General features: G+C 62.0%; 42 protein-coding genes, 2 pseudogenes and 1 riboswitch (2 of these 45 running past the window's edge). Of the genes and pseudogenes, 21 read left to right on the top strand and 23 right to left on the bottom strand.

The window, feature by feature from the left end; translation table 11 throughout:
- A pseudogene (locus tag H3S97_RS03350) lies at positions 1 to 835 on the top strand (DUF4032 domain-containing protein); its annotated part reaches 527 nt to the left of the window's first position; the annotation flags it as partial.
- A 402-nt stretch (positions 836 to 1,237) separates the two neighbouring features.
- On the opposite strand, the gene rlmB reads toward H3S97_RS03350, so the two are convergent.
- The 8 genes from rlmB to H3S97_RS03310 all read right to left on the bottom strand — a co-directional run bounded on the left by rlmB (position 1,238) and on the right by H3S97_RS03310 (position 13,733).
- A complete protein-coding gene (rlmB, locus tag H3S97_RS03345; protein WP_198219609.1) occupies positions 1,238 to 2,230 on the bottom strand; it encodes a 23S rRNA (guanosine(2251)-2'-O)-methyltransferase RlmB in 993 nt (330 codons plus the stop codon).
- A 67-nt stretch (positions 2,231 to 2,297) separates the two neighbouring features.
- The gene (locus tag H3S97_RS03340; protein ID WP_198219608.1) at positions 2,298 to 3,068 is read right to left on the bottom strand and encodes a carboxymuconolactone decarboxylase family protein; all 771 of its coding nucleotides are present in this window, start codon (positions 3,066 to 3,068) and stop codon (positions 2,298 to 2,300) included.
- Between the two features lie 49 nt (positions 3,069 to 3,117).
- Positions 3,118 to 4,224, bottom strand: coding sequence for a LacI family DNA-binding transcriptional regulator (locus H3S97_RS03335; protein ID WP_198219607.1), 1,107 nt, complete (start codon positions 4,222 to 4,224; stop codon positions 3,118 to 3,120).
- On the bottom strand, positions 4,164 to 5,612 hold the full coding sequence (locus tag H3S97_RS03330) for an MFS transporter (protein ID WP_198219606.1): 1,449 nt from the start codon (positions 5,610 to 5,612) through the stop codon (positions 4,164 to 4,166). The genes H3S97_RS03335 and H3S97_RS03330 overlap by 61 nt, the downstream gene beginning before the upstream one ends.
- Positions 5,602 to 9,651, bottom strand: a complete 4,050-nt coding sequence (locus tag H3S97_RS03325; RefSeq protein ID WP_198219605.1) for a fibronectin type III domain-containing protein — start codon at positions 9,649 to 9,651, stop codon at positions 5,602 to 5,604. The genes H3S97_RS03330 and H3S97_RS03325 overlap by 11 nt, the downstream gene beginning before the upstream one ends.
- 250 nt (positions 9,652 to 9,901) lie before the next feature.
- On the bottom strand, positions 9,902 to 10,483 hold the full coding sequence (dcd, locus tag H3S97_RS03320) for a dCTP deaminase (RefSeq protein ID WP_045935940.1): 582 nt from the start codon (positions 10,481 to 10,483) through the stop codon (positions 9,902 to 9,904).
- Positions 10,484 to 11,323: 840 nt separating this feature from the next.
- Complete coding sequence (locus tag H3S97_RS03315) at positions 11,324 to 12,727, bottom strand: MFS transporter (RefSeq protein WP_198219604.1); 1,404 nt, start codon at positions 12,725 to 12,727, stop codon at positions 11,324 to 11,326.
- 13 nt (positions 12,728 to 12,740) lie between these two features.
- Positions 12,741 to 13,733 carry a nucleoside hydrolase gene (locus H3S97_RS03310; RefSeq protein ID WP_198178442.1) on the bottom strand — a complete coding sequence of 331 codons (993 nt, stop codon included), beginning with the start codon at positions 13,731 to 13,733 and terminating at the stop codon, positions 12,741 to 12,743.
- 274 nt (positions 13,734 to 14,007) lie between these two features.
- On the opposite strand from H3S97_RS03310, the gene fbaA reads away from it, so the two are divergent.
- The 5 genes from fbaA (at position 14,008) to ilvC (ending at position 20,517) form a co-directional block, all read left to right on the top strand.
- On the top strand, positions 14,008 to 15,072 hold the full coding sequence (gene fbaA / locus H3S97_RS03305; RefSeq protein ID WP_198219603.1) for a class II fructose-bisphosphate aldolase: 1,065 nt from the start codon (positions 14,008 to 14,010) through the stop codon (positions 15,070 to 15,072).
- 194 nt (positions 15,073 to 15,266) lie between these two features.
- A complete protein-coding gene (locus H3S97_RS03300) occupies positions 15,267 to 16,568 on the top strand; it encodes an adenylosuccinate synthase (RefSeq protein WP_045935936.1) in 1,302 nt (433 codons plus the stop codon).
- A gap of 9 nt (positions 16,569 to 16,577) precedes the next feature.
- A complete protein-coding gene (locus tag H3S97_RS03295; RefSeq protein ID WP_198219602.1) occupies positions 16,578 to 17,546 on the top strand; it encodes an FAD:protein FMN transferase in 969 nt (322 codons plus the stop codon).
- Positions 17,547 to 17,945: 399 nt separating this feature from the next.
- Positions 17,946 to 19,202, top strand: coding sequence for an MFS transporter (locus H3S97_RS03290; RefSeq protein ID WP_195760154.1), 1,257 nt, complete (start codon positions 17,946 to 17,948; stop codon positions 19,200 to 19,202).
- 265 nt (positions 19,203 to 19,467) lie between these two features.
- Positions 19,468 to 20,517 (top strand): ketol-acid reductoisomerase, encoded by a 1,050-nt coding sequence (gene ilvC, locus H3S97_RS03285; RefSeq protein WP_015022635.1) that lies wholly within the window; start codon positions 19,468 to 19,470, stop codon positions 20,515 to 20,517.
- Positions 20,518 to 20,823: 306 nt separating this feature from the next.
- On the opposite strand, the gene H3S97_RS03280 is transcribed toward ilvC, so the two are convergent.
- From H3S97_RS03280 to H3S97_RS03270, 3 genes are all read right to left on the bottom strand, one after another.
- Positions 20,824 to 22,329 (bottom strand): amino acid permease, encoded by a 1,506-nt coding sequence (locus tag H3S97_RS03280; RefSeq protein WP_198219601.1) that lies wholly within the window; start codon positions 22,327 to 22,329, stop codon positions 20,824 to 20,826.
- A 204-nt stretch (positions 22,330 to 22,533) separates the two neighbouring features.
- A complete protein-coding gene (locus H3S97_RS03275; protein ID WP_408610421.1) occupies positions 22,534 to 23,925 on the bottom strand; it encodes an amino acid permease in 1,392 nt (463 codons plus the stop codon).
- A gap of 180 nt (positions 23,926 to 24,105) precedes the next feature.
- A riboswitch (Lysine riboswitch) is annotated at positions 24,106 to 24,284 on the bottom strand.
- An 88-nt stretch (positions 24,285 to 24,372) separates the two neighbouring features.
- Positions 24,373 to 25,836 carry an amino acid permease gene (locus H3S97_RS03270; RefSeq protein ID WP_198219600.1) on the bottom strand — a complete coding sequence of 488 codons (1,464 nt, stop codon included), beginning with the start codon at positions 25,834 to 25,836 and terminating at the stop codon, positions 24,373 to 24,375.
- 328 nt (positions 25,837 to 26,164) lie between these two features.
- Here H3S97_RS03270 and H3S97_RS03265 point away from each other — a divergent pair, with 328 nt between their 5' ends.
- The 8 genes from H3S97_RS03265 to H3S97_RS03230 all read left to right on the top strand — a co-directional run bounded on the left by H3S97_RS03265 (position 26,165) and on the right by H3S97_RS03230 (position 35,445).
- Positions 26,165 to 27,631, top strand: a complete 1,467-nt coding sequence (locus H3S97_RS03265; RefSeq protein ID WP_408610420.1) for an amino acid permease — start codon at positions 26,165 to 26,167, stop codon at positions 27,629 to 27,631.
- 159 nt (positions 27,632 to 27,790) lie between these two features.
- Positions 27,791 to 29,605, top strand: coding sequence for an FTR1 family iron permease (locus tag H3S97_RS03260; RefSeq protein ID WP_198219598.1), 1,815 nt, complete (start codon positions 27,791 to 27,793; stop codon positions 29,603 to 29,605).
- Complete coding sequence (locus H3S97_RS03255) at positions 29,602 to 30,225, top strand: iron transporter (RefSeq protein WP_198219597.1); 624 nt, start codon at positions 29,602 to 29,604, stop codon at positions 30,223 to 30,225. The genes H3S97_RS03260 and H3S97_RS03255 overlap by 4 nt, the downstream gene beginning before the upstream one ends.
- A gap of 13 nt (positions 30,226 to 30,238) precedes the next feature.
- Positions 30,239 to 31,513, top strand: coding sequence for a DUF2318 domain-containing protein (locus H3S97_RS03250; protein ID WP_198219596.1), 1,275 nt, complete (start codon positions 30,239 to 30,241; stop codon positions 31,511 to 31,513).
- Positions 31,514 to 31,535: 22 nt separating this feature from the next.
- A complete protein-coding gene (locus H3S97_RS03245; protein ID WP_198219595.1) occupies positions 31,536 to 32,846 on the top strand; it encodes an ABC transporter permease in 1,311 nt (436 codons plus the stop codon).
- A 16-nt stretch (positions 32,847 to 32,862) separates the two neighbouring features.
- Complete coding sequence (locus H3S97_RS03240; protein WP_198219668.1) at positions 32,863 to 34,026, top strand: ABC transporter permease; 1,164 nt, start codon at positions 32,863 to 32,865, stop codon at positions 34,024 to 34,026.
- A gap of 44 nt (positions 34,027 to 34,070) precedes the next feature.
- Positions 34,071 to 34,898 carry an ABC transporter ATP-binding protein gene (locus H3S97_RS03235; protein WP_198219667.1) on the top strand — a complete coding sequence of 276 codons (828 nt, stop codon included), beginning with the start codon at positions 34,071 to 34,073 and terminating at the stop codon, positions 34,896 to 34,898.
- A 1-nt stretch (position 34,899) separates the two neighbouring features.
- Complete coding sequence (locus H3S97_RS03230) at positions 34,900 to 35,445, top strand: FMN-binding protein (RefSeq protein ID WP_198219594.1); 546 nt, start codon at positions 34,900 to 34,902, stop codon at positions 35,443 to 35,445.
- Positions 35,446 to 35,536: 91 nt separating this feature from the next.
- On the opposite strand, the gene H3S97_RS03225 is transcribed toward H3S97_RS03230, so the two are convergent.
- Positions 35,537 to 36,826, bottom strand: coding sequence for a class I SAM-dependent methyltransferase (locus tag H3S97_RS03225; protein ID WP_198177125.1), 1,290 nt, complete (start codon positions 36,824 to 36,826; stop codon positions 35,537 to 35,539).
- Positions 36,827 to 37,015: 189 nt separating this feature from the next.
- Between H3S97_RS03225 and H3S97_RS03220 the strand changes: the two genes are divergently transcribed.
- Positions 37,016 to 37,426: a DUF4186 domain-containing protein gene (locus tag H3S97_RS03220; RefSeq protein ID WP_198219593.1), complete on the top strand. Its 411-nt coding sequence runs from the start codon at positions 37,016 to 37,018 to the stop codon at positions 37,424 to 37,426.
- Between the two features lie 9 nt (positions 37,427 to 37,435).
- On the opposite strand, the gene H3S97_RS03215 is transcribed toward H3S97_RS03220, so the two are convergent.
- The 6 genes from H3S97_RS03215 to H3S97_RS03190 form a co-directional block, all read right to left on the bottom strand.
- Complete coding sequence (locus H3S97_RS03215) at positions 37,436 to 39,094, bottom strand: MFS transporter (protein ID WP_198219592.1); 1,659 nt, start codon at positions 39,092 to 39,094, stop codon at positions 37,436 to 37,438.
- Between the two features lie 466 nt (positions 39,095 to 39,560).
- Positions 39,561 to 40,454: a 3-hydroxyacyl-CoA dehydrogenase gene (locus H3S97_RS03210; protein WP_198177128.1), complete on the bottom strand. Its 894-nt coding sequence runs from the start codon at positions 40,452 to 40,454 to the stop codon at positions 39,561 to 39,563.
- Positions 40,455 to 40,555: 101 nt separating this feature from the next.
- The gene (locus H3S97_RS03205; protein WP_198177129.1) at positions 40,556 to 41,449 is read right to left on the bottom strand and encodes a 3-hydroxyacyl-CoA dehydrogenase; all 894 of its coding nucleotides are present in this window, start codon (positions 41,447 to 41,449) and stop codon (positions 40,556 to 40,558) included.
- A gap of 214 nt (positions 41,450 to 41,663) precedes the next feature.
- A complete protein-coding gene (locus H3S97_RS03200; protein ID WP_232342620.1) occupies positions 41,664 to 42,059 on the bottom strand; it encodes a VOC family protein in 396 nt (131 codons plus the stop codon).
- A gap of 241 nt (positions 42,060 to 42,300) precedes the next feature.
- On the bottom strand, positions 42,301 to 44,370 hold the full coding sequence (locus H3S97_RS03195) for a glycoside hydrolase family 31 protein (protein WP_198219591.1): 2,070 nt from the start codon (positions 44,368 to 44,370) through the stop codon (positions 42,301 to 42,303).
- 512 nt (positions 44,371 to 44,882) lie between these two features.
- On the bottom strand, positions 44,883 to 46,754 hold the full coding sequence (locus tag H3S97_RS03190; RefSeq protein ID WP_198219590.1) for a PfkB family carbohydrate kinase: 1,872 nt from the start codon (positions 46,752 to 46,754) through the stop codon (positions 44,883 to 44,885).
- 251 nt (positions 46,755 to 47,005) lie between these two features.
- Between H3S97_RS03190 and H3S97_RS03185 the strand changes: the two are divergent.
- The 6 genes and pseudogenes from H3S97_RS03185 to H3S97_RS03160 all read left to right on the top strand — a co-directional run.
- Positions 47,006 to 47,656 (top strand): annotated as a pseudogene (locus tag H3S97_RS03185) (ECF transporter S component); the annotation flags it as partial.
- 146 nt (positions 47,657 to 47,802) lie between these two features.
- Complete coding sequence (locus tag H3S97_RS03180; protein ID WP_198219588.1) at positions 47,803 to 48,621, top strand: energy-coupling factor transporter transmembrane component T; 819 nt, start codon at positions 47,803 to 47,805, stop codon at positions 48,619 to 48,621.
- On the top strand, positions 48,618 to 49,466 hold the full coding sequence (locus tag H3S97_RS03175; RefSeq protein WP_198177136.1) for an energy-coupling factor ABC transporter ATP-binding protein: 849 nt from the start codon (positions 48,618 to 48,620) through the stop codon (positions 49,464 to 49,466). The genes H3S97_RS03180 and H3S97_RS03175 overlap by 4 nt, the downstream gene beginning before the upstream one ends.
- Positions 49,463 to 50,281: an energy-coupling factor ABC transporter ATP-binding protein gene (locus H3S97_RS03170; protein WP_198219587.1), complete on the top strand. Its 819-nt coding sequence runs from the start codon at positions 49,463 to 49,465 to the stop codon at positions 50,279 to 50,281. Before H3S97_RS03175 ends, H3S97_RS03170 begins: the two co-directional genes overlap by 4 nt.
- A gap of 34 nt (positions 50,282 to 50,315) precedes the next feature.
- Complete coding sequence (locus tag H3S97_RS03165) at positions 50,316 to 51,239, top strand: nucleoside hydrolase (RefSeq protein ID WP_198177138.1); 924 nt, start codon at positions 50,316 to 50,318, stop codon at positions 51,237 to 51,239.
- Between the two features lie 40 nt (positions 51,240 to 51,279).
- Positions 51,280 to 52,728 carry an MFS transporter gene (locus H3S97_RS03160; protein WP_154312948.1) on the top strand — a complete coding sequence of 483 codons (1,449 nt, stop codon included), beginning with the start codon at positions 51,280 to 51,282 and terminating at the stop codon, positions 52,726 to 52,728.
- A 155-nt stretch (positions 52,729 to 52,883) separates the two neighbouring features.
- Here H3S97_RS03160 and H3S97_RS03155 read toward each other — a convergent pair whose 3' ends face one another.
- From H3S97_RS03155 to H3S97_RS03135, 5 genes are all read right to left on the bottom strand, one after another.
- A complete protein-coding gene (locus H3S97_RS03155; protein WP_198219586.1) occupies positions 52,884 to 53,858 on the bottom strand; it encodes a siderophore-interacting protein in 975 nt (324 codons plus the stop codon).
- A gap of 185 nt (positions 53,859 to 54,043) precedes the next feature.
- The gene (locus H3S97_RS03150) at positions 54,044 to 54,925 is read right to left on the bottom strand and encodes an ABC transporter ATP-binding protein (RefSeq protein WP_198219585.1); all 882 of its coding nucleotides are present in this window, start codon (positions 54,923 to 54,925) and stop codon (positions 54,044 to 54,046) included.
- Between the two features lie 5 nt (positions 54,926 to 54,930).
- The gene (locus H3S97_RS03145) at positions 54,931 to 55,989 is read right to left on the bottom strand and encodes a FecCD family ABC transporter permease (RefSeq protein ID WP_198219584.1); all 1,059 of its coding nucleotides are present in this window, start codon (positions 55,987 to 55,989) and stop codon (positions 54,931 to 54,933) included.
- A 2-nt stretch (positions 55,990 to 55,991) separates the two neighbouring features.
- Positions 55,992 to 57,041: a FecCD family ABC transporter permease gene (locus H3S97_RS03140; RefSeq protein WP_198219583.1), complete on the bottom strand. Its 1,050-nt coding sequence runs from the start codon at positions 57,039 to 57,041 to the stop codon at positions 55,992 to 55,994.
- Positions 57,042 to 57,087: 46 nt separating this feature from the next.
- Positions 57,088 to 57,671, bottom strand: the 3' portion of a protein-coding gene (locus tag H3S97_RS03135; protein WP_198219582.1) for an iron-siderophore ABC transporter substrate-binding protein. 487 nt of this gene lie beyond the right edge of the window; 584 of the gene's 1,071 nt are visible here — the last part of the coding sequence; its start codon lies beyond the right edge, outside the window; the stop codon is at positions 57,088 to 57,090.

Below are 57,671 nucleotides of genomic sequence, written 5' to 3'. Positions count from 1 at the left end.
CCATCTGGCCGGCTTCTACTGGGGCGATGTCTCCCTGTCCAACGTGCTCTTCCTGCGTGATGCCGATGCCTTCTCGGCCTTCCTGGTCGATGCCGAGACCGGCGATCTGCATCCCAGCCTGACTGACGGCCAGCGAGAGTATGACATCGACCTGGCCAGGACCAACATCATCGGCGAGCTTATGGATCTGGATTCCGGCAACCTGCTGGCCGGCGAGGTGGACGAGGTCGGCGTAGGCAACCGGCTGGTGGACCGCTATCACTCCCTCTGGAGCGCCCTGACGGACGTGGACAGCTTCGATCCCGATGAGATGTGGAAGATTGAGCGCCGAGTCAACCGGCTCAACGATCTGGGCTTTGACGTGGACGAGCTGGAGATGAAGACCGAGGAAGACGGCAACCGGGTGCTGGTGCGCCCCAGGGTGGTCGATGCCGGCTATGCTTCCCGCAAGCTGCTGAGGCTGACAGGTCTGGATGTGCAGGAGAATCAGGCCCGGCGGCTGCTCAACGATTTGGATGCCTACCGGGCATCCACCTGGCGTCAGGGCGAGGACCTGGAGATTGTGGCCACCGACTGGATGCGCGAGGTTTTCGAGCCCACCGTGCGCATGATCCCGCCGGAATACCGCTCGCAGATCGAACCGGCCCAGTTCTTCCATGAGGTGCTGACCCACCGCTGGCTGATGGCCGAGAAGGCCGGTCACGACGTGCCCATGGCCGAGGCTGTGCAGAGCTACATCAGCGAATCCCTGCCCGAGTACCGGCTGGACTCCGAGGACATGAAGACCATCAACGAAGAGGCCGATGCCGGCGTGGTCGACGACGAGATGAACTGGCAGGGCGGCCAAGCCCCGGCTGGTCAGGGTAAACAAGCCACCCGCGACCAGACCGACAAGGGCACAGATGGCCATGAAACAGCTGACAATGGCGTGAACGCCCGAGCCGATGCTGGCAGCCGGCCCGGGGCAGAAACTCAGGCTGACCGTGACCGGGCGGGCGGGAAGGTGCCGTCACAACTGGCCTTTGAGGATGCGAATGGCGGACGAAGCTCGCTGAGGTCGGTCTACGCCCCCGGCAGCCTGGATGCGGCTGCCGACCAGGACGATCAGGATGATGCGGTCTGGGCCTCCAGCTGATTGATTGGTTTGTGCGGCATGGGTCTGTTGCATGCTGGTTGCTGCGCGCAGGCTGTTGCCGCTTGGCCTGCCTGTCTTCGGGTTGCCGCTGCCAGCCTGGGGCTATTCGGCTTGGCTGGCGGACCGTCGGCGTGCCATGGCTACGGCGTAGAGGCTGATGCCGGCCGCGACCGAGGCGTTCAGGGATTCCACCGAGCTGGAGATGGGAATGGAGGCCAGGGCGTCGCAGTTTTCGCGGACCAGGCGGCTCAGCCCCTTGCCCTCGGAGCCCAGGACCACCACCAGCGGATCGGTCTCGAAGCCTGTCTCGCCTACTGTGGTGGTGCCTGCGCCGTCCAGGCCGACCGCGTAGTAGCCGCGCTCCTTGAGCCCTTGGATGGCCTTGGTCAGGTTGACTACACGGGCCACGGGCAGGTGGGCGGCGGCTCCGGCGGACACCTTCCAGGCTGCGGCTGTGACCGAGGCGCTGCGCCGCTCGGGCAGAACCACCCCCGAGGCCCCGAAGGCCGCTGCTGAACGGATCACGGCCCCGAGGTTCTGGGGGTCGGTGACCCCGTCCAGGGCGATGAACAGGGGGCGGGCGGCGACCTTGGTGGCCTGGTCGGCCCCGTCCAGGGCGGCTGCGTGTTTTTCTGCCCTGTCGACCAGGCTCTGCAGGGAGGCGTACTGGTAGGGCTGCACCTTGAGGACCACGCCCTGATGATTGCTGGACCGGGCGATGCGGTTCATCTCCAGACGGTCGGCCTCCAGCAGGTTGAGCCCCTCCTGCCCGGCCAGCCGCACGATCTCCCTGGTCCTGTCGTCGTGTTCCATCCGGGCGGCCAGATAGAGCTGGCTGGCCGGGACTCCTACACGCAGGGCTTCCAGGACGGCGTTGCGGCCGATGACCAGTTCGTCGGAGTCCGAGGTGAATCGGTCGGCCCGGCGGCGGGCTGCCAGACGTGGGTCGGCCGCCTGCCTGCGCTGGGCCGCCTGCCGGGCCTTGTAGGCCTTGTGGTAGACGCGGTCCTCGGCCTTGGGGGTAGGCCCCCGGCCGCGCAGTTTGTTGCGGTGCTTGCCGCCCGAACCCTTGGTCGGGCCTTTCTTGTTAGCCATGTCTTCAGTGTAAAGGCAGGCGGGAACCGGTCAGACATCCGTCGGTCCTGTAACCAGGCCGTGCGAGTCAGCCCAGGGCGGCCACCTGATCAGGATCTGGGAACTCCATCCATTCGACCGGGGACTGCCCGCTCGATGCCGGGGTGACGGCGATGTGGGCCATGGATGACCGGCTCGAGGCCCCGTGCCAGTGCCTGACGCCTGCCGGGCAGAAGACCACGTCGCCGGGTTCCAGCTTGCGGGGCTGATGTCCCTCCTCCTGCTCCCACCCCTGCCCGGCGGTGACGAGCAGCAGTTGGCCATGCGGGTGGGTGTGCCAACGGTTGACACACCCGGGTGCGAAGGTCACATTGCTGGCTGGGCATTCCGCGTCCGGATCGGTCAGGCGGTGCAGCCAGACATGGCCGGTGAAGTTGGGTCCGTCGGCCGAATCCCCCAAGGGGTAGGGCCCTGAATCCGGCTCAGTCCCGGTTTTGGATGGGGTTGCAGCACTGTCCCGGCTCTCGTCGTCGCTGTCGCCCTCGCCGTAGATTTCCTTGGCCAGGTCGAAAGCCGACCATGCCTTGGCCCAGCCCGCATAGAAGGCCAGGTGGGTGATCAGCGCCACCATTTCAGTGCGGGTGACGCCATTGCCTTTGGCCATGGCCATATGGCTCTTCAACTGGGGGAAGAGCCCCATGCTCATCAGGCCTGCGCAGGTGATCATGCTGCGGTCCCGAGCCGAAAGCTCATCTTCGCGGGACCAGACCTGGCCGAAGAGCACATCATCGTTCAGGTGGGCGAATTGCGGTGCGAACCGACCGAGCCTGTCGTGGCCCGCCGTCTGTTTGATTGCCATGGGTTGGTCTCCTTGCCGTCATCTTGGCCGGGCATTCCGGCAGATTCAGCTATACCCCTTCGAGTGCGCTCGAAGTCAAGGTGCCCAGACTGTCCCGGATGATCAGCGAGGTAGGCAGGGCCAAGGCTCCTGGGTCATCGGTGACAGGAGGGATACCGACTTTATGCAGCCGGGCGATCAGGGCGGACTGTTGGCGGGACTGTCCGTTCTCAGGTTTCCGACCCAGCAGGATATCCGCTGCGGCATGTCCTATGGCTCTGCGGGGGATCCGAATCGTAGAGACAGCCGGCTTGACGACGGGGGCGACCATGGTGTTGTCAAATCCGAGGACACCGACCCTATCAGGCACGGTGATTCCTTTGGATTGCAGTCCCAGAATGACTCCAGCGGCGATCAGGTCATTGTAAGCGACCACAGCATCAGGAGGTTGCCGCTCCAGAACGGCGGCAGCATGCCTACCGCCTTGGACAGTAGGATCCACCGGACCCATTCGTCGGCATTCCAGCCCCATGACCCGGCTGAGTGCTTGCAGGCTCTCCCAGCGGGATCGGTCGGACCAGGCCCCCACCCGGCTGGCTATGTAGACTACGGACCGTCGTCCCTGCCGCAGCAGCAGTTCCAGGGCTTGAGCCAGGCCGGTGGAGGCATCGGGCAGGACGGAGGGAAGGCCCTCCATGGGACGGTTGAGAACTACAAGAGGCAGGCGGCGTCCCAGGCGCCGGGCCGTTGGTGCCCGGACCTGATCAGTGGCCAGAATGATTCCGCGGGTATGGCCGACCAGGCTTTCCAGCAGGTCTTCCGTACGTCCCAGCTCGGCTCCGGCTTCGATGATGCCGACTGCACCCTGCTCGGGAAGAGCTTCCTGAGCGCCGGCAAGAATCTGGGAGGAGATGCCGTTGGAGGTGTCCTGGACCAGAAAGGTTATCATGACCGGCCCGGTCGCATCGCTGCTGGGAGGATGGTCGGGCAGAGGGTATCCCATGGATCGGGCCAGTGAGCGGATCTGGCCGGCGGTCTGCGAGTTCAGTCGACCGGGATTGTTGAGTGCGCGGGAGACTGTGGAAGGGGATACTCCGGCCCTTGCGGCCACGTCGATCATGCGCACGCGTCGGTGCCCTTCCCGCCCCTGTGCGGGCTCCGGGGATTTCCTGGACAAGCCTGATGCTCCGTTCCTTGCCTGATGTGGCTGCACTGGCATTGTAGACGGCCTGCCTGCAGGTCGGCGCTGATGCGTCCGAAGACCTCCTCGGTCAGCGGATAGCAGCGGATCAGCAGGACAGAGATGGCGAACATGACGGCAGGTACCAGGCCCACAGCCAGCCGCATGTTGGCGCCCAGGGCCGGATCCTGGGCGACATTCATGCCTGGCCTGTAACCCAGGAAAGACAGGATGGCCGGCCCCGCCCATCCATTGATGGCTGCTCCGACCTGGCGGGTGATGCTGAGGGCGGCCATGGAGGCTCCGGCGGTGTTCCCATTGCCGGTCCGCCACTGCTCGTACTGGACCGAATCCGCCTGCATGGCCCAGATGCAGGGGGTGATGACCTGCACTCCGATGCCGTTCAAGGCTATGCAGGCGACGGCAGGCCAGGCGGATCGGACCTGGATGAAAGCCAGCGAGGATTCGATGACCATCAGCCCGCCCAAGGTCCAGGTGCCCCGCTTGCCCAGACGCTGCACCAGCCAGGGCGAGCAGGGGGCTACGACCACCCCGGCAAGGACGCCCACCAGGGTCAAGGCAAAGGTGATTCGTCCGGTCAGCCCGGGGTTGCCGACGGTCAGGACCTCCTTGGCGACGATTGGGGCCAGCGAGGCCACCGGGTTGGTCATGAACAGGGTGGCCACACAGACCACCAGCAGGGGTCGATTGTCGGCCAGGAGCCGCAGATCCTCTTTCAGTGAGGTAGGAGGGGCTGCCGGAGGCAGGTAGCGCTCCCTGGTGGTCCGGGCCATGATCAGATAGCCCAGGGAGCCCAGCAGACAGCAGGCGGCGACCACCGGAAGAAAGAGTCGGGAGGGGTCCATGTCGTTGACCCGCGGAGCCAGGGTAAAGGTCAGGACGACTCCTGCCGCCGCTCCGCCGAAGGTGCGGGAGGCCGCCAGGCGCTGACGGTCGTCGGGGTCCCGGGTCATGGCTCCCAGCAGGGCCCCATAGGGCACGCCCCCCAAGGCTCCAAGGAGCTGATAAAGCAGATAGGTGGCGATGGCCCAGCCGATGCGCACCGGCATAGGGGCGCCCGCCGGAATGGTGTACATCAGGGTGATGGAAATCATCATCGGCAGGCCGAAGACGACCACCAGCCGCCGCAGACCGCCCTCCCGATCTTTGGCGCGGCCGTCGGTGATTCTTCCGGCGACCAGGTAGACCAGGGCCTGGAAGAGGTGGGCCCCCAGGAAGATGTCGGCCACCAGCATGGGGTCCATACCCAAGTAGAGGTAATAGGTGGTCAGGAAGAGGTTGGTCATCTGCCAGCCGACGTTGTTGGCGGCGTCGCCAAGGCCGTAGCCCAGAATGGCGGACCTGGGCAGGGACTCAGCGCTCATGGTCGCCCTCGGAGATGAGGCAGGGCAGGGAGGCTGGGGATTCCGGTCCGGCTCCTGCCGCGTTGATGGCGCTGACGCTGACCGTGTACTTGCCGGGCTCCAGATCATTGAGGGCCAGGGTGGTCTGTTTCGCAGCCAACCGCAGTCTTGTGCTCTGTCCGCGGCCCATTTCGTGCACGGTGACCAGATAGGCCTGCAGAGGGATGCCCCCATCGTTCGGGGGTGACCAGGATGCCTGCATGGTTTTGTCGGAAGAGGTCAGCCTGGGCTTGCCCGGACGTCCGGGTGTATGCCCCAGGATTAGGGGATCGTCTTGGAATGAGGAGAGCGAGACCCGGCCATCCTCGGTGGTCAAGGCTGCCATGACCCGATAGATGCCTGGCGGAACCTGCCAGAAACTATAGGTTTGCCAGTCGGCGGGCAGCCAGACGGTCGGCATGGGGTCATGTTCGTTGGCTGGTTTCAAGGTCAGTTCGCACCCTGAAAACCCCTGAGGGGCCTGGTCAACAGTCAGATGGACGGTCATGGTTGCCAGATCGATGCTGACCTGGGGGTTGCCGGGCCGGGGCAGCGTTGGATCAGTCCTTCCGGCTTCGGGAGGGCCCATGTGCAGCTCAAGCGGGTCTGCAGGTTCGCCGATGCCCGTGGAGTTGCACTCCTGTAGGATCATCCGCCAGGAGCCGAAGGGGATTCCGTCCAGGTCGGCCCGTCCTTGAGACCGGTCCAGGTAGAAGGTCATGGACCTGCCTTTTCGGTCACGCAGAAGTACCTGGGCGGTGCGCGGCGCGTCGGCCTGGTGTCGGATCGGTCCGTGCTGCCAATCCAGTCGCAGACAATGTCCGTGAGGCTGGGCGTCGATGCTCTTGGGAGCTGCAGGTATGGCCGGCAGACGATGGCGAGAGAAGGCCATGATCTGGCTCAGCTGCAAGGCGTACCGTCCTCCCTGATAAGGGTTGGCTCGCAGCCGGGTTGCCTCGATTTTGATGAACCTGATATTGCTCATTGGGGCGAAGTCGAAGGCCTGTGGCCTACCGTCCGCCGGCAGCGGATAGTTGTGGCGACTGCAGACCCTAGTCCAGCTGCGACCGTTCGATGAAAGGCTGATGGAGAAGTCCAGTGGAAAGCTCTGACCCTGGTTGGGGTCGGTCGACCTGCTGCCGGTTGCGTACTCCACCACGCCGAAGGAACCGGTGCCTGACTGCTGGCTGGCATCTCCGGACGGATTACGGCCCCGGGGCACCAGGACCACCTGGGACAGGGTGGCAGCCTGTCGCATCTCCAGAAGAACCCACTCCGGGTGGTTCCGGTTGCCGACGGAGCTGGACCAGCCGAATCGGTCGTAAGCGGCTCCGAGACGGCCGTCGACCAAGGCGGCCCTGGTCCATCCCGGCAGATCAGCCTGGGAGGAGACTTGAACCCGGGCTCCTGCGGCAAGATCGGCCCGGGCCTGTCGGGGAGGCCGGTGCCCAGCGGTGAAGGTGACCGTCACCGTGGTGGTCTCCTGCAGTTCCCCTCGGAAGCGCACGCGGGCCCGGTAGCGATGCCCGGGTTCCAAGCCAGAAGGATTGACAGTGTAGTAGATATCCTGCTCGTGGCGCAGGTTCCCGTTCATGTTTTCCAGGCTGAAGGCGCCCTCGGCATCCTCCAGGACCTGGGCACTCCAGCGCTCGCTCATTGCGCCGCCCTCCTGACGCAGATGGATGCAGTGCTTGACCTCCCGTGACACCCATTCCACCCGGCCCAGGTCGATCCGGGGGCGTGCGGTCCCCAGCCGAGGCGGAGCGGCATGGTCAATCCACCCCAGAAAATTCTCCTCCCGGAAGACCTGTCGCCCCTGCTTGCGCACACACAGGGCCAGAAGGAGTCGGGCCCCCTGGCTGGCCCGATCCCTGGGCACGGTGATGGTCACGGGCACGGTCCGCCAGGAGGCGTATGGGACCTGCACCCGTCGGTGACCCCGCTCGACAACTATCCGTCTGCCCCCTGGGCCACGCTGCCAGGCCACTTGCCAGCCCAGCTCAAGGTCGGTTCCCCGACGCTCCTCGTCATTGTGGACGATGATGGTGCGTCGGCTGGTCATTGCGTGCGGGTAGATCCTGCGGGGCCGGCCCAGGCGAGATTCACGGTCGAATTCCTTGTCGTAGGCGGCGACATCCGCGAAGGAGGCGGCTATATATCCAAAGGCCGGCCCCTCCTGCCAGGGTTCACCCTCTCCGCGCCAGGGATCGAACTGGGGGCGCAGCAGCCTTTTAGGGTTAAGCCCCCTGCGGATTCTGCTCCGGTCCGGTTCCAGGCAGGCCTCAATGTTGTCGTAGATGAAGGCGGATATGCAGAAGGGCTTCCAGTCGACCACTCGCGTGGTTCGTATGCCCCTGGTCACCCGTCCGACCTCCCGGCCGAAGTCCGCCCGGGAGATGGTGTCCGGATCGCCGTTGAGCCGGCCGTGGTAGATGTCGGCAATCCGTCCCTGCCCATCGTAGCGGGGGATTCCCGCGGTGGAGACCGAGAATTCCTCGCCGGCGGCCAGGGGTAGGGGCGACTTGATGTCGTAGAGGGCATAGATGTCTGGGGCCGAGGTCATACCAGAGGGATACCCGCCGTAGTAGTGGCGGGAATCCTCGTCGGTAATGGGGGCATTGAAGCCGTCATTGACCACTGGTCGGGTGCCGTCCTGCTCATGCACGGCCGCTTGCAGGGCTGGGATGAGCAGGTCGCCATCCTTGGGGTTCCATGCCTCGTTGGTGGTGGACCAGAGGACGATGCTGGGGTGGTTCCGGTAGGCCCGCACCCACCGGTTCGTCCACTCGACATAGTGGCCGATGGCTTCGGGCCCGTAGCTCATGTGGTAGGGCGGATTCAACTGAACATTGGCTGGAGAGCCCGGATTCCAGAAGGCCGTCTCCTCCTCAAGGAGCATGCCGGTTTCGTCGGCGTGGTCGGCCAGGGCTTGCGAGGGGACTGAGCGGATGTGGTTGCGCAGGATGTTGAAATTGGCATGTCGATAGGCATCCACCCAGGCCTTGGTCATGTCCTGGCCGGATTGGTTGTCGTCGAGGATCAGTCCATAGGCATCGCCGACCTCGTTGATCAGGTCGCGGCTGCCCTGGTTGAGCAGGCAGAGGGAATCGCCGCGCAGCCGGATGGGGATGCCGTTGAGCAGGTACCGGTCTCCCTGACGCTGGAATTGCCGGAAGCCGAATCGTTCCTGGGAATGGTCGACCACATGGCCACCGACGTCGAGAACAGCCTGCATGACATACAGGAAGGGATCGGTCCTGGACCAGTAGTGGGCGTCCGGCCAGGCGATCTGCAGACGGACGACCTTGGAGGAGTGGGGATTAAGAGAGCAGGACATCGGATTGAAGGCCAGCACGGTCCGGCCCTTGGGCATCGCAGACTTCCAGAGGCGGACCTTGGCCCTGAATCGCAGATCGCATGGGCGCTCGCTGGTGTTGATCAGCGTTGCATTGAGCTCCAGCCGGTCGTTGGAGGGATCGGCGTCGCCGCCCAGATCGGGAATGATCTGTAGATCTTCGATGCGGATCTTGGGCCTGCTGCCGAGCCAGACATCGCCGCCCAGCCCCAGCCGCCCAACGAGGTTCTCAGTGCCGAAGGGGAAGAGCAGCCGACCGGGGCCCTCTGTAGAAGTCAGGGCATCGGCCGGGAGGGATTTGACGCTCCAGATTTCGATCCTTATCTGGTTGCGTCCGGCATGAACCGCCCTGGTGACATCCAGATCATAGGGGAGCAGCGTCATCAGATAACCCTTGGTGGATGACGGCCCCACTGGGATTGCGTTGATCGACACCTTGCCCAGGGTGGCCAGGGCATCCAGGTGCAGGATCATGTCCTCGTTCGGGTCGAGGGCGCCCAGGAAGAATTCCTTGAGGTAGACGCCATGGTGGAGGTCCCGGCTCCAGGAGTTCGGATAACCGGTGGTCTCCGGCAGGCTGTCCCACCAAGTGGGCACCATGACGGGGTATCCCCGGTCTGCGTCGTCGGGGTGGAAGTCCCAGATGCCGTTGAGATTGAGTTTCACGCCGCCTCGCCTCGCTGCCTGCTGCTGTGTCGGTTCCCGACCGGCCGTCATGGCCGCTCAACAGGCAGGGTACATCGTATTGAGGCGTTGCCATTTATTGCCAATCCGGAACCCGGCAGGAGGGGCCAAAGCTGGCTTCGGGTATGGCGGTTGAAGGTAGCCTTCTTGCTTGGAGTATTTCGAGGTGGTCGGCGAATATGCAGGCGCAGGCATGCAGGTGCCAAGCCTTATGGGCCAGGCCTGGGTCTGATCAGTCTGAGACGTCAGCCTTGTAGAAGTTGACGTAGGAGCGGGAGGGGGTTGGACCGCGCTGGCCCTGGTAATGGGAGCCGTTGTGCTTGGAGCCGTAAGGGTACTGGGCGGGCGAGGAGAGCTGGAAGAAGCACATCTGACCGATCTTCATACCAGGCCAGAGTTTGACCGGCAGGGTGCTCACGTTGGACAGCTCCAGGGTGATGTGCCCTTCAAAGCCGGGGTCGACGAACCCGGCGGTGGAGTGGGTCAGAATGCCCAAGCGTCCCAGGGAGCTCTTGCCCTCCAGCCGGGCGGCCAGGGTGGAGTCCAGCTTGACGTACTCCCAGGTGGATCCCAGCACGAACTCGCCGGGATGCAGGATCCAGGGCTCGTCCTTGGGCACCTCGAACTGCTCGGTCAGTGCACCCTGGTCTTCTGCGGGATCCACGTAGGTGTACTGATGGTTGTTGAAGACCCGGAAGTAGCGGTCCAGGCGCACGTCCACGCTGGAGGGCTGAACCATGGCGGGCGTCCACGGGTCCAGATTCAGGTGCCCTGCCTCGTGGGCATCCAGGATGTCATGGTCGCTGAGCAGCATGCCTAGGTATCTCCTTTGGGTTTATTGGTCGAGGGTCTCTCCTCGGGCGGGAAACCATCCGAAATCCAGTCTAACCGGCCCTATGCCCGCTTGTTGGTCTGGCAGGATTCACAGAGAATTTTCAGATAACACTATCGTCACCATCAGGTAGCAGTTCTTTACTATAAATGTCGGCACAAAAACCGAACGGGCGGTTGACCTCCGTCCGACAACTGATTTCCCTTTCTTCTCTCTCGCCCGGCGGTGTGCACGCACCGCCGGGTTCTCTTCATTCTGGGGTATGTATCAGTGCGTCGACGTTTCACGTGAAACCACATGGCCGATGGCTCGATTGAGTTCATTAAGGTCTTTTACGGGACGGTCAGGCGGTTGCAAACACATGAGCGTTTGCAAATCCATGAGTAGTCTGATGCTTGTCTGTGCCGGTCATCTGTTTTCGGACTTCTGGCTTCCTTGGATTTGAGACTCATGGTCGGCTGATACCGAAGACAGGATCAAAAGTTCCACGCAGCCGCGTTCTCGCATTCCCCTTCTCTGGCATCTGTATAAGTTGTGTTTTATAGGTAAAGGGTTGAAAGCAGGCACAGAAGATATGGAAGAACCCCCGTCAGTTATGGCTATGACGGGGGTTCTCCACCGGGGGGAGGGGCGGCGATCTTCTTGCCTTCGGCGGCTGAGGGAAGAGGGGGACTATCACATTGCCGAAAGCAGTCCGAACTCCGCTCCCTCCCCGGTTCGAGCGGCCGGGTGCCGGTGCCGGGCCTGACTCATTCCCGAGGCCAGGAAGAGTGGACCAAGCAGTGCGGCTATCCGACCAAGTATGTATGGGTCACACCAGCTTTACTCCTGTGGAGCCTTGGCTGACATGGCCTTGTGGAAGATGGCCACGATGATCAGGGCCAGCAGGGAGGCCAGCGCCATGACCCAGAACATGTTGGCCACCTGGGCCTGAATGCCGGTCTTGACGCCCGCCAGAGCAAGCGACCCGAATCGGGGATTGGCCATGAGCCCGCTGTAGACAGCCATGCCGATGGAGGCCGAGGTGTTCATCATCAGATCCCCGATGCCGATGCCGCGTCCGTTCTGGTCCACCGGCAGAGTGGCCGAGAAGGAGTCGTAGAGGGGCGTGTAGGACATGGTGATGCCGGCGATGAAGACCGAGGCCAGCGCGGTCAGGACCCAGAAGCCCGAGGTGAGCATCAGGGCCGAACCGGCGGCTCCGGCGATCATGAGCAGGGCGGACAGGATCAGCATGGGCAGGCGTCCCATGGCGTTCATGATGACTCCGGACAGGCAGCCCACCAGGGTGGCCACGATGTAGACGATGGTCAGGCAGAGGGAGACCTGGCTCAGGGAGATCCCGTAGATTCGGTCGCCGATTACGTTGTAGATGGGCACGCAGGCGAAGTTGAAGAAGTAGAAGACGAAGAGGGCCAGCAGGACAGCCATGTAGGCGCCGTTGGTCACGAACCCGCGGCTCAGGAAGGGATTGGCTCCCTTCCAGACGTAGCCGGCGAAGATCAGGATCAGAACGGCTAGCACCCCAAGCATCCAGGTGGCCGGGAAGGAGAAGTAGACGGCCACGAATCCGGCGATCAGCGCGAACAGGGCGATGCCGAAGACGTCGATGCGCTCGCCCTTGATGCCGGTGTCAGGCGTGTACTTGAGCACTGGGGGGATGAGCAGGACGGAGACCAGCGGCACCAGGAAGAGGTAGCGCCAGTCGATGGAGGTGATCAGCCCGCCGGCGAAGATGCCTACAGCCGAGGATGCGTAGTAGACGGCGTTGAAGATACCCAGATAGAAGGCGCGCTCCTTGTCGCTCAGGTACTTCATGGCCATGACCAGGAAGACCGAGCCGGCCACCTGGCCGCCCGCGGTCTGGATCATGCGGGCCAGGACCACGGCCCAGAAGTTCGATGCGCCGAAGAAGCCCAGAAGGCTGCCGACGATCAGGGCGCCCACGCCGAACAGGGTCATCTTCCTTGGGGAGATGTAGTCGCAGAGGGTTCCGTAGAGCATGCAGACCACGCCCAGGACGATGCCGGGCAGGGTGCTGATCAGCGAGGCGTTGGCGGACATCCCCAGGGAGTCGCCCACGTTCTGGAAGACCAGGTTGAAGGCCTGGATCATCAGTGTGCCCAGCAGGAAGATGGCCAGCAGGGCCGGCAGGGCCCGCTTGGTGCTGCGGCGGTTCTCGTCCACGGTCGCTTCGGTAGCCGTTGTGGTGATTGATTCGCTCATGACTGCCGTCCTTCTATTGTTCGCTCTCGGTCTTGCGCACCAGGGTCAGGAGCCTGTCCATGAAGCGCCGGGTGAATCGCTCGGTGTCGACCGACAGGGCCACCTTGGTGTTCTTGACCGTGTCCAGAAGCCTGTTGGGGTCGCCGATGGTACGGGCCCGCTGCGGTCCCTCGGTCTCGACCATCAGGTTGGTGGCGAAGGTGGTGACCAGGCTGGGGTCGATGGCCACGGCGGCGGCCAAGGGGTCGTGCAGGTTGCAGCCGCCCAGGTAGGCCCCGCTCTCCTTTTCGCTGATGTCGATGTAGTAGTCGGTCATGTCCGCCAGGAAGCGTCCGGCGCTGGTGCCTGTGGCGCGCAGGGCTTCGGTGTCCTCGCGGCTCATCAGGGCCTGGGTGGTCACGTCCAGACCGACCATGGTGATGTCTGCGGTGGTGGCGAAGACCCGGTTGGCGGCCTCGGGATCCTGGTTGATGTTGGCTTCCGCGAAGGGTCCCACGTTGCCCGGCTGGGTCAGCGTGCCGCCCATCATGACGATGCTGATGCGGTCGACGATGTCGGGGGCCTTTTCCAGGGCGGCGGCGATGGTGGTCAGGGCGCCGGTGGGCACCACGACCAGCTCGCCCTTGGGATAACGGCGGACCGCGTCGATGATGAAGTCCACAGAGCTCTGCTGGCTGGCCTGCCGGTCGGTCTGTGCGGGGATTTCGATGTTGCCGGTGCCGTTGGCCCCATGGAAGATCTCGGAGTCCGGCGGAACGCTGAAGGAGTCGGCCGTGCTGGGGTGATCGATCCCCTTGAAGACCGGAATGTCCTCCCTGCCATACATGGCCAGCAGCCGCAGATCGTTGTCGACGCCTTGGTCGAGCACAACGTTGCCGTAGGTGCCGGTGATTCCGATCAGTTCGGCGTCCGGGGAGCCCAGAACGTAGGACAGGGCCAGCGTGTCATCGATGCCAGTGTCCAGATCCAGGATGATCTTGCGGACGGTTCCCTTGCTTGCTGACACGTTGGTCTCCTTCCCAGAAGGATGGGCGGCCCCAACCTTCTGCTTACCTATGTCGTGCCTTCCCTAGGCTGATTCGTTACTGCCGTGAAACAAACAACCTGTTTGATGTAACGTTTCATCAAACTGTACGGAGCTAAACTACCTGTGGCTTGGAGGCTTGTCAAAACGCGTCGTGGGGTGTTCGCCATAAGAGCAGAGACCTGCAAATCCATCGGTGATGTCCGCAGCTGCGGGTGGTCGGCCGCTTTTCCTCGCAACCGACGATAATGAGGGTATGACTTTAGCGACTCCTGAACGGTATGTGGCGATGCTCGATGCGGCCAGACGGGGGTCCTACGCCTTTCCCGCCATCAATGTGACCAGCACCCAGACCCTGAACGCGGCTCTGCAGGGGCTGGACGAGGCCCAGTCCGACGGGATCATCCAGGTCTCCGTGGGAGGTGCCGCCTACCTGTCCGGACAGCGCCTGGCCGACCGGGTGGCTGGTTCCATCGCCTTTGCCAAGTTCGCCCACGAGGTGATCGCCCGTTATCCGAGTATCACCGTGGCCCTGCATACGGACCACTGCGCCCCGCAATACCTGGACGAGTGGGTGCGTCCCCTGCTGGCCTACGAGAAGGATCAGGTGGCCCACGGTCAGGATCCACTCTTCCAGTCGCATATGTGGGACGGTTCCGGTCTGCCCCTGCGGGAAAATCTGGCTACGGCGGCGGAGCTGCTGGAGTTGTCCCGTGCCGCCCACACCGTTCTCGAAATCGAGGTAGGCGTTGTCGGCGGCGAGGAGGACGGTCACTCGGCTGCTATCGATCAGCGGCTCTATTCCTCGCCCGAGGACGGCCCCAGGGTGGTCGATGCCCTGGGTCTGGGCGAGCGCGGCCGCTACATGGTGGCCTTCACCTTCGGCAACGTGCACGGGTCCTACAAGCCTGGTGTAGTCAAGTTGAGGCCCGACCTGCTGGGGCAGATCCAGGCCAGGACCGCCAGAGCCATATCTAATGGAGAGGTCGGCGGCATCCCCGCCCCGGGCGCCCCTGCCGACAAGCCCTTCCTCCTGGTCTTCCACGGGGGCTCCGGCTCGCAGCCGGAGGAGATCGCCTCGGCCGTCGCTCATGGCGTGGTCAAGATGAATGTGGACACCGACACCCAGTACGCATTCACCAGGGCCGTGGCCGGGCACATGTTCGCCAACTACGACAAGGTCCTCAAGGTGGACGGGGAGGTCGGCGAAAAGAGTGAGTACGACCCCCGTTCCTGGGGGCGCCAGGCCGAGGACGGGATGGCGGCGCGCGTAGTCGAGGCCTGCCAGCAGCTGGGCAGCGCGGGACGGGCCATGAGATGACTGGAAATCCCCTGTCCGAATAGGGTCCTGCGGGCGGGGGAGCCGCGATCGGCTGCTGAGCCTGTCCGGACCTTCTGATGCCTGGGTCGGTGCCTGGGTCGGTTCGCCTTCCGCTCCATACGTAGGGTTAGGCTCGTCTATGGATGGTCTGCCGTTGTTTCCTTGGATGGCGACCAGTGGATAAGGAGCATCGTATGCCTGGAATCGTGATCGTCGGGGCCCAGTGGGGCGACGAGGGCAAGGGCAAGGCAACGGATCTGATCGGCGAGCACATGGACTACGTCGCCAGGTTCAACGGGGGCAACAATGCCGGCCATACCGTGGTTGTGGGTGACCAGGAGTACGCCCTCCACCTTCTGCCCTCGGGGATTATTCACCCGGCCATCACCCCGGTCATCGGCAACGGCGTCGTGGTCGACCCGGCTGCCCTCTTCGAGGAGATCGATGGGCTCCAGTCCCGCGGCGTGGATTGCAGCCGGTTGAGGATCAGCGAGTCCGCGCACATCATCGCCCCCTATCATCGGACGCTGGACAAGGTGACCGAGCGTTTCCTGGGCAAGCATAAGATCGGCACGACAGGCCGTGGGATCGGCCCGGCCTACGCCGACAAGATCAACCGTGTGGGCATCCGTGTGCACGACCTGTTCAATGTCGACCACCTGCGCGACAAGGTGGAGGCCAGCCTGCACCAGAAGAACCAGATGCTGGTCAAGCTCTACAACCGTAGGGCCATCGAGGTGGAAGCCACCGTTGAAGAGCTGGCGGGATACGCCGAACGGCTCAAGCCCTACGTGGCCAATACCTCACTGATGCTCAACCAAGCCCTGGAACAGGGCAAGAACGTGCTTTTCGAGGGCGGACAGGCCACTATGCTGGACGTGGACCACGGCACCTACCCCTTCGTCACCTCATCCAACTGCACGGCCGGGGGTGCCTGCACCGGCACCGGCGTGGGACCGACCAAGATAGACCGGGTGGTCGGCGTGGCCAAGGCCTATGTGACCCGCGTTGGCGAAGGGCCCTTCCCCACCGAGCTGGACAACGAGCAGGGCGAATGGCTCCGCCGTCAGGGCCACGAGTACGGGGTGACCACCGGCCGCTCCCGCCGCTGCGGCTGGTTCGACGCGCTGGTCAGCCGCTATGCGGTGCAGATCAACGGCCTGACCGACATCGTGCTGACCAAGCTGGATGTTCTCTCCGGTCTGGAGACCATCCCGGTCTGCGTGGGCTACGACATCACCCGGTCCGATGGCTCCCGTGTCAGGGTGGATCAGATGCCCGTGGACCAGGCCGAGTTCCAATCCGCCCAGCCGGTATACGAGGAGCTGCCGGGCTGGCGCGAGGACATCTCCGGCGCCAAGAGCTTCGAGGAGTTCCCGACCAAGGCCAAGGACTACATCCACCGCCTGGAGGACCTGTCCGGCTGCCGCATTTCGGCTGTGGGCTCGGGCCCGGGCCGTGACCAGATTGTGCAGATCCACTCCCTGATCGGCTGAGGAATCTCCATGGGTCTGCCCTGCCTGGCCGCCTTCCCCGGGGCGGTCGGTACGGGAATCATCATCTCCACGGACGAGCCTCTGGGAGAACGGCTTCACGGCGCCATCGCCGATCTGATCGAGGGTTACGAGCGTGCCCTGTCACGGTTCAGGCAGGATGCCATACCTGCGCAAATGGCCCGGGCTACTCATGGGGGCAGGTTCGTCTTTCCCGACTATTGTCAGGGGCTCTTTGATCTGTATGACAGGCTGTATTGCGCCACCGAAGGGGCCCTGGACCCCATGGTGGGCGAGGACCTGACTCGTCTGGGCTACGGCAGGCAGCCCACTTTCCGGCTGCAGGCCGACGCCGCCGGGCGTCTGGGACGGATTCATGGGCGACCGACCTGGGGTGATGACCTCAGACGTCAGGGTGCTGTCCTTATGACTGCCGGACCGGTCAGCCTTGATTTCGGGGCGGTCGGCAAGGGCTATCTGGTAGACCTGATTGCCGACCTGCTCGAACCTCGGGTGGAAGAGTATCTAATCGATGCCGGTGGCGACATGCGTATGCGGACCTCTCACCCGGTCTCCATCGCTATGGAGGATCCCGCTGACCTGTCTGCAGGCGTGGGCCGGGTCGGGCTGTCCCATGGGTCCCTGTGCGCCTCGGCGCCCAGTCGCCGCCATTGGGCCGACCGGTCCGAGGAGACTGCGGCGGCCGGACTGACAGCCCTTCATCACATCCTGGATGCCATCAACGGCCGTCCGGTCGACCGCGTGCTGGCCTCCTGGGTAGTGACTGACGAGAAGAACAACGAACACCCCACGGGTCTGGCCGACGGTCTGGCCACCGCCCTCTTCCTGACGCCGCCGGATGCGCTGGCCACCCGATTCTCCTTCTCCTGTGCACTGATGTATGCCGACCGCCAGGCCGTGATCTCTGACGAATTCCCAGGTCGGTTCTTCACTGACTCCAATATCCATCCGTCCACATAGTGGACCTGTCTCGTTGGACAAGCCGGTGCCAGGCCTATGGTCGGCACCAATGCGGATGTGCAGAGAACGCATCCGATTCGTGAATGATGAAGGGAGGTTCGCCGTGATGACCAGCTTGACAGACACCCGCCGATTCGGCACCGTGTCCGCACGAATTATTAGCCCGTCCTCACCGGCGGACTGACTCGACAATCTTCATTGTTCGACCCCGTCGGAAGGCGGGGCTGGACGCATAGGCTTCATCGCATCAGACCCTGCCGACAGCGGGGTTTTTCTATAAGGAGATGAGATGAAGTGACGGCAAACGACGTCAGTGTTGCTTCCCCGGCCTCGGCAGCCTCCGCGTCCGGCAGCACCCGTGTGACCCGCAGCTCGGTCCGCACGGTCATCGGGGCCTCCATGGTCGGCACGGCCATCGAGTTCTACGATTTCTACGCTTACGGGACGGCTTCGGCCAACTATTTCCCCAAGCTCTTCTTCCCCAAGACCGATCCGACCGTGGCCCTCCTGGCCTCCCTGCTGACCTTCGCCATCGCTTTCATCGCGCGGCCGCTGGGGTCCTTGATCTTCGGACACTTCGGGGACCGTCAGGGACGCAAGACCACACTGGTGGTCTCCCTGCTGACCATGGGCTGCTCCACGGTCCTGATCGGCGTCCTGCCCACCTACGCCACCTGGGGTCTCTGGGCCGTGGTGGTCCTCTGCCTGTGCCGGTTCGTGCAAGGTATCGGCCTGGGCGGCGAGTGGTCCGGCGCGGCCCTGGTGGCCACCGAGAACGCTCCGGAAGGCAAGAGGGCCCTCTACGGCTCCTTCCCTGAGCTGGGCGCCCCCATCGGCTTCTTCCTGGCCAACGGAACCTACTTCCTGCTGGAGATGTTCTGCACCCCAGAGCAGATGCTGAGCTGGGGATGGCGCGTGCCCTTCCTGCTCTCCGCCATCCTGGTGGTCGTGGGGCTGGCCGTGCGTGTCTCCATGCAGGAGACTCCCATCTTCCAGATGGCCCTGGATCAGCAGAAGGTCGTCAAGACCCCGCTGTTGGAGGTCTTCCGCAAGAGCTGGCGCCAGGTGCTCCAGGCCACCTTCCTGGTCGCGGTCACCTACACCCTCTTCTACACCCTGGCCACCTGGTCCCTGGCCTACGGCACCAAGCCCAAGTCCCAGGGCGGCGGCGGACTGGGCTTCACCAACCAGGAGTACCTGCTCATGCTCATGGTCTCCATCCTGGTCTTCGCCCTCTTCATCGTGCTGGCCTGCGTCTACGCGGACCGCATCGGCCGTCGCCGGGTGCTGATCGGCAGCTCCGTCATGCTGGTGGTCTTCAGCCTGGTCTTCCCCTACCTGCTCATGGCCCACCACAACACCTTCCAGGTCATGGTCTTCCTCTGCGTCGGATTCGCCCTGATGGGCATCGCCTTCGGGCCCATCGGCGCCTTCCTGCCGGAGCTCTTCGACGCCAACGTGCGCTACTCGGGTTCCGGCATCGGCTACAACTTGGCGGCCATCGTGGGCGCGGCCTTCGTGCCTACCATCGCCACCTGGCTCTCCTCCCACTGGGGAGTGCGTTCGGTCGGGCTCTACCTGGCCGTTATGGCGGTCTGCTGCCTGGTGGCAGTGCTGACTTGCCACGAAACCAAGGATGTGGACTTCACCAAGTAAGCCCTGGATGCATCCCACCGGCCGGTTCCTCGAATCGCGCCGATGTCCAAACAACGAATTGCGGACAGTCCATCTGGCCATATCACGAGTATGGTTGGAGGCATACCGTATCCAGAGGGTACGGATTGGGGTCAAGGACAAAATCCGTCGCCCCGGTCGAAAGAGCATCGTCCGCCTGGAACAACGACAGGAATTCACAGTATTTTGCGTTCCCCGGCCTGGATAGAGCCGGTCCGGTTGGACCGCACATAAAGGAGTGTAGATAATGGCAGCACAGATCTGGTATGAGAAGGATGGGGACCTTTCGGTTCTGGATGGCAAGAAGGTGGCCATCATCGGCTACGGTTCCCAGGGACATGCTCATGCGCTGAACCTGCGTGATTCCGGTGTGGACGTTGTGGTCGGCCTGCGCGCCAACTCCAAGTCGGTGCCCTTCGCCAAGGAGCAGGGCCTGGAGGTCAAGACCGTACCCGAGGCCACCAAAGAGGCCGACATCGTCATGATCCTGGCCCCCGACCAGTACCAGCGCAACATCTGGCGGGACGACATCGAGCCCAATATCAAGGAGGGCGCGGCAGTCGCCTTCGCCCACGGATTCAACATCCATTATGGCTACATCAAGCCCAGCGCCGACCACCCGGTCTTCATGGTCGCCCCCAAGGGCCCGGGCCATATCGTCCGTCGTGAGTATGTCGCTGGCCGTGGCGTGCCCGTGGTCGTGGCCGTGGAGCAGGATCCGCGTGGCGACGCATGGGACATCACCCTGGCCTACGCCAAGGCTCTGGGCGCCCTGCGCGCCGGCGCCATCAAGACCACCTTCAAGGAAGAGACCGAGACCGACCTCTTCGGCGAGCAGGATGTGCTCATGGGTGGCGTCAACCACCTGGTCGAGGCCGGCTTCGAGGTGCTGACCGAGGCTGGCTATCAGCCCGAGATCGCATACTTCGAGGTGTGCCACGAGCTCAAGATGTTGGTCGACCTGATGAACGAGGGCGGCCTGAACAAGGCCCGCTGGTCCTGCTCCGACACCGCCCAGTACGGCGATTTCACCTCGACAGTGGTGGACGAGTCCACCAAGGACAGGATGCGTCATCAGCTGCAGCGCATTCAGGACGGCTCCTTCGCCAAGGAGTTCATTGACGACCAGGATGCCGGCGCCCCCAAGTTCAAGGAGCTCCAGGAGAAGTACTCCCACGAGAAGATCGAGGAGGTCGGCCCCAAGCTGCGCGCCATGTTCTCTTGGAACAAGGATGTCAAGGATGCCGACGAGGCCCAGTCCTTCACCGGCAAGATCGCCCGCTCCCAGGTGCAGTGACCTCTAGGGTCTGTCGGGAGGACCCTGCATAGTCAGACTGACCATTCAGCAAATGGCCGTTCCCTCATCCGGATGCAATGCCGATGAGGGAACGGCCATTTTGTTATCGTGACCTGACATCCATGTTTCAATCATGCGATCAGATTGTTTCACCGAACGGATCGATTACGTGGATGTGTGAAATTTTCAAGTGCCGGAGGATATTTAGTGGTGCCCCCATCCAGATGGTCAATTCCACCTGGATGGGGGCACCGTTTGTTATAGAGGACTGGCCTTTCTGCAAGGGTGTCCGCTGAACCTACAGCTTCAGCGGGCGGATTCGGCGCCGGACACGTCCATATCCTTGAGGCGCACGATCTTGGTGTGGTTGACGAACTTGAAGCCCAGGTAGAGGACCAGGACCAGAACCACGCTGAAGTAGGTCATGGCCATGTGCGACCAGTTCAGGCTGAGCAGGGAGGGGATGTCCTGTCCGGCAATGACGATGACGCAGAGCACCATGGCCAGGACCGGGCCGAACGGGTAGAGCTTGGAGTGGTACTTGAGCTCGCTCAGGTCGTGTCCCTGGAGCTTGAAGGCCCTCCGGAAGCGGAAGTGGCTCAGGGCGATGCCGATCCAGGCGATGAACCCGGTCAGCCCGGTGGCGGTCACCAGCCACATGTAGAAGGATTGGCCGAAGATGCTGGAGGCGAAAGTGGCCAGGGACATGCAGACCGTGGCCACCAGGGCCGCCAGGGGGATGCCCCTCTTGGTGGTCCTGGCGAAGATGGCCGGGGCATAGTGGTCCTTGGCCAATCCGTAGAGCATGCGGCTGGAGGCGTAGGCCCCGGTGTTGACGGCCGAGAGGATGGATGTCAGCACCACCGCATTCATGACGCTGGCTGCCGAGGCCAGGCCGGCCCGCTGGAATACCAGGGTGAAGGGCGACATGGCGATGTTCCCGTCAGAAGCTCCCAGGAGGTTGGGGCTGGTGTAGGGGATCAGGGCGGCGATGACGAAGATGGAGAGCACATAGAAGAGCAGGATCCGCCAGAAGACGTCGTTGATGGCCTTGGGGACCGCCTTGCCGGGGTTTTCGGACTCGCCGGCGGTCACGCCCACCACCTCGGTGCCTTGGAAGGAGTAGCCGGCGATCAGAAAGACGCTCATGATGGCCGGGAAACCTCCCACGAAGGGGGCGTCCTTGTAGGTGAAGTTCTTCAGGCCGACCGCCGGCTGGAACATGATTCCGCAGATCATGGCCATACCGATGACCAGGAAGACGATGATGGTGGCCACCTTAATCAGGGAGAGCCAGAATTCCGTCTCGCCGAATGCGGAGACCGTCAGGGCGTTGATCAGGAAGACGATGACCAGGACCAGCAGGCTCCAGATCCATCCTGGGGTATGGGGCAGCCAGTACTGGATCAGCAGTGCGGCGGTGGAGATGTCCACGGCACCCGAGATGGTCCAGTTCAGCCAGTAGTCCCAGCCCATGGCGAAGCCCAGGGCCGGATCCACGTAGCGGGCGCTGTAGGCGGCGAAGGATCCCGACACCGGAAGGTGGGTGGCCAGCTCGCCCAGACTGGTCATCAGAAAGTAGACCATGACGCCCATGGCGATGTAGGCCAGGAGTCCTCCGCCGGGGCCGGCTGTGGAGATGGTGGAACCGGAGGTCATGAACAGTCCGGTGCCGATGCAGCCGCCCAGGGCGATCATGGAAATGTGGCGGGTCTTGAGGTTGCGCTTGACGCTGCCGTAGCCATGATGCTCTTGCCCGGCCCGGTCGGATTGATTGGTGTTCGACGCTGTATAGCTGGTGTTCTGCGTCATGATCCTCCTCCTTTTGGCTGGGCGACGCACCGGGGAATCCGGGGTCGTACTGATATTGCGATTCCTGATATGCCGGCTGGATGCCGGAATAGATTCATATGGCCGGGTCCTTGAGCCGGTCCTCGAACGCTTAGGGAGTCTATGCCATTGATATGGCCTTTCGGCTCCCGTGGTCACAATGTGTCATGTTAGCTGGCAAATCTTTCATGGCGATTCCGGGTCCCCGCTCAAATCCATGGCCTCCAAGGGCACGATCCGGGTATGGTAGTGGATCTTGTAGCCCAGATAGAGCGCAAGTACCAGGGGCACGCTGATGTAGGTGACGCCGATCTCCTGCCAGTTCCAGTTGACGAAGGCCTCGAAGTTCTGCCCGCCGATGACGATGACGCATAGGACCAGAGCCAGGATGGGCCCCAGGGGGAAGAGCTTGGCATGGTAGCGCAGCTCCTCAACCCGGTGGCCCTGGACCACCCAGGCGCGGCGGAAGCGATAGTGGCTCAGGGCGATGCCGATCCAGACGATGAATCCGGTCAGTCCTGAGGCGGCCACCAGCCACATGTAGATGCGCTGGCCGAAGATGCTGGCGGCGAAGGTGGCCAGGGAGACCACCAGAGTGGCGACCAGCGAGGCCATGGGGATGCCGTGACGGGTGGTGTGTCCGAAGAAGGCCGGGGCGTAATGGTCCTTGGCAAGGGCGTAGAGCATTCGGGTTGAGGCGTAGACCCCTGAGTTGGCGGATGAGAGGACCGAGGTCAGGATGATGGCGTTCATGACGCTGGCCGCCGAGGCCAGGCCCGCCCGCTGGAAGACCAGGGTGAAGGGCGACATGGCGATGTCCCCCTGGGCGGAGCTGAGCAGGTTGGGGCTGGTGTAGGGGATCAGCGCGGCGATGACGAAGATGGACAGAATATAGAAGAGCAGGATTCGCCAGAAGACGTCGTTGATGGCCTTGGGGACCGCCTTGCCGGGGTTTTCGGACTCGCCTGCCGTGACCCCGATCAGCTCGGTGCCCTGGAAGGAGAAGCCTGCAATCAGAAAGACGTTGAGAATGGCGGGGAATCCGCCCACGAAGGGAGCGTCCTTGTAGGTGAAGTTGCCCAGGCCCACGGCCGGACGGAACATGATTCCGCAGATCATGGCCAGACCGATGACCAGGAAGACGATCACCGTCACCACCTTGATCAGGGAGAGCCAGAACTCGGTCTCGCCAAAGGTGGACACGGTCAGGGCGTTGATCAGGAAGATGACCACCAGGACCAGGAGGCTCCAGACCCAGCCTGGGGTGTGGGGCAGCCAGTACTGGATCAGCAGGGCTGCGGTGGAGATGTCCACAGCCACGGTGATGGCCCAGTTCAGCCAGTAGTTCCAACCCATGGCAAATCCCAGGGCCGGATCCACATAGCGGGCGTTGTAGGCGGCAAAGGAGCCGGAGGTGGGTAGGTGGGTGGCCAGCTCGCCCAGGCTGGTCATCAGGAAGTAGACCATGAGGCCCATGGCCGCGTAGGCCACCAGCGCGCCTCCCGGTCCGGCCTTGGCGATGGTGGAGCCGGAGGTCATGAACAGTCCGGTGCCGATGCAGCCACCCAGGGCAATCATGGTGACGTGGCGGGTCTTGAGGTTGCGTTGAACCCGGTCGGTGGATGCGGAGGGACTGGCCTTTCCGCCCTGCCTGGTCGCCATGACTGCTCTTCTCCTCGAACTGACCTGAGAGCCCTATGACAACGGTTCCGGCCGGTTCCGCTCAGGCGGAATCCAGACGTATTGCCTGTCCGTGACACTGCACATAGCGCTCCGCAACATCGGGTTGCGACAGTCCCGGACCTGTTCGACCCGGGCCCAACGGGACGGATGGGCGGATCCGCGCCGTTTCGGCCGGACCTCCTTTCGCCGGGAATGGACGACACCGCACTGTCTGCTCCCGGTTACTGATAGGTTCGGCGACCTCATCAGTGGTTTTGCAATTATGGGCCAGCATAGAGGGATTCTCAGACAAGGCAACGCGGCTTCCCTGCCTTCGATGGCGGTTGGCGGGTTCCCCTTATATCACTGCCGCGCTCGCCGCTGGGTCAGCTGGTAGGCCACCAGGAGGACGATCAACCAGATGGGCCCGGCGATGACGGCCACCCGATAGCTGGACGAGAAGCACATGAGCACGACGATCATGGCCAGGAATGCCAGGACCGCCCAGGGGGTCACCCGGGCAAAGGGCAGCTTGAAGTGCAGGGCGTTCAGAGCGCTTTCGCCGGTCTTGTCCGCCAGGTCGCCGGGGCCTTTACCGCGGGCAACGGCTCGCCGGAAGAGCATCTCGGTCACCATGATCATGGACCAGTTGATGATGGCCGAGATCGTGGCGATGCTCATCAGGTAGTTGAAGGCGAACTGGGGCCAGAGGAAGACCACGACCACGGCCAGGGCGATGATGCAGGCCGAGGTCAGCACTCCTGCGTAGGGCACCCCTCCCTTGGAAAGCCTTCCCAGATACTTGGGGGCATTGCCCTGCCGGGCCAGGGAGAAGAGCATGCGGGAGTTGGAGTAGAGGGCCGAATTGTAGACGCTCATGACCGCAGTCAGGCAGACGAAGTTGAGGATGCCTGCGGCCGCGTGGACTCCAACCGAGTCGAAGATCTGGACGAAGGGGCTAACGACCATGCCTTGCGCATTGGGCTTGCCGATGGCATTCCAGGGAACCACGGCCATGATCACCCCAAGTGTCAGGATGTAGAAGACCAGGATCCTCCAGATGATGGCGTTGGTGGCCTTGGGGATGGTCCGACGGGGATCGGAGGCCTCCCCGGCGGTGATGCCGATGAGTTCCGTGCCGCCGAAGCTGAACATGACCACCGCCAGCGACATGAGCAGACCGGTCCACTGGCCATTGGCCCCGTGACGCATGAGTCCGTTGGGCAGGAACCCGCCGCCCACGGTGAACCAATTGGCGAAGGAGGCCCGCAGTCCGTTGGCCGTGGGCAGGGCCATGACCACGACGGCCAGTCCGCCGATGATCATGGCGACGATGGCTGCGATTTTGATGATGGCGAACCAGAACTCGAACTCGCCGAACTTGCTGACTCCCATCAGATTGGCCGCCGTGATGACCACCAGGAAGAAGGCCGCGGAGACCCAGGCGGGGATTGCCGGGAACCAGAAGTTGACGAAGGTGCCCACCACGGACAGTTCGACCATGGATACCAGCACGTAGTTCATCCAGTAGTTCCACCCCGAAACGAACCCTGCCCGCTTGGACCAGTAGCGGGTGGCGTAGTAGCTGAAAGCGCCGGACTTGGGGTCTTCCACGCTCATTTCGCTCATGGCCCTGACGATCATGAAGATGGCCAGACCGCCTATCAGATAGGCGATGATGATGGCCGGCCCAGCCAATGAGATGGATTCCCCGGACCCGTAGAAGAGTCCCGTTCCGATGGCGCCGCCCAGCGAGATGAGCTGGATATGCCTGTTCTTCAGGGTCTTGCGCAGGTTCTTGCCCTGCGACTCCTTGGGTTGATCCATGGGGATGTCATTCCTTAGGTGGTGGTAGTGGCCAGCTGAATGTTGCCGGCTGACAGGGCCAACACTATAGGAGCCGACCCGAGCCGGATGACCATGCCTTTACATTGTGGAATAAAGGCGTCCGAAATGTGAGACGATCAATTCACCGAATGATGACCGCCGGGCCCTACCATGGGCGTCGGTGCCTGCCGTCCGTTCCCGGTTATCGACACCTCTGTGGTATTGCTGACCTACCGGCCTCGATGGGCATCCCTTCCTGGGCGGCGATGATTAATGGGTTGTGAAGACAAGGAGGTGCAGTCGCATGAACCGTATGGGCAATGGCCCTTTGGCGCAGCAGAATCAAGGTGACGGCACCTCGGCAGGCGACGGCATGGAACGCGGTCTGAGCAATCGTCATGTACAGTTCATCGCCATCGGCGGCACCATCGGCACCGGGCTTTTCCTGGGGTCGGGCAAGTCCATTGCCCTGACCGGGCCCTCCATAATCCTGGTCTACATCGGCGTCGGCGTGATCATGTACCTGCTCATGCGGGCCATTGGCGAGCTCATGTATCGCAGCCCCGTCCAGCACACCTTCATCGCTTTCATCAGCCACTACCTGGGCCAGGGGTGGGGGTCCTTCGCCGGTTGGTCCTACTGGATCGTGCTCATTCTGATCGGCATGTCCGAGCTGACCGCCGTGGGCACCTACTTCGTCACCTTCTTCGGCACCTTCGGCATCGATCTGAGCGCCTGGCGGGGTCTGATCGAGCTCTGCTTCCTGACGGCCATGGTGTGCATCAACCTGATTGCCGTGAGGGTCTTCGGGGAGACCGAGTTCTGGTTCTCCATGATCAAGATCACCCTGATTCTGGCCATGATCGTCACGGCTGTGGTCATGGTCATCACGGGCTTCCACTATCCGGCCGTCCACATGCCGGGACAGGATCGGATCAGCCCGGCCGGCCACGCAGGTCTGGACAACATCACCACCGGCCTGAGCCTGGCGCCCAACGGGTGGATGGCCTTCTTCATGAGCTTCCAGATGGTCTTCTTCGCCTACGAGATGATCGAATTCGTGGGGGTGACCGTCTCCGAGACCCAGAATCCCCGCAAGGTCCTGCCCAAGGCCATCAACCAGATCATCCTGAGGGTGCTGATCTTCTATGTGGGAGCCCTGGTCGCCATCATGCTGATCGTGCCCTGGCGCTCCTTCCGCCCCAACGCCGACGGCAGCTTCACCTCGCCATTCGTCATGGTCTTCCGTTACGCCGGTGTCGACTGGGCGGCCGCTCTGGTCTTCTTCGTGGTCATCACGGCAGCCAGCTCCTCCCTGAACTCCCTGCTCTACTCCGCCGGCCGCAACCTCTTCCAGCTGGCCGCCGCCGGCCGCTCTCCTGTGATGCGCAGCCTGCATACAATCTCACGCCGCGGCAAGGTGCCCGCCCGGGCCATCGTCCTGTCCGGAGTGCTGATCCTCTTATCCCCGGTGTTACATCTGCTGCCAGGCTTCGAAGACACCTTCGTCCTGTTCACCTCCTGCTCCAGCGCGGTCATCATCTTCATCTACATCCTGACCCTGCTCGCCCACCGTCGCTACCGGACCAGCAAGGATTTCATGCCCGATGGGTTCATCATGCCGGCCTACCGGGTGACCGGAACCGTTGCCATCGCCTTCTTCGTCCTGATTTATCTCTCGCTCTTCCTGGCTTCCGACACCCGGTATCCAGCCATACTGGGATTGGTCTGGCTGCTGGTATTCGGCGGCATCTGCCTGTGGAAGCATAAGGGTGAGCCGTTGGCGGTCGACTGACCATCTGCGGGCGCGGGCGCATTATATGGCTTCAAAACGGTATAAACAAGTCTGTTTTTCCACTTGTGCCTGAGCTAGATTGATTTTCAGTAATTGTCAAATCGGCCTTCGTTTCTCGCAGGTTCGATTACGAGGGACTGACGAAGGAGATCATCACCCATGGTTGCACAGGTCGGCAGGACACGAGTGGCCAGGACCGCTGGCTCCCTGCTCTCATGCCTGCTGCTGACCCTGATATTCCTGGTCCTGCAGACCCCGCAGTCGGCCATGGCGGCGAGCGGAGCCACGGATTATGACAGCTGGACCCAGGTGGCTGGTTCCGTATCCCGTCAGCTGGATCGAGGGTGTGAGGATTATGCCCGCGGGGATCGCGCCGGGGCGGCCTCGGAATTCATGGGGGCCTACAACGTGGGTTACGTGGGCTCCGGATTCGTTTCGGTGGTGGGGTCGACCCTGGGGCAGGACAGGCGCAACGCCCTGGACGGGCAGTTCCAGGCCCTGCAGAGCCAGGCCTATGCCCCGGATGCCGGGCAGGCCCTGACCCAGGGCAGCGAAAAGCTCAAGGCCGATCTGTCCGCTGCGGCCACCCAGCTGGATGCCACCCAGGGGCTGGCCAATCCCCGTGCGTATGCCAAGGATCAGCGGGAGCAGATCAAGGCGGACCGTCGAAGGCTGGACGCGGCCAAGAAGCATCGGAACAACGGCAAGGGCGACCGGACCTGGACCCAGGTGGCCCACGAGATGACGCCCATTCTGGATCAGGCGCTCGCCCAGGCATCCAAGGGGCAGGGCCAGGCGGGATCCGATCTGGTCAACAAGGCCTATTACCAGTATTACGAAAAGCTGGGCTTCGAGAAGAACGTCATGAACGCCATCAGCGGCAACAGGGTCTCCCAGGTCGAATACCAGTTCAAGGAGACCCGGATGGCCATGGTGGCAGGCAAGCCGGCCAAGACCCTGGTGAACGACCTGAAGAGCATGCTGGTCGAGGACGCAGCCATTCTGGATGGGGGCGCCGCGGACCAGGTCAACGGGTGGACGACCTTCCTGACCTCAGCCTTCGGCCAGGCCTTTGTGGTCCTGCTGAGGGAGGGACTGGAGGCCATCCTGGTGGTGGCGGCCATCATCGCCTACCTGGTCAAGGCCGGCCATAAAGACAAGGTTCGGCACATCTACTGGGGCATTGCGGCAGGTCTGGTGGCCAGCGGGCTGGTGGCCCTGCTCTTCACCCTGCTCTTCAACGGGAACGGTCCCCAGCAGGAGATCCTGGAGGGCGTGGTGGCCCTGGTAGCCATGCTCATGCTGCTCTACACCAGCAACTGGATGTTGTCCAAGTCCTCTGTGGAATCCTGGAACCACTACATTCAAAGCCGGACGGTGGCGGCCATCTCGAAGGGCAGCGTGATCTCCCTGGCTCTGCTCTCCTTCCTGGCGGTCTTCAGGGAGGGGGCTGAGACGGTCATGTTCTACCAGGCCATCTTCGCCATGGCCCCTGGTGGCAGACGGGAGATCTGGACCGGTTTTGCGGCTGCCGCCGTGGTCCTGGTCATCGTTTTCGTGCTCATCCGCTTCACCTCGGTCAAGATTCCCATCCGGCCCTTCTTCATCATCACCAGCCTGCTCATGGCGGTCATGGTGGTCATCTTCGCCGGGGGCGGCGTCCATGCCCTGATCGAGGGCGACCTGGTGCCGGCCACCTACCTGCCCGGTGTGCCCACCAGCGACTGGATCGGGCTGTATCCCTACACGCAGACCATCGGCGCCCAGATCCTGGCGGCCCTGGTCGTGGTCGTGCTGGCGATTGTGTCGACCCACCGCCTGCACAAGCAGGAGCGGTCGCGGTCGAATCAGGACTCCGGCGGGTCGCCGTCGGCAACCGTCCATCGGACGGAAACCGAGAAGGCCGCCGAAGGGGCTGTGCCCTCTGAGGTCACGGCATCCATGCAAACACCAAAGAGCGAAGGACAATCATGAAGAAGAGACAATTGACCGCCCTGGTCGCGCTGGTGCTCTCAGGCACCCTGGCCCTGGCGGGGTGCGGCTCCGGCGGATCGGGTACCCGTGAGGCCCCCGCGCCTGAGGCTTCCGGCGCCTCCCAGTCCTCGGCGGGCAAGGGAGCCGGGTTCGAGGAGATTCCCATCCCGCCCGACGACCAGCAGAAGGGCCCCCTGAGCATCGGCACGGTCTTCTTCCAGCCCATCGACATGGAGCCTGCATCCATGGGGTTGAAGGCGGCGGATGCCAGCCTGCACCTGGAGGCCGATATCCACGCCCTGCCCAACAACAACCTGGGCTATGCCAAGGGTGAGTTCGTTCCGGATCTGACCGTCAACTACACCATCCAGAACAAGGATGACCCCAATGACAAGCAGTCCGGCACCTTCATGCAGATGAACGCCTCGGATGGTCCGCATTACGGAGCCAACATCAAAATGGAGAAGGCCGGATCCTACAAGCTGACCTATTCCATCGACTCCCCGGAGAAGAAGGGTTGGATGCTGCACGTCGACCCGGAGACCGGCGTGAAGGGACACTTCTGGACCGAGCCCATCGTGGTCAGCTGGGACTGGGACTACACGCCCCACCAGTGGTAAGCTGCTATGCACCATGCTTGAGCAATTTGTCACGGTCTTGCCGGGGACGCTGGCCCCGGCCCTCCTGGTCATGGTTTTCAGCGTGCTTCTGGGGATTGGCGAGGGCCGCGATCGGCCTCGTTCCTCCTCATGGCGACTGATTGGCCTGGGGGTCGGCGTGCTGGGGGCGCTGGTCTTCGCCCTCCTGCGCGCCACCGTGATCATCAACCGCCGGACCATGGTCAACTACCCGACCCTGGTAGCCTGCGTTCTGACCGATCTGGCGGCCATTGCGGTGGTGCTGGCCGCCGACCGGCTGGTCTCGGACTGGCATCGGCACCCCTGGGTCATGGATCTGGCCAACGCCCTGGCGGCCCTGGCCATAGCCCTGACCACCTTCCGTGCCCTGCCTGATGTCATCCTGCAGCTTACGGCCTTTGTGGAGCCGGGGGAGCCTGTGCTGACCTCGGCCATGCTCCTGCGGGCCCTGGGCTTCCTGCTCGGCCTTGCCGCCGCTGTGACGGTGGCCGCCATTCTGAGGACCATGCATACCTCCTGCCCCCGGATAGCCTTCCGCCTGGCCGCCCTGCTCATGGTGGTCCTGCTGCTGGTCCGGCACATCGTGGCCCTGGTGGCCCTGATGCAGACCACCGGCCTGGTTCTTCTGCACGGCTGGGCCTTCCGGGTCATGGCCCTGGGTTACAACGCCGACCTGACCTTGGTTCTTGCCCAGGTGCTGGTCTTCATCATTCCAGTCCTGGCCTGTCTGGTTGCAGGCTGGCGCATGCCGGTGACCGGAGCCTCCACAGCGGAAGACCGTAGCCACCGGGCCTTCCGCCGAAGGGCCCTGGCATCGGCGGTCTGGAGCCTGGTGGCCATGATCGGCGTCACCCTGGTCCTGACGGTGGGCACGGCCCAGGCCCACAAGGTTCCCGTGCTCTCACCTCCGGAGCGGTATTCCCTGACTGCCGATACGGCCACCATCCGCTTCTCCCAGGTGGAGGATGGCCACCTGCATCGATTCAGCTACCGGGCCAAGGACGGCACCGAGATGCGCTTTATCATCATCCGCAAGAATGGCGCAGCCTACGGAGTCGGGCTGGATGCCTGCGATAACTGCGGGGATGCAGGCTATTACGAAAAAGACGGCAAGATCATCTGCAAGAAGTGCGACGTAGCCATCAACCTGGCCACCATCGGGTTCAAGGGCGGCTGCAATCCCGTCCCTCTGCCCTATAAGACCGGCCGGGGCGCCATACTGATCAGCACCGCCGACCTGGATGCTCTGTCTTCACACTTCAAGAGCTGAAAAAAGGGAAGGAGCGGTTGGTATGTTCTTCATGCGAATGATGCTGCGGTCATTCAGCCGCCAGTTCGGGCGAAGAATGCTCATCGCCGTCACAGTCTGCCTGTCGGCCTGCGTGGCTACGGCCATGCTGGGGGTGGTCTTTGACGTCGGCGACAAGCTCAACGCGGAACTGTCCACCTACGGGTCCAACATCACGGTCCAAGCCAAGGCTGATGCCGTGGTCTCCGACCTCTACGGCGACCAGGAGGGCAGCCCCTCAGGCGATGAGTCAACGCCAACCGCCTTCCTCAAGGAGTCCCAGGTGCCCAGGATCAAGACCATCTTCTGGGCCTACAACATCACCGACTTCGCTCCCCGCCTGGATCTTCGTGGCACTGTGGACCAGGTCGGTGCCCCCCTGGTAGGTACCTGGTTCGGCCGGACCGTCAAGGTAGACAGCGGCGAGAGCAGTACTGCAGGTCTCAAAGGTCTTAGGCCCTGGTGGAAGGTTCAAGGACGCTGGCCCAGGGACAAGGCTGGATCCGGTGGCCGAACCGAGGCCATGATGGGCAAAGAGCTGGCTGCACGACTGGGCGGCCGTCAGGTTGGTGACCAGGTCAAGGTCGGTCTGGGTGATCAACAGCGGACCGTCACCATTGTGGGCATCTTCGACTCCGGTGATTCTGACGCCTCCTCCCTCTACCTGCCTACCAGGCCGTTGCAGGAGATGTCCGGCCTGACCAATCAGATCGACCAGGTGGAGGTCAAGGCTCTGACCACGCCCGAGAACGACCTGGCCCGCAAGGCCGCACGAAACCCAGCTGCCCTCTCCCAGGACGAGTGGGAGACCTGGTACTGCACGGCCTACCCCTCATCCATCGCTTACCAGATCGAGGAGGCCATCCCCGGGTCCATGGCCAAGCAGGTCAGACAGGTGGCAGCCCTGCAGGGCGATGTTCTGCAAAAGACCCAGGCGGTCATGATCCTGATGACCGTGCTCAGCCTGCTGGCTGCAGCCATCGCCGTGGCTAATTTGATGGCGTCCTCCATATCCGAGCGGTCCTCGGAGTTCGCCCTGCTCAAGGCCTTGGGCGCCACCGACGGGGCTGTATCCCGATTGGTGCTGGCCGAGACGGCCCTGATCGCCCTGGCCGGGGCTCTGGTCGGTGCCTTGCTGGGCTCCGGGGTGGCTCAGATTGTGGGCAGGGTGGTCTTCGGATCGGGCATCACCATGCGCCCCATGGTCTTCGTGCTGGTCTTCGTGCTGCTGGCCCTGACTGTGCTGCTGGCGTCCATCTCGTCCATCAGATCGATTCTGCGGCTTCGGCCGGCGGAGGTGCTTCATGGCCGCTGATCGCCATAAGAGCCATATGACCAACACCCGCATGTTCCTGACCATGCTCTTCGGGGCCGTCTTCCGTCGTCGGGGCCGGGCCCTGATGGCCGTGGTGGCCTCCCTGGTGGGTGCCGCCACCCTCTTCTGCCTGGCGGCGGTCTGCATCGAGGCTCCCAGGCAGATCAACCAGGAGATGCGTTCCTACGGGGCCAACCTGGTCGTTTCGCCCATCCAGGGGGACAACCGGTCCGCCGGCATCGAACAGGGCATGGTGGACCATACCACCCACATGGTGACCGCCAAGGCCCCGGCGCGGTACGCCACCTATCGATATGAGACGGTGCAGGTCAATGCCGGCGCCCGCGTAATGGCCGGCATCCACCCCGACCAGGTGCGTCAGCTCAATCGTCACTGGAGTGTGGAGGGTTCCTGGCCCCGGCCGGGTTCGGTCATGGTGGGGCGGGATCTGGCGGATTCGCTGGGGCTGACCACCGGCAAGCGGATGACCATCGGCTACCCGGCCAGCCAGGTCACCGGCACAGGCAAAGGCGGAGGCCAGGGGCGAGACTTTCGTGTGGGAGGCATCGTCGATACCGGAGGTCCCGAGGATCGGATAATCTACGCCGACCTGGCCGATCTGGAGCTCCTGACCGGGGCCAAGCGGGGCACCGATGTCATCGAATACTCGGTCAACACCATGACCTCGGGGCTGAAGACCATCGCTGCCAGCATCAACGACATGACCTCCATGGGGGTCAAGGCCCGGCCGGTCACGAGGATTACGGCGGGCGACAGCCATACCATCGCCATGCTCCAGTCGCTCTTCTGGCTGGTTTCGGTGGTGGTACTGGTCCTGACCTTTGTGGGCGTGGGGACCACCATGGCCTCCATCGTCTCCCAACGGCGCAGCGAGATCGGCCTGCGCAAGGCTCTGGGTGCCTCCTCGCGGGGGATAGCCATGGAGTTTCTGGCGGAGTCGGCCTGCTACGGATTGGCTGGAGGTCTGATCGGCACCGCCCTGGGTTATGGCTTCGCCCGGCTGCTCTGCCTATCCGTCTTCCAGCGGCCGCTGGGCTTCAACTGGTGGCTGGCCCTGGGCACGGTCCTGTTGAGCGTGGCCATATCCATGATCGCATCCATTCGGCCGGTCCTCCGGGCTTCGCGTATCGACCCGGCCCTGGTTTTGAGGGAGGAATGACAATGACGCAGGCAAAGGCGAGCGAGTTCCAGTCGGGCGGCGGCATGCTGCTGGACCTGGACCATGTTTCCAAGATTTACGGCGATCTGCACGCCCTGGACGACCTGAATCTGAGCGTCCCGCAGGGCCAGTGGCTGGCCGTGGTGGGGTCCTCCGGCTCAGGCAAGACCACGCTGATGAACATTCTGGGTTGCATGGACACCCCCAGCCGGGGCTCGGTCCGACTGCAGGGGCGGCCGCTGGAGGATCTGAGCCAGTCCCAGCTGGCCGATGTGCGTAAGAACGTAATCGGTCTGGTTTTCCAGAAGTTCTATCTGGTCCCGCATCTGACCGCCCTGGAGAATGTCATGGTTGCCCAGTACTACCACTCGGTGGTGGACGAGGACCAGGCCATGAAGGCCCTGGACCGTGTGGGTCTGGCGGATCGGGCCCGCCATCTGCCCAGTCAGCTTTCGGGCGGCGAGCAGCAGCGGGTCTGCGTGGCCCGGGCGCTGATCAACGAGCCCAAGCTGATTCTGGCTGACGAGCCCACTGGCAACCTGGATGAGGCCAACGAGCGGATCGTGCTGGATCTCTTCCGGCAATTGCATGACCAGGGAACCTCCCTGATTGTGGTCACGCATGATGCCCTGGTGGCCTCCTGCGCCCAGCGGGAGATCATGCTCAACCACGGTGTGCTGGCCGGCGAGCAGTGGAATGATGAGGAGGCCAAGCGGGCCTACCTGGCAGCCGGAGGCCGTCCGGCCTTCAGCGGGGCTCCTGTCGATTCAGGGGACCAGGATATTCCGGTGGGCTTCCATGACCCCACCAAGACGGCCAAGACCGGCGGCTCCCTGCCGGGATCGGCCATTGATGGAAAAGGAGGGCGCTGAAATGGCCAAAAGCAAATCCCGGGGACTGGCCACGGCCTCGGCAACCCTGGCGACCCTGGTGGCGGTCGGCTCCCTCCTGGGCGGCTGCGGAAGCCAGGAGGCCAAGCCCATGGACGACGAGTTCGCCGGATCGGGCGCAGAGTCCAGCTCTGCACCAGAGTCGGGAGCCGGCTCTGCGGGCGAGGGCAAGCCTGCGGCCGTCTCCCGTGATGGACTGCCGACCGCACCGGCTGACACGGGCAACTATCACGATGGTACCTACGCCCTGACGGGCAAATACGGGCATGACGGGGCTGACAGAATCGATGTGGACCTGGACCTGTCGGGAGGCCAGGTGACCAGGGTCCAGGTCCAGGGGCATTCGGATTCGCCCATCTCGCGCGGCCACATGGAACGTTTCGCTCGGGCTGTGCCCGGAGTAGTCCAGGGACGCCCGCTCAAGGACCTCAAGGTGGACAAGGTGGCTGGGGCCAGCTGGACCTCGGACGCCTTCAACAAGGCCCTGGATTTGGCCCGGCTGGAGGCTTCGGCGGACAGGTCGTCCTGAGAACCGGGCCGTAAGAGTAGCAGGCTTTACGGGTGGCGGAAACAAAAAAGGGGCGAGGATTTGACTCCCCGCCCCTTTTCGGGCCTTTAGGCTACCGGTCCCACCAGGGCCGCAGCGGATAGGTGTCCGTGCCGGTCTCTGGATCAGGTTTGATGCACTGGAACTGGTGTATCTGAATGTTGTCGAGTTCGAAGTTGAGCCGCGCGCCGGCCATGTATAGGCCCCAGAGCCGCGCCTTGGGCTCGCCCACCATGGGCTTGGCCTGGCCCCAATGCTCCTGGAGGTTCTCGGTCCAGTGCTTGAGGGTCAGCGCATAGTGCTGACGCAGGTTCTCCTGGGTGATGACCTCGAAGCCGGTGTCCTGGATGGCCAGTTCGATCTCGGCCGGGCTGGCCAGCTCGCCGTCGGGGAAGATGTAGCGGTCGATGAAGCCGCCGGCCCGCTTGTGGTCATGGGAGTTGGTGCGGGTGATCTGGTGGTTGAGCAGGATGCCGCCCGGACGCAGCTTGTCCATCATCTCCTTGAAGTAGGAGGGGTACTGCTTGTAGCCGACATGCTCCATCATGCCGATGGAGCAGATTCCATCGAAGCCGGACTCGGGCACGTCGCGGTAGTCCATCAGCCTGACCTCGGCCAGATCCTGCAGGCCTTCCTGGCGGATCCAGTTCTGGGCCCACTCGACCTGCTCCTCCGCCAGGGTCACACCGATGACGTGGATGCCGCGGCGGGCGGCCGCGATTTCCATGGAGCCCCAGCCGCAGCCCACGTCCAGCAGACGGTCGCCCTTGTTCAGGTGCATCTTGTCCAGGACCATGTTGAGCTTGTGCCACTGAGCGTCCTCCAGACTGTCGTCTGCCTTCTCGAAGACGGCGCAGGTGTAGGTCATGGAGGAGCCCAGGAAGAGTCTGTAGAAGTCGTTGGACTGGTCGTAATGGTAGCTGACGGTGGCTGCGTCGCCCCGACGTGTGTGGGGGCGGATGCCTTCGGTCAGTCGCTTGGCCAGGGAGGGCCCTTCGATGGCCGGCGGCTCGGGCACGCGCACTCCGTGCGAGAAGACGGCTCCGGCCGCCCGGGCCAGCTCCATCTTGCTGGGGTGCTTGACGAAGTGCTTGAGGCCCATCAGTTCCTTGAGGACCTGGTAGGGGTTGCCTGGCAGCAGCTCGGGAGAATCCAGATCGCCCTGCAGGTAGGCGCGGGCCAGACCCAGGTCGTTGGGATTTTCCGTGATGTAGTACATGGCACGGGAATTCTTGACTTCCAGATGCAGCGGCGCTTGGTCCTGCCCGAAGACCGACCCATCGAAGGCGGTCACCTGCACAGGCGCGTCAGGGGTGAGGAAGAGCCCGATCATCTCGGCTACAGTCATCTTGCTTTTGGCCATGAAGCCCCCTTGTGTGACCCGGACATGACCGAACATGGCGGGTCTGGTAGTTAGTGGATACAAGTACTGTCTTCACCCTACCCCTGACACTGGTCCCTAACGGTGTCATGTTTGGTGAATTATTCCGCATGGGAAACCTTGCCTGGGTACAGACTCTTTGGTAAGGCTAAACATGGAGGCGAGCAGGGAATGACCAGCAGCGGATCAGCGGCGGCCGGGGCGGATGAGGCCTGGACCCAGGGCACTCTTGCCAGATTGGGGCATTCACGCTTCCGGGCCGGTTTCTCCCTGTCGGCCAAGGACCGCGCCTACGCCCGCGCCAAGGGCAAGGAAACCATCGACCGCCACGCTCATGAGATGCTGGCCAAGCGTGTGGGGCCTGCTCATCCTTTCAAGGACGGTAAACAGACCCCCTATCGTGGGCATCCGGTCTTTACGGCCCAGCACGCCACAGCCACCTGCTGCCGGGGGTGCATCGAACGCTGGCATCATATTCCGCGAGGCCGGGCTCTGACCGATGCAGAGATTGATGCCCTGGCCAGGCTGGTCATGGCCTGGATCGAGCGGGATTTGGTGAATCACCCGGTCCGTTCGGCCTGACAGCGCCTGCTACTTCTTGTTCCTGGTGCCTGTGTGGGAAAGGCCCAGAAGCTTGCGTGTCTCGGCAGCCAGCTTTTTCGGTGTCTTGCGCACGCCACTCTCTTCGGCATCCTTGATGATGGTCTTCACATCCAGGTCGGGATTACGGTCCTGGGTGGCCACCAGGTCGCGTGCCTCCTGCCGGTTGAGCACGGTGGGCAGGGTGCCGGGCATGGGGCGCCGGGCGGTCTCCGCCAGGAAGAGCACGGTGATCAGACCGCAGGTCGAGGTGAACATGATCCAGTAGGCGGGTGCCAGGGACTTGCCGGTCGCTGTTACCAACCCTTCCATGATGACAGGCGCGGTGCCGCCGAAGACGGCTACGGCCAGGTTGTATGACAGTCCCATGCCGCCGTAACGGGAGGCAGTGGGGAAGAGGGCCGGCAGGGTGGAGGCCAGGTTGGCCACGAAGAAGATGACCGGGATGGCCAGCAGGACCAGTCCGCCGAAGACGGCACCCGTGGTCTCATGCTCCAGCAGCCGGAAGGCCGGCAGGGACAGGCACAATCCGGTGAATGCTCCCATGAACAGCACCTTCTTGCGTCCGAAGCGGTCGGAGAGGGCTCCGGTAATGGGGATGCAGCAGGCCACCATGAGCAGGACCGGCAGGGAGAGCAGGTTGGCCTGGGCCGTGTTGTAGTGCAGGGTGCCTGACAGGTAGGTGGGCATGTAGGCGGTCAGCGTGTAGCTCAGGGTGTTGGCCGCGGCCACCAGGATGAAGGCCATGAGCAGCTCCCGCCAGTAGCCGCGGATCAGGTCCAGCAGGCTCTTGTGTTGGCTCTTGGTCTTTTCGGCGCTGGCATCCTGGGCCTGACGGAAGGCAGGGGTGTCCTGGACCTTGGCCCGGAAGTAGACCGCGATGGCAGCCAGCGGCAGGGCGATGATGAAGGGGATACGCCAGCCCCAGGCCAGCATGGCTTTCGGGGAGATGGAGAACTCCAGCAAGGAGACCAAGGCTGCTCCGAAGGCGTAGCCGAGGTAGGATCCCACATCCAGCAGGGAGGCGAAGAAGCCGCGATGCCGGTCCGGGGAATATTCGGTGACCATGGTCGAAGCGCCTGCGTACTCGCCGCCTGTGGAAAAGCCCTGGATCAGCTTGAGCAGGATAAGCAGGATGGGCGCCAGCGGGCCGACGGCCGCATAGCTGGGCAGAAGGCCGATCAGCAGGGTGGCTGCGGACATGCTCAGCAGGGTGAAGGCCAGAATGCGCTGGCGGCCGACCTTGTCGCCCAGCTGGCCCAGGACCACGCCGCCCAGCGGTCGGGCAACGAAAGTCACAGCGAAAACACCCAGGGAGAAGAGCCGCTGTACGGCATCGGATGCGTCGGACAGGAAGACGCGGCCAATGGTCACCGCCAGGTAGCCGTAGACCCCCACGTCGTACCATTCCATGAAGTTGCCGACCACGGTGCCTGCGATGGCCCTCTTGAGGGTGGACCTGTCCACCACGTTGATGTCGGTCAGATGCAGGCGCTCGCTCCATCCGCGATGCGGTCTGGGATTCTGCTTGCGGGCCTTGCGTTTTTCCGCGGCCTGCTGCTTCTTCAGCTGCTTGGCTGTCTGTCGATCACGCTGTTTCTGCTCGTGCTGGCCGCTAGCTGCAGCCGAAATTTTATCGTCCTCTGCCATTATTCCTTCTCCGGCCACTAGGCCGTTGTTCGTCTTTTCCGCCTTTGTGATTTCCCTGTCTGCCTCTTCCTTTAGCGGTTTTCACAAAAATGCCATAAATATACAGCCTACCACGCCCCCTGTTGTAAGCCGTGAAAGGCCATGCTCCAGCCTCGTGGCCCACTCAGCAGGATTCGACTCTAACCTTGAAAATTCGGGGTACCGGTAGTTGGGATCAGGGTGGTAATAGAAGTCTGTCGAGGAGGGGCCTGGCTTGAGGGTTGCCGTCCTGGCACTGGTAGAGAATGCTGCGCCGATAGTGGGTCGTCCACATTGTGCGCCCATGATTGGTATCAGGATTGTGTTGGGTATGTAGTCGGATCGCTTCCTGAGCAGCTTGAAGATCGGCAAAGCGAACCCGCCCATTAGGGGGCCTCGCGACGTGGTCCCCTAATGGGCGGGCTCTATTGATAGAAAAGCTGTCCTGTCAGGCCTTCAGGAAGTCAGGATCAGCAAAGGCGGGGTTGGGATAGGTGTAGAACCCTTCTCCCGAATCCTTGCCGGTCTTGCCCTCATCCATCATCTTCTGGATCTTATCCATGAAGGGCTTGAAGTCAGGGTTGTCGCCCTGCTGCTCCTTGGTGATGTTGAAGGCCGTCCGCAGCCCCACAACGTCGAAGATGGCAAAGGGCCCCATCGGGGCGCCCGTGCCGATCATCCAAGTCTTGTCCACCGTCTCCGGGTCTGCGATGTCGTGTCCCCAGAGGTGGGCGGCGGCGTTGAGCAGGGGGATGAGAAGGGTGTTCAGGACGTATCCCGGCTGCTCCTTCTTCAGGACGATGGGGACCATGCCGATTTCCTTGGCATAGTCCACGATCTCGTTGAAGACCTTGGGGTCGGTCTGCTCGGAGCCCATGATCTCTGCGGTGTTGTTCAGCCAGACCTGGTTGGCGAAGTGCATGTTCAGGAACTTGTCCGGCCTGCCCGTGTCGGGTGCGAAGGTGCTGGGCACGTAGGTGGAGGAGTTGCTGGTGAAGATGGTGTCCTCGGGTGCCAGCTTGGCCAGGCTCTGGTAGAAGTCGTGCTTGATGGAGGGCTTCTCGGGGACAGCTTCGATGACCAGGTCAGCGTTCTTGACAGCCTCGGCCATGTCGGCGGTAAAGGACATGTTGTTCAGTCCGGCATCGAACTGCTCATCAGTGGCGTTGATGTCATGCTTGTAAGAATCGCGCAGGCTCTTGACACGCTCCTCTGCGGCCGCCACCGCCTGATCGTTGATGTCGTAGATCGTCACTTTCTTGCCTTTGAAGGCTGATTGATAGGCGATCTGGCTGCCAAGCACCCCACCGCCGGCAACCGTGACATTATGAATGTTCGTCATAGAAACCTCTTTCATTCGTGGTATCCATCCTTGGATACGCTCTTCCATAGTAGAGCCAGGTCTTGGACGGGACCTGACTCACAGATGTAGCAGACAGACGATCAGGCCTTGAGGAAGTCCTCATCCTTGTAACGCGGATTCGGATAATCATAGAATCCGTGGCCTGCGTCACTGCCGGTCTTCCCTTCGTCGAGCATCTTCTTGACCTTCTCCAGGAAGGGCTTGAAGTCAGGGTCGTCGCCTTTCTGTTCCTCGATGATGTTGTAGATGGTCCGCAGGCCGACCGCATCATAGGCGCCGAAGGGGCCGACGGGCGAGCCAGTGCCGATCATCCAGGTCTTGTCGATGGTTTCAGGGTCTGCTATGTCGTTGCCCCAGAGGTAGCCGGCATCCTCCAGGAAGGGGACCAGCAGGCTGTTGAGGATGTACCCGGGCTGTTCTTTGTGGAGCGGGATGGGGACCATGCCGATTTCCTTGGCGTAGTCCACGATCTCGTTAAAGATGTCGGGGTCGGTCTGGTCGGAACCCATAATCTCGGCGGTGTTCATGCGCCATACGTGATTGGCGAAGTGAAGGCAGAGGAACTTAGCCGGACGGCCGGTGTCTGCAGCATAGGTGCTGGGCACGTAGGTGGAGGAGTTGCTGGCAAAGATGGTCTTCTCAGGGGCTACCTTGGCCAGGCTCTGGTAGAAGTTGTGCTTGATGGAGGGCTTCTCGGGGACGGCTTCGATGACCAGGTCGGCGTCCTTGACGGCTTCGGCCAGGTCTGCGCTGTAGCTCAGGTTATTCAGGCCAGCATCGAACTGCTCGTCGGTAGCATTGATGTCATGCTTGTAGAGGTCGCGACGGTTCTTGATCCGCTGCTCCGCCGCTGCAATGGCCTCATCATTGATATCGTAGATTGTGACTTTCTTGCCTTTGAAGGCTGATTGGAAGGCGATCTGGCTGCCCAGCACCCCGCCGCCGGCCACCGTGACATGCTCAATGTTCGTCATGAGAAACTTCTTTCGTTATCGGGCGCCCCACATTGGACGCAATGCTCATTTTAGTGGAGAAATACGGGTCGGATGGAGAGGGGTTTTGTGCCAGGAACGGCTATTTTCCAAGACAAATCGGGTGGATTCAGTTCTTTGCCGGTTACAGATAAATGTGTCTCATTACTCACATGGGATTACCCGTATGGAGCGGTCCTGCCCGAGCGGATGGCGTTCAGAGAATCTGGCAGAACTCGATGGTCTCCTGGTTTGGTCCGATTACGTTGAAATAGCGGATTCCGCGCTGCCAGAAGGTGGGAATGGATTGGATCGAGTCCTCTCTGATGTTCAACCCCATCTCCAAGGCATGCTCGTAAGCAGCATCGATGTCCGGTGTGTCCAGCGCCCAGTGGTTGATGGCTCCGGTGCCCATGGGCGCAGGCTCGCCCTCCCAGGTTTCGATGGTCAGATGGCCCAGACGCAGAAAGGCGCAGCGATTCTCCCCGTTGGGGTAGATGCCGACCAGCTCGAACCCGAGTTTGTTGGTGTAGAAGTCGATGGTCTCGTCCAGATCGCGGGCGACCATGCCCGAGTGCTGCAGATCCTTGGCATAGTCCGACATTGGTCTCATGATGGCCGCTCCTTTGGTGCCCTTATGTTGCGATGCTTCCTTACATCTACTCTAGGCTGTGGTGCACCTGAAGATGGAGTGAGATAAAAAGAGCAACCAACTTCGTAGTTTGAATTTTCAGAAGCCTACATCGCTCTGCTTGGAGGTTCAACGGAACTGGGAACCGGTTGAATCATGTCTTGATTGAATAAGAAGTCGGGTCAGGACGAGCGGTCCTGACCCGATGCGAATGACGGATGTGTCAGAGTATGCCCAGCAGCTCGTGGTTCCTGCTGTCCCTGGCGAATACCGGCAGGGTATCCAACGGGGCTTCTGCAGTGATCGTCTGGCCTCCGTTGTACATGGCCCCGTCGCGAAGATCCTGCCACTGTGTAGTCGCATCCCCAGGCAGGTAGACCTGTCGAGATCTGGCTCCTTCCTCCACCACAGGGGCTACCAGCAGATCAGGTCCGAGCATATACTCGTCGGCGATGTCAGAGGCAGCGTCGTCATGGGGGAATTCGTAGAACAGCCCCCTGATGAGCGGCTGCCCATCTTCATGCGCTTGGGCAAATAGCTCACGCAGATAAGGGCGAAGATGCTCTCGGATCTTGATGAACTTGACATAGATGTCTTCGACGGACTTTCCGTAGCTCCATGGTTCATTGCTCGCTCCGGACGGTAGTCGCCGTTCGCCTTGCGCTGTAGTGATGGCGGTCTTGGTGGTCCCGTCGCGGTGATGCTGGCTACGGTCACCGTGATTGCGCATGACGGGCGAGAAGCAGGAGAATTGCGCCCATCTCAACAACAGTTCACGGAAGGTGGGATCGTCGATATCGCCATCGTGGAAGCCACCCAGGTCGGTGGTGAACCAAGGAATGCCGGCCATGCCCATATGGATAGCGCAGGTGATTTGTGCTCTGAACGCCTCGAAGGTGGATGCTACATCGCCCGACCATACAAGAGCCCCATATTGCTGGGAGCCGGCCCATGCGCATCTGGTGAGGTTAACGATCTGCCCCTGGCGTCCGTAGGCCAGCTGCCCCTCGTAGAACCCCTTGTTGTATTCCCGTGGATACAGATTGGCTGTCTGCTGAGCAGGTCCAGCCCAGTAGCGGTAATTGCTGAAATCGTAAGTGCCGTACTCTGGTTCGGCTTCATCCAGCCAGAAGGCATCGACGCCGACATCGGCGTAGTGCTCACGGCATTTCTCCCATACATATTGGCGGGCTCTAGGGTTGGTAGCGTCGTAGAACTGGCTGGGCCCCTCGAACATCATGCCGAGGTCTTCGCCGTGGTCTGCTCGCACCAGCAGATTCTTGGCCTTCATCTCTGGATAGTTTTCAGAAGTCAGTGCTATCTGCGGCCAGACTGACACCATGAGTCGGATCCCCATCTTGTGCAATTCGTTGCTCATGCTGACGGGATCTGGCCAGAATTCGTCCTCGAACCTGAAATCACCCATGTGAGGCCAATGGAAGAAGTCGATGACAATGAGGTCCAGAGGGATGTTGCGCTTTTTGAACTCTCTGGCAACCTCCAGCAATTGATCCTGGTTCCAATAGCGAAGCTTGCTCTGCCAAAATCCAAGACCCCATTCAGGCATCTGAGGAGCATGGCCGGTAGCGTCTGCGTAATGGGCCATGATAGAGCGGTAATCGGCACCGGCTGTAACCCAGTAATCAATCTGTCGAGTGCTGTCCGCCGACCATTGGGTCTTGTTTTTCCCAAAACTGACGGAACCGACGGCTGGATTGTTCCAGAGGAATCCGTATCCACAGCTGGAGACGACGAAGGGTATGGAGATTTGCGAGTTCCTATGGGCCAGTTCGAGCGTGCAGCCTTTCAGATTCATGATGTTCTGTTGATATTCACCCATGCCGTACAGACGTTCGTTTTCCGGAGGCACGAATGTCACCTTGACCTGGTGGTCGCCTCCCACGATGGGAGTGAAAGAACGCGCTCTTAAATTCAGGGAGCCGCCATCGCTCATCTCGCTGAAGAGCAGCTTGCCGTCGGTGCGCCAAAAGCTGAGCAGGCACTTGTCGGTATAACCGTTGCCTGTGTCAATGCCGCCCGAAGCCTGCGCCTTGACCATGAGAGATCCGTTGATTATGGTGGCTTGTCCCCGCTGGTCATCGATGCTTATGTTCACCGCATCGGCAGGCTCGTGGTGGTCTCGTAAAAGCGCCCAGTCCGGGTCTTCGGGTTCGTGCATCTGCGAGGATCGGACGCGTATCGAATCTGATCCCCAGGGCTCGATGCGAAGGTATTCACCGTTGCCTGTCCACTTCAGGGTTTGGCCGTCGGTGGTAAATGTTGAATGTTGCATTGATTCGGTACCCTTTCACTTGGTTGATTCACCTTTGAGATCAGTCCTTTATCGCACCTGCTGTAACTTCCGCAACGATACGTTTCTGTGCGGCCATGAGCAGTATTGCGGTTGGCACCGAAGTCAGAACAGTTGCAGCCATCAATGGCCCCATTCCGGATTCTGTGCCCTATGAAATTATAGGGACCATCGTGATGGGACGCATGCGGACCCGTCGGAATCCAGCGTTGACGAAATCATGAAGTCAGACCATGCCAAACAATGAGAACAGCGAGGTCGTCACGATGGTTGTGAATATATGCCAATGTGAAGCAGCGTAACGGCGAATGGTACAGCTGCTGTGGAATCCGCAGTGATTGGACCGGCGATGCACGCCAAAAGGCCGAGACGGGGCCATGACCGCAGACCTTGATGATTGGCACGGCAATCGGAGGACCTGGGGACGTTCGGCTTGAGCCAGAGCAAGGCCTAGGACAATCACAGCCTTCCTACCGGTCTCGTGCCTGGGCCGCTCAGTCGATCAGGCCTTCCAGCTGGCGGCGGTTGATCAGGGAGGGGATGACGCCTTCGTGGGCGACGCTGAAGCCCGCGGCCAGATTGGCGATGTGAGCGGCTTTGTCCAGGGGACATCCGCTGCACAGATAGGCGGCCAGGGCGCTGATGAAGGCATCGCTGGCACCGGTGTCATCGATTGCTCGAGTCTCGTGGGCCGGGAAGTCCTTGTGTCCGCTGGCGGTGACCAGGGTGCAGCCGTGCTCGTCCAGGGTGATGATGACCTTGCCCACCCCGCCGTTGATGAACCGTTTCGCCTTGTCTATCACGGATTCTGGTCCTGGTATCAGGGTGTTCAGCTCGTTGAGATTCGGGATCAGGATGTCGATCGAAGCCAGCAGGTCTTCAGGCAGGTGGTCGCAGGATGACGGTTTAACGATGGTGGCGGCCTGGTGGCGCTTGGCCGTTCTGCAGGCCTCGGCGACGGTGTCCATGGGGATTTCTGTCTGGATCAGGCAGTAGCCGGTGTTTCTGAAGATCTGGTCGCGCTGGGTGATGTCGTCCGGTGTCAGGGACTCGTTGGCGCCCGCCACCAGGGAGATCATCGATTCGCCCTTGCTGTCGACGAAGATATAGGCTTTGCCTGTGTCCGCTCCGGTGACCCTGCGCACGCCAGTGGCATCCACATGGGCTTGCCTCATCGTTTTGTAAATGTAGTCCGCGGCCGGATCGCTGCCGACATTGCCGATCAGGGAAACCTGATGTTGCAGCCTGGCCACGCCCACCGCCTGGTTGGTGGCCTTGCCCCCCGGCGTGGAGGCGAAGTTCCTGGTCGTGGTGGTCATACCCGCCTTGGGCAGGCTGGGGGCGGTCAGGTAGGTGTCCACGTTGATGCTGCCGACCACCACGATTTTCTTCCATTGCTGGTCCGGGGGCCGGCCGACGGTCTTCTCGCCGTCCAGGGTGAAGACGTGCTCGAAGGTCTCGCTTGGATCGGACCCATGCTCGATGGAGCGGATGATTCGTCGGCACAGGTAGGCGCCGAAATCGGCATTGCGCATCACGTAGGACGATATCTCCGGGCTGCCCGGGTAGCGCAGATGCACGTTGGTATCGTTCATCAGGGAGACCAGGGAGAGGTCCTGGGGCAGGCGGTAATGCATGGATTCGGCGAATTGAAGGAATTCCAGGGCGTGGTGGTAGTGGGATGCCACGACTCCGGTGACCTGCCGGTTCTCCAGGACCCGGGTCAGGTCCTCACCGATGGTTTCCAGGACCATGTCGGTGTGGTACTGGAGGTTGTGGTCGAACAAGCAGCGACGATAACCGTGCAGGAAGCTCTGGGTCCGTCTGCCCGGTGAGAGCAGGCAGGCGATGCTGGTGTGGTGGCGCTTGATCAGCTCTTCGGTGAGACTGTAAGCAGCCTCCTCGTAGGGCATGAGCGCGGTCCGGTCGTCTCCCAGGGGCCCAATGGTGAGTTCGGGGATCCCTCCTGCCTCGATCCTGCTTTTCAAGGCCAGGCTTGTCTGGTCGATCGGCTCCCAGACCATGCCATCCACCCGATGCTCCAGAGCGGCCAGGATGTTGCGCTCCTCCTGGTCATGATCGCCGTAACTGTTGAAGACCAGGGTGCCATACCCCGACTTCTGTGCCTGCTGGATGATCCCGTCCAAGGTGGAGTCCATGGAGATGGATGACCTCAACAGGACCCCGATTCTCCAGGTGGTGGTGCTGGGCTTGGAGGATCCGTAGGGCGTGTAGTGGTACTTCCTGACCAGTTCGAGGACCCTGTCGCGCGTGGCGGCTGTGATGCTCGCGTCCTTGTGATTCACAATCTTGGAGACCGTCGATGTGGATACGCCGGCAAGCTGAGCAATGTCCTTGATGTTCATGGGGTTTCCTGTCCTCCTCATCTCTGAAGCTCCGGCGAACGGCTTTGTCGACCTGCTGGATCTAGCGAATCAAGCTTACCTGAGGGATCGTCGTCGGAGGTTTCGCATTTGACACCCCATGCGGCTGTTGATAGTCTCTGTCAATGAAAGTTGTTTACTAAAGTGGTTTCTCAAAGCGGTGATGCGGATCTGGCTGTGAGCGACGGTCATCTGCAGAAATCGACATTCAAGGACCAAAGGCGGTACGGATTATGAGCGCGCGATCGTTGTGGAGAGGGATCACTGCGCAGTTCTCGACAAAATCCTTGGTGCTGATACCCATCGCGGTGGGCATCAACCTCATCGGCGGGACCCTGAGCTCCACCCTCAAGTTGCCGCTCTTCCTGGATATGATCGGCACCACGGTCATCGCCTGCCTGTCCGGCCCCTGGGTGGCTGCCCTGTGCGGACTGCTGACCAACGTCTTCCTCGCCTTGGTGGCCAATCCGGTCTATCTGCCCTATGCGCTCTCCAGTGTTCTGTGCGGCCTGGTGATCGGCTACATGGTCAAGGCCGGGCTCTTCAGACGGATATGGGGAGTCGTTCTGGTCTGGCTTGCCTGCGCACTGGTCAACACGGTCACCGCCTCTCTGATCACCGTCTTCGTCTACGGGGGCGCCACCGGAGTCAACGGCACCTCGGTCCTCACAGCTGCACTGGTGGTGGCTGTCAAGAACATCGTCATCTCGGTGCTGTCCTCCTCCATGCTGGAGAATCTGATCGACAAGGGAATCACCGTCCTGATCGCTTATGTGATCGTGCGACGAATCCCCAAACGCTTCCTGAGCCAGTACGCTCTGGATGGCAGCGAGGACCAGGCCGATCTGGACGATTTGGATGACCTGGATGAGGACGAAGACGAGGACGAACGCGAAGCGACTGGGGCGTCCAGTCGGGAGAGTTCGGCACGGCCGGGGAAGATCGACGGCGCGATGGAATCTGAGCGGGACCCATCGACAGGCGACCCAGCGGACTTGGACTGTGAACGTACCCAAAGGTCTGAACGCTGATGCCTGGTCCCGCGTCGAACGGCATTCCTGATTCCCCGCTGGCCCGTATGCATCCCATGGCCAAGATCGCCGGCGTGTGCTCCTTGGGCCTGGCGACCTTGGTCTGGCCGGACTTCACCCTAGGCCTGGGGATCATCGTCATGCTCTTTATCGCAGCGGCTCTGGCTCGGGTGCTTCGGCCCTTCTCCGGCGTCATGCTGGGGTTCGGCATTCCCGTTACGCTCATGCTGCTGTTCATCCAGGGGTGCTACAGCCCGAGGAATACCAGGGTCGTTCTTGACCTGGGATTCGCGCAACTGGGCCTCGAAGGCAGTCTCTATGCGGCCAAAATCGTAGTGACGCTTTTAGTCTTCCTGGGGTCCTTCTACCTGACCAATAAAACTACGTACATGGGTCGTCTGGTTGCGGCTCTGACACAGATTGGCGTTCCATCCAAGATCGGCTACCTGATTCTGGCCAGCCTCAATGTGGTCCCGCAGATGCAGCGCAGGATTGCGGTCATTGAGCAGTCCCAGCATGCACGTGGCCTGGAGACCGGCGGCAGCCTGATTTCCCGGGTGCGGGCCTTCCTGCCCTTGCTTGGGCCGGTTGTCCTTTCTTCCCTGACGGATTCGCAGGAGCGCGGGATGACCCTGGAGACCCGGGGATTCGGCATCCGGGGGGTGCGGCAGACCAGCTACCTTGAGGTGGTCTGGCGGCGCAGTGACACCGTGGTGACCATCCTGTTCACCGTGTTTTTGGTACTGGCCCTGGTGCTCGGTTGCCTCTCGCGCACTGGGCTGATCGCCCTGGCTATCCAGTGGGGAGGTCGGGCATGACCGAGGTCATACGAGTGGACGACTTCTCCTTCAGATACCGTGACGCCGATCGGACCACCTTGAAGCGGGTGAGTTTCAGCGTTGAGCAGGGCAGCTTCTTCTGTATCGTCGGAGCCAACGGGTCGGGCAAATCGACCCTGTGCAACGCCCTGGTCGGTCTGATTCCGCACTATTTCGTAGGCAAATCCAAGGGAAGCGTCAGCATCGAAGACAAGGACGTAGCCACTTCGACCATCGCCGATCTGTCCAGACAGGTGGGCCTGGTCTTTCAGAATCCCTTCAATCAGCTCTCTTATACGGCAGGGACCGTGGCCGAGGAACTGGCCTTCGGACTGGGCAATCATGGGGTTTCACGTGAAACCATGCATGCCAAGGTGGCCCGGATGGCTGCTCTTATGCATATCGAGGACCTGCTCGACAAGAACCCTCTGGAGCTTTCCGGTGGACAGGTGCAGAGGGTAGCCCTGGGCTCGACCTTGATCATGGAACCGGACATCCTGGTTCTGGACGAATGCACGGCCCAGCTGGACCCGCTTGGCAGCGAGGAAATCTTCGACATTGTCAAGCGGCTCAACCAGGAGGGGATCACCGTAGTCATGGTCGATCACGATATGGAGCGGGTCGCCAGATGCGCTGATCAGGTCATGGTCCTGGGGGCAGGCCGGGTCCGCGCTTTGGGTACACCCGAGGAGGTCTTCACTGATCCCGAGGTGGAGAAGTGGGGGATTGACATTCCGGATTATGTCAAGCTTGCCAGGGGTCTGGAGGACGCAGGATTCGATCTGGCAGGTCTGCCCGTACGCGAGGACCAGGCGGTACGCATGATTCGGGAGGCGCTGCGATGAGGATTGACCTGGAGCATCTGGAGTACGTCTACCCGCATGGCCATCGTGCCCTGGACGGAGTGAACCTGACCCTCGAAGGTGATCGGCCCGTGGCGCTGATCGGTCAGAACGGTGCTGGCAAGACCACCCTGGCCAAGCATCTGAACGGCATCATTAGACCGACCGGCGGACGGGTTTTGATTGACGGCGTCGATCTGGCCACGGCGGACACGGCCCAGTGGGCCCGGAAGGTGGGGTACGTCTTTCAGAACCCCGACGATCAGCTCTTTCTGGACAGCGTGCGCAAGGAATTCGAGTTCGGTCCCCGGCAGCTTGGGTTCGACCAGGATCTGATAGAGCGACGCATGGAGCAGGTGGCTGGGTTGGTGGGCCTGGCGGACCGGCTGGACGATCATCCTTTCGACCTGAGCCCCACCGAGAAGAAGTTCTGTGCCATCGGCTCCGTCCTGATGATGGATACGGGTGCTGTGGTTTTCGATGAGCCCACATGCGGACAGGACAAGTTCGGCAATGATCGGCTGGCTGCCATCATCGCCCGTCTGCGGGATCAAGGCAAGCTCTGCATCACGATTTCCCATGACATGAAGTTCGTCACCCGCAACTTCCCCAGGGTTGTGCTCATGCAGCATGGCCGGGTCCTGTTGGATGGCAGTCGCGAGGAGGTCTTCGCCCGGGAGGATGTGCTCAAGCAGGCCTATGTGACACCTCCGCCCATCACCCGTGTGGCCCGGCAGGTCGGCCTGCATGGCCCGGTCTTCACCGTCTCTGCCTTTGTTGATGCAGCCCGGCGGGCCAGAGCAGGGGCAGGAATTTGAGTTTGGATACGACACGAGGAAAAGGAGTGAAGCAATGACCAAACCTCTGATCATCGACACAGACCCCGGCATCGATGATGCTGCGGCCATCACGATGCTGGTCGACGAGCCCGGCTTCGACATCAGACTGATAGCTTCGGTGTCAGGCAATGTGGGCATCGGGCACACCACCAACAATGCCCTGAAGCTGCTGACCTTCCTGGGCAGGCGTATTCCCGTGGCCCGAGGCGCTGCGGCCCCGCTCATGCGAGACAACAGGTTCGCCACCGAAGCCCACGGCAAGTCGGGGATGGGGTCATTCGTCTTTCCCGATCCGGACGACAGCCTGTTGACCGAGAACAATGCGGTCCTGGAGGAGCGGCGGGTGCTCCTGGAGAGCGATGAGCCAGTCACTATCCTGACCCTGGGTCCTCTGACCAACATCGCCCTGCTGTTGGCCACCTTCCCGGAGGTCAAGGACCACATTGATCGGATCGTCATGATGGGAGGCTCCACCGGACGCGGCAACATCGGGGTTTATGGCGAGTTCAACATTTCCGTCGATCCTGAGGCTGCCAAGATGGTCTTCCGCAGTGGGCTGCCTGTGACCATGGTCGGCTTGGACATCGGCCGCAAGGCCCATCTGGTGGCCGGCGACCTGGACGATCTGGACGCAGCCGGCGAAGTGGGCGGTATGGTCGCCTCCCTCTTCCGGTCCTACGATGGCGGACACATCGAGGAGGGGATCAAGATGTATGATCCCTCTGCCGCCATGATCCTGCTCCAGCCCGACCTGTTCACCATGCGCGAGGCCTTTGTGGATGTCGAGATCTCCAGCCCGCTCACCTTGGGCGCCACGGTGGTCGATTACGACGGCATCCTGGGGGGCAAGGCCAACGCCAGTGTCTGCGTGGACGTGGATGTGGACGGATTCCGCTCCGCCTTTGTCGACAGGGTCGGCCGGGTCAGCCGCCAGTAGCTTCCGCATTGAGAAGAACCGAAAGGAAACTAAGGAAAAAATGAGTGAGTCAACTGTCTCCGAGGAGCAGAAGAACGGCATACCCGTTCCCGAGGAGGGGACTCCCGAGTTCGCGAAAATGAACAAGATGGCCCGCGTGGCCATCCCGGTGGTCCTGATCATCTTCACCCTGGGCGTGCTCCAGCAGCAGGCCTTTGGCATGATCTACGTGAACATCGGCAAGCAGCTCAACCAGGCCAATCTGGCTCCGCTGATCACCTCCCTGCCGGGCATCATCCTGGGAATCGTCTGCGTCATCTACGGCTCCCTGGGCGATTTCGTCTCCCTGAAGAAGATGATGATCCTGGGCACGATCGTCTTCGTGCTGGGGTCGATTCTGGGGTGCTTCGGCACTTTCAGCATCTGGATCGTCATCGCGGCCCGCGTGGTGCAGTCGGCCGGCTGGCAGGTTTCCGGATCCATCTTCCTGGTTCTGGTCTCCAAGTATGTGGAGAAGAAGAAGCGCGTGCTCTGGTACGGCGTCTTCGTCGCGGTCTTCCGCTTCGCCGCCGCCCTGGGCGTCTTCCTGGCCGGCTACATGACCCTGCTTGACTGGCGCTGGCTCTTCGGCGTGGGTATCCTGGCCGTCTTCTTCATTCCCGTCCTGGCCAAGAACCTGCCCGACCAGCATGCCGCTGGCGTCAAGATCGACGGAATCGGCTTCACGCTGATCGGACTGTTCGCCGCTTCGGTGACCATGTTCTTCACTGATATCAACTGGGGTTGGGGCATCGCCTGCATCGTGACCCTGGTGGCCTTCCTGGTCTATGTCAACAAGGCCAGCAACCCCTTCATCACTCCGAAGATGCTGACCAACCCGGCCTTCGCCATGACCATGACCGTCATCTTCGTCGGCTACTTCTTCAGCTATACCCTGAACGCCGGCGTCAACGCCATTGGCCTGAACGTCTACGGCATCGACTCCTCCAAGGTCTCCAACCTGCTGGTCTGGTCCATCATCCTGGCCGGCATCATGGGATTCGCTGCCGGGCCGATCATCCAGAAGATCGGGCGCAAGGCTTCGGTCATCCTGGCTCTGGCCTGCATGGGCGGCGGTCTGATCGCCATCGCCTTCCTGATTCCTGCCGGTAAGATCTGGGCCCTGGCTGTGGCGCCCTGCATCTACTACTTCGGCACCTCCTTCTTCTACCAGCCCATCGTTGACACCGCGACCCTGACCGTGGCTCCTGAGGAGTCCGGGCGCGTGCTCGGCTTCAACGACCTCCTGCAGGCCATCACCGGCTCCATCGGCGTTGCCCTCTTCGGCCAGCTCATGGCCAACGGATCCATGGGTTCGGGCAGCCTGGCCGGCACTGCGCAGGGCCTGGCTTCGACCTACGCCAATGTCTTCATGATCGGCGGCGTGATCATCCTGCTGGGCTTGGTGCTCTTCATCTGCTCCATGAAGATGATCTACAGCCACTCCCGCGTGGCTGAGGATGAGGACTGATCTTCTAAGCTGCTAATTGAGAGAACCGGGTCCCGGGTTTGCCCCTGGCCCGGTTCTTTTGATATGAAAGTATGGGATGGAACTGCGAGCAGGACTTTCGCGACATCGCGGATTGAGTTTCTGCTGCTCCACAGCGACCCCGTCATCGTAGCCGGTCAGGACATCTCGCTGCGTCCCTGACGCCAATACCCCATGAAAGAGACGTTGCGCCGGTCCATTCCCCGGTCTCTGACCAGCATGCGCCTCAGTTCGCGGACGGTGGCTGCCTCCCCCGCAATCCAGGCGTATAGGTCGTCGGAATGAATGGAGGCATCCGCCTGGGCGGCATTGGCAGTCTCCCAGAGCAGCTCTTTGTCGATATCGATCTCTGTGAATTCCTTGGAAGATTTAGCGGCCGTAGCCGATATAGACGAATGGATTGGCAGGTCCTCCAAGAGGCTGCGCATGGCTTTGATAAGGGCATGTCCATGCCCGGATTCGTCGCAGGTAGTCCATATGACGCGGATTCCTTCGTGCTCGGGCAGCGGAAGACGATCCTCTTCGGTCGGGATCTCGATCACCGCCGCCCCGTCGCCCTGCCAGTGGTCCCGGATCAGGCTGTCCATTATGGCGGCGATGGCCGGTACCGCCGTTTCGTCGCCCACCAGGAGAAGATGCCTGGATTGGCCTGGGTAAAAGTCCATCCCCGCGACCGGACCTCCTGCCTGTGCGTTGGGACCGATGATGATGGCTTGGTCGCCAGGTCTGGCAGCCTCTGCGAAGGCTCCTGCAGGTCCGGCATGATCGTGGATGACGAAGTCCACATCTATTTGCTCGCTCTCGGGTCTGACCTTGCGAACCGTATAGGTGCGCAGAGGATTGCGGCTCTCTGCGGGCAGGGTCCTCCACTGTTGGTACCAGGCAAGCGGATCTTCAGGGGTCGCCTCGAAGAAGGAAGGGGGCGGCACGGATCCGTCGGGGAGAGGCAAGAGGATTTTGATTCGCTCATCGTAGCCCGCGTCTGCAAAAATCCTCAGATCCGGTCCCTGGAAGACGATCCGCTTGAAGTGGGGCGAGAGCGTTTCCGCTCTGGCTACGGAGACACGGAAGGGAATCAAGGGTACAGGATGATTGGTGGCTTGTTGTTCCATGGCTGGCTCTCTTTCGGTTGGGGTTTATGGGTTGACCGTGGTGTCGGGCTGTAGGCGCTCGGGTTGTGGTGGTTTGAGACTTTGTGGTTTGAGGTTTTGCGGTTCGGGAGGTCGGGGTTGGGGACGTTGGGGTAAGCGATGTGGGGAGCGGGACGAGAGGTTTTACATCATTGGACTATCTGGTGTCATCCTGCCGAGTCATCCCAGTGTACGTGTGCATTACAAGCCCCGCCAGAGTGGGCTTGGAGACTATGGAGGGGTGCCGGGGTCATCAAGGGGGCGCCGGTGGTCCCATCGGTCACCACGGTGGATGCGATGTCGAATACCTTGCTGACCAGGTTCTCGGTCATGACCTCATCGGGAGCGCCCAAAGCGACCCTCCTGCCATCCTTGATGGCCAGGATCCAATCTGAATATCTGGCGGCCATGTTCAGGTCGTGGAGAACCATGACCACTGTGACTCCCTCCTGCCTGTTCAGGGTGCTCAGCAGGTCAAGTACCTCAAGCTGGTAGGCGATGTCGAGATAAGTGGTCGGTTCGTCAAGAAGGAGTATGTCGGTCTGCTGGGCCAGGGTCAAGGCGATCCAGGCGCGCTGGCGTTGGCCTCCGGACAGACGGTCGATTGGGCATCCAGCCATATCGGTCAGTCCGGTCAGGGCAAGGGCCCGTTCCACCGCCTTTTCATCCTTGGTCGTCCACCGCTCGACGAAGTGGTGGTGGGGGTATCGGCCGCGAGCGACCAGATCGGCGATGGTGATGCCTGCGGGTGCTGACGGGTTCTGCGGCAGTAACCCCAGAATCGTTGCAACCTTGCGGGTGGGCATGTTGGTGATGGGCTCTCCGTCCAGCATGACGGCCCCCGAGGCAGGTTTCAGTATCCTGGCCATGGCCTTGAGGAAGGTTGATTTTCCGCACCCGTTGGGTCCGATGATGGACCCCATCGTGTGTGGGGGTATATCCAGACTCAGGTCCTCGATGACCGTACGCCCGCCATAGGTGAGGCGAAGGTGCGAGGCGGTCAGCCTATGTGAGCTGCTCCAGGAGTCGCCTGCTGGGGGTGATGCCATGATGTTCAGAGCTCCTGTCTGCGGGTCATGAGGACCATGATCGCGATGAGGACGGGTCCGCCCACAATGCTGGTGACGATGCCGACCGGCACCTGGGTCGTGGGCAGATGCTGGGCGACGATGTCCGACCCAAGAACCAGGCAACCTCCCACCAGACCCGACTGGATAAGGGCCGATGCTCCCCGACCGACCAGGACCGTGGCGATGGGGCCGGAGAGGAACGAAACGAAGGAGATGGGACCAGTGGTCGCCGTTGCGACGGCCAGGAGCAGCACACCCACGATGATCACCTCGAACTGGACACGGCTTACCCTGACTCCCAGTCCGGCGGCCATCTCAGGTCCCAGCTGTAGGGTGCTGACATTCCTGTCGAGTGCCAACAAGAGCATGGTGCCGACCAGGGTTGCTGCTGCCAGTATCGGCAGATCGGTCCACTGGGCATCGGCCAGGCTGCCCGTCAGCCATCGGGTTGCTGTCTGGATGTCCCATTGGTCGCTGCGGATCATCAGCCAGGAGCCCAGCGCGTTGAACCCTGCGGCCACTCCGATGCCGATCAGTATCAGCCGGGTCGGATCAAACGAACCGCGCCAGGCAAGTGCCATGACCAGGAGGGCTGTCAGGAGACCTCCCATGACCGCCAGGCAGGCCAGTGGCATGCCCGACAGACCCAATATGACAATGCCGAAGATCGCGGCCGTGTTGGCTCCGTCCGTAATGCCGATGATGTCCGGACTGGCCATCATGTTGCGCAGGAGATGCTGAAAACCAGTCCCGGCCATGCCGAACGCCATGCCGGCGACACAGCCGATCAGCGTCCGGGGCATGCGCAGCTGGAGAATCACGAATCTGGTGCCTTCGTCTGACCGCCCCCAAACCGCTCCAATCAGGTCGTTCATGGAGTATGCGCGGTGCCCCAGAACCAGGTCGGACAGCGCGAGAGCAACCAGGAGCAGCACAAGCAGAATGGTGACTGCCAGTGAACGAACGGTATGGGTCCGTCGTATCCGTTGCAGGTCGGTCATCGCATCGGGTTTACCCGAATCATGCAGGAGGCAAGCATCCATGCCTATACCTCTGCGGTTCTTCTGCGCCAGGCCAGAATCACGAACACGGGAGCCCCAATCAGTGCCGTGACGATGCCGACCTCCACATCGGATGGACGGGTGATTATCCTGCCCACCACGTCGGCGCCAACCACCAGGAGGGGGCCGATGAGGATGCTCAGGGCCATGATTCGCCTGTAGTCGGGGCCTATGAGCAGTCGTGCCACATGGGGGACCACCAACCCGACGAAGCCGATTGGACCCGCCAGTGCCGTACAGGAGGCGCAGAGGAGTATCGCCGCAAGCCAGGCCAGGCTGCGGACACGTCCGACGTGCATGCCCAGTCCCTCAGCCATCTGGTCCCCCAGGGTCAAGGCGTTGATTCCGGGTGTCAGGCAGAAGGCGAGTATCAGTCCAAGAGCAAGAAGAGGGATGACCGGCATCATGAGGTCGAACCGGGCGCCCGAGATTCCGCCCACCTGCCAGAAGCGATATGAGCTGATGACATTGACACGCGGCAGGAGGATGGCGGAGGTAAGGGACCCCAGTACCGAGCTGATCACGACACCGGCCAGGGTCAGCCGCAGTGGAGAGGGGCCGGATGGGCCCAGGGAGCCTATGGCCCAGACGACCAGCGCGGTTGTTGCACTGCCCAGCAGTCCCACCCAGACATACTGGGCCGGGGTCGATAGGGAGAAGAAGGCCATGTAGCAGACGATCGCCAGGGCCGCCCCCGTATTGAACCCCAGGATCGACGGGTCCGCCAGTGGATTGCGAGATATGCCCTGCATCAGGGTCCCGGCCACCCCGAGCCCGGCACCGACCAGGAGGCCGAGGACGGTGCGGGGGATTCTCAGGCGGATGGCCGAGACCGCGATGTCATCCGAGGAGGCGGACAGGGCATGGAGGATGTCGGAAGGACTGACGGAACGGGAGCCGAAGACCAGGGACAGGGCGCAGACCATGACCAGGCAGGCCGCCAGGATCAGCTCGGGCAAGACCATGGATCCGGTTCCCTTGCCATGCATGACGGCCTGCCGAGTGTCAGGGCGCGGTGTCATTGCTGGTTGCATATCGGCACCCCTTATCCCTCTTTCATCCCCTCACCTGATGCCTGAATCAGACCTTGGAGGCAGCCTCGCCCAGAAGTCCGGCGTAGGTGTCGGTCGTCTTCTGGATGGACAGGGCAGAGGGGTCGAGGGCATTGGCCATCTCGCTGTCATTGTCGATGACCACGACGGACCCGCGCTCAACTGCGGGAATCTTGGAAAGAAGGGGGTCCTTGCGCATCGCTTCAAGCAGGTCGGGGGTGCCGTAGGTGACGATGATGTCGACGTCCTTGTATCTGTCGGCGTGCTCGGAGGAGATCTCCTTGTAGAAGTCCTTGGTGCTCTTGGTATCCTCCTTAATGGATTCCGGAGTCTCCAGGCCCAGGTCGTTCAGGAATTGCGGCCGGGCGTCGGAGGTGGTGTAGACGCTGAACTTGGAGAGCTTGGAGGCATCGAAGTACATGACTGCCGCGGTCTTCCCCTTGATGGCCGAGTTGGCCTCGGCTGCCTTTGCGATGCGCTCCTCCAGGTCGGCTATCAGATTCTTGCCCTTTTCGGGTTCTCCGATGGCCTGGGCGGTGGCGGTGATGACCTTGCGCCAGGGGTCGCCCCAGGCAACCTTCTGGTATGCGATGGTGGGCGCGATCCTGCTCA

The organism is Bifidobacterium choladohabitans (assembly GCF_016102005.1).
GTDB classification, from domain to species: domain Bacteria; phylum Actinomycetota; class Actinomycetes; order Actinomycetales; family Bifidobacteriaceae; genus Bombiscardovia; species Bombiscardovia choladohabitans.
The sequence above is the reverse complement of the archived record's forward strand: the minus strand, read 5'-3'. Positions and strand labels throughout refer to the sequence as shown.

Excerpts from the sequence above, each read along its gene's own strand:
- H3S97_RS03235 (WP_198219667.1), top strand. The coding sequence starts at position 34,071 with ATGCTGCTGGACCTGGACCATGTTTCCAAGATTTACGGCGATCTGCAC.
- ilvC (WP_015022635.1), top strand. The coding sequence starts at position 19,468 with ATGGCAGCACAGATCTGGTATGAGAAGGATGGGGACCTTTCGGTTCTG.
- H3S97_RS03210 (WP_198177128.1), bottom strand. The coding sequence starts at position 40,454 with ATGACGAACATTCATAATGTCACGGTTGCCGGCGGTGGGGTGCTTGGC.
- H3S97_RS03250 (WP_198219596.1), top strand. The coding sequence starts at position 30,239 with ATGCTTGAGCAATTTGTCACGGTCTTGCCGGGGACGCTGGCCCCGGCC.
- H3S97_RS03200 (WP_232342620.1), bottom strand. The coding sequence starts at position 42,059 with ATGAGACCAATGTCGGACTATGCCAAGGATCTGCAGCACTCGGGCATG.
- H3S97_RS03145 (WP_198219584.1), bottom strand. The coding sequence starts at position 55,989 with ATGGATGCTTGCCTCCTGCATGATTCGGGTAAACCCGATGCGATGACC.
- H3S97_RS03180 (WP_198219588.1), top strand. The coding sequence starts at position 47,803 with ATGCCTGGTCCCGCGTCGAACGGCATTCCTGATTCCCCGCTGGCCCGT.
- H3S97_RS03255 (WP_198219597.1), top strand. The coding sequence starts at position 29,602 with ATGAAGAAGAGACAATTGACCGCCCTGGTCGCGCTGGTGCTCTCAGGC.
- H3S97_RS03290 (WP_195760154.1), top strand. The coding sequence starts at position 17,946 with ATGGTCGGCACGGCCATCGAGTTCTACGATTTCTACGCTTACGGGACG.
- H3S97_RS03300 (WP_045935936.1), top strand. The coding sequence starts at position 15,267 with ATGCCTGGAATCGTGATCGTCGGGGCCCAGTGGGGCGACGAGGGCAAG.
- H3S97_RS03220 (WP_198219593.1), top strand. The coding sequence starts at position 37,016 with ATGACCAGCAGCGGATCAGCGGCGGCCGGGGCGGATGAGGCCTGGACC.
- H3S97_RS03330 (WP_198219606.1), bottom strand. The coding sequence starts at position 5,612 with ATGAGCGCTGAGTCCCTGCCCAGGTCCGCCATTCTGGGCTACGGCCTT.
- H3S97_RS03240 (WP_198219668.1), top strand. The coding sequence starts at position 32,863 with ATGACCAACACCCGCATGTTCCTGACCATGCTCTTCGGGGCCGTCTTC.
- H3S97_RS03230 (WP_198219594.1), top strand. The coding sequence starts at position 34,900 with ATGGCCAAAAGCAAATCCCGGGGACTGGCCACGGCCTCGGCAACCCTG.
- H3S97_RS03195 (WP_198219591.1), bottom strand. The coding sequence starts at position 44,370 with ATGCAACATTCAACATTTACCACCGACGGCCAAACCCTGAAGTGGACA.
- H3S97_RS03245 (WP_198219595.1), top strand. The coding sequence starts at position 31,536 with ATGTTCTTCATGCGAATGATGCTGCGGTCATTCAGCCGCCAGTTCGGG.
- H3S97_RS03190 (WP_198219590.1), bottom strand. The coding sequence starts at position 46,754 with ATGAACATCAAGGACATTGCTCAGCTTGCCGGCGTATCCACATCGACG.
- H3S97_RS03160 (WP_154312948.1), top strand. The coding sequence starts at position 51,280 with ATGAGTGAGTCAACTGTCTCCGAGGAGCAGAAGAACGGCATACCCGTT.
- H3S97_RS03175 (WP_198177136.1), top strand. The coding sequence starts at position 48,618 with ATGACCGAGGTCATACGAGTGGACGACTTCTCCTTCAGATACCGTGAC.
- H3S97_RS03165 (WP_198177138.1), top strand. The coding sequence starts at position 50,316 with ATGACCAAACCTCTGATCATCGACACAGACCCCGGCATCGATGATGCT.
- H3S97_RS03315 (WP_198219604.1), bottom strand. The coding sequence starts at position 12,727 with ATGAGCGAATCAATCACCACAACGGCTACCGAAGCGACCGTGGACGAG.
- rlmB (WP_198219609.1), bottom strand. The coding sequence starts at position 2,230 with ATGGCTAACAAGAAAGGCCCGACCAAGGGTTCGGGCGGCAAGCACCGC.
- H3S97_RS03215 (WP_198219592.1), bottom strand. The coding sequence starts at position 39,094 with ATGGCAGAGGACGATAAAATTTCGGCTGCAGCTAGCGGCCAGCACGAG.
- H3S97_RS03205 (WP_198177129.1), bottom strand. The coding sequence starts at position 41,449 with ATGACGAACATTGAGCATGTCACGGTGGCCGGCGGCGGGGTGCTGGGC.
- fbaA (WP_198219603.1), top strand. The coding sequence starts at position 14,008 with ATGACTTTAGCGACTCCTGAACGGTATGTGGCGATGCTCGATGCGGCC.
- H3S97_RS03270 (WP_198219600.1), bottom strand. The coding sequence starts at position 25,836 with ATGGATCAACCCAAGGAGTCGCAGGGCAAGAACCTGCGCAAGACCCTG.
- dcd (WP_045935940.1), bottom strand. The coding sequence starts at position 10,483 with ATGCTGCTCAGCGACCATGACATCCTGGATGCCCACGAGGCAGGGCAC.
- H3S97_RS03170 (WP_198219587.1), top strand. The coding sequence starts at position 49,463 with ATGAGGATTGACCTGGAGCATCTGGAGTACGTCTACCCGCATGGCCAT.
- H3S97_RS03340 (WP_198219608.1), bottom strand. The coding sequence starts at position 3,068 with ATGGCAATCAAACAGACGGCGGGCCACGACAGGCTCGGTCGGTTCGCA.
- H3S97_RS03155 (WP_198219586.1), bottom strand. The coding sequence starts at position 53,858 with ATGGAACAACAAGCCACCAATCATCCTGTACCCTTGATTCCCTTCCGT.
- H3S97_RS03275 (WP_408610421.1), bottom strand. The coding sequence starts at position 23,925 with ATGATTGCCCTGGGTGGCTGCATCGGCACCGGACTGTTCATGACCTCC.
- H3S97_RS03260 (WP_198219598.1), top strand. The coding sequence starts at position 27,791 with ATGGTTGCACAGGTCGGCAGGACACGAGTGGCCAGGACCGCTGGCTCC.
- H3S97_RS03280 (WP_198219601.1), bottom strand. The coding sequence starts at position 22,329 with ATGACGCAGAACACCAGCTATACAGCGTCGAACACCAATCAATCCGAC.
- H3S97_RS03225 (WP_198177125.1), bottom strand. The coding sequence starts at position 36,826 with ATGGCCAAAAGCAAGATGACTGTAGCCGAGATGATCGGGCTCTTCCTC.
- H3S97_RS03140 (WP_198219583.1), bottom strand. The coding sequence starts at position 57,041 with ATGCAACCAGCAATGACACCGCGCCCTGACACTCGGCAGGCCGTCATG.
- H3S97_RS03295 (WP_198219602.1), top strand. The coding sequence starts at position 16,578 with ATGGGTCTGCCCTGCCTGGCCGCCTTCCCCGGGGCGGTCGGTACGGGA.
- H3S97_RS03150 (WP_198219585.1), bottom strand. The coding sequence starts at position 54,925 with ATGGCATCACCCCCAGCAGGCGACTCCTGGAGCAGCTCACATAGGCTG.